This is a genomic window from Shimia sp. R9_1 (assembly GCF_017743775.1).
Classification (GTDB): Bacteria; Pseudomonadota; Alphaproteobacteria; order Rhodobacterales; family Rhodobacteraceae; genus Shimia.
The window spans coordinates 793,543-850,247 of the sequence record NZ_JAGHRN010000001.1 but is presented as its reverse complement, the minus strand read 5'-3'; the positions used below and the strand labels follow the sequence as shown (position 1 = coordinate 850,247).

The following is a 56,705-nucleotide window of genomic DNA, read 5'->3' as shown; positions in this document are numbered from 1 at the left end:
AGGCGCTGTTGCGCGCTTGGATCGCCCGACAACGATGGCCTTTGTGCACCTCGAAGACGGCCATGCCACCTATGATTTTTATGATGAAAATACGGCAGGCAGGATGATCGCATCTGAGGATGTTGCGCCGGTTTCGGACAATGTGCGGGCGCTCTTCTTTGGGGGCATCAGCCTCGCGGTTGAGCCTTGTGCTGATACATATGCAGATGTTTTGGAGCGTGAGGGCCAAAGCCGTGCGGTGATGATTGATCCCAATATCCGCCCGGGGTTCATCCGTGATGAGGCAACCTATCGCGCTCGTTTGGCCAAGATGTTTGCCAAAGCGGATGTGGTTAAAGTCTCTGATGAAGATCTGGCGTGGCTGATGCCAGAGCTTGCCAATATGGATGCGCGCGCCGCGCAGCTTCTGACGCAAGGGCCAGCCTTCGTGATTGTCACTTGTGGCGGCGATGGCGCGCGCGGGTATTTGGCTTCTGGGGAAGTGCTGTCTGTGGCGGCGGAAAAAGCCAACGTGGTGGACACCGTGGGCGCGGGCGACACATTCAACAGCGGTGTACTCGCGAAGCTCTCGGAAATGGGTGTCTTAGGCAAAGACCGGGTGCGGGCAGTCACGGCTGCCGAAGCTCAGGCGGCGATGGCATTCGGCGCTAAAGTCGCGGCCGTGACGGTGGCCCGTGCTGGGGCCAATCCGCCTTGGGCAGAAGAGCTAAGTTAGTGCTCGTCTAGCTTCAGAGCCAACACGCCATGTGGACGGCAAGACCGCAGGAGGCGGCGTTGGTATCTTCTGAGTACACGGCGCGAGATAGAAGGCGTGGTGAGCTCTTGTCTTCCGCGAGGTTGCGCGGCATGAAGCGGTGATGGTTTCAGGAGGCTGGAAATGACACCGCAGGATGTTGAAACGCTCTTTACTCGTGCCGATGGCAGCTATGGTTTTGCTCGCTGGGGACGCCCGATTGCCCCTGTGGTGTTCGGTGTAGAAGACGCAACCCTGCGCACAGTCAAAGGCGCTCTTGAGGCGGTGGCCACGCTGGTTGGCCATCAGATGGCGGAGACGGATCCGGAACTTGGCAGCAACCTGATGATGTTCTTCTTCCGCGAGTGGGAAGAGTTGTTGGCGGTGCCGGATCTGGATCGTCTTATCCCCGATTTGCCAGCTTTGGTTTCGCGTTTGCAGGCGGCAGATGCGACCCAGTACCGTGCATTTCGCTTTGACAACGATGGGGCTATTCAGGCGGCCTTTGTGTTTTTGCGCATGAGCGGCGAGATGGCGAAGCTGCCCGCAGAGGCGCTTGCGCTTGGGGAAGCGGTGCAAACCATCGTGACCTGGGGGCCGGCGGCCTTTGCCGAGACGTCACCGCTGGCGGTCGTGCCAGAGAGCGGAGCCACAGTGCTGCGCCCTGAGGTGGCGGCGGTGATTGCCGCAGCCTATGACCGGATGATGCCGGCCGCAGCCGAAGATCCAAGCCATGCCCTGCGTCTCTTTGCCCGTTTGCGATTGGAATAAACACCGCTTTGTTCCGCTTGCATTGAACACGTCTGCGGCCTACCCATAGGGCAGCCGAATTTGGAGCAAGTTCAATGATCTACACCCTGCCAGTCCGCATCTACTACGAAGACACCGACATGGCGGGGATTGTCTATTATGCCAACTACTTGAAATTCATCGAGCGCGGCCGCAGCGAGTGGGTGCGTGAGATTGGGCTTGATCAAAAAGAGATGAAAGACGAAGGCATCGTCTTTGTCGTGCGCAGGGTCGAGGCGGATTATCTGGGATCTGCTGTTTTGGATGACGAGCTGACCGTTGAGACCGAAGTGCGGAGCGTGACCGGCGTGCGGCTGACGATGGATCAGCGGGTGAAACGGGGCGAAGAGCTTCTGTTTCAGGCTGTGGTGACCGTGGTTTGCATGAATGAGGCAGGGCAACCGGTGCGTTTGCCGGCAAATATTCGCCAAATGATCCATTAGAGCGCGCAAATTTTCGCGATTGATGCCAATTCATTAGATTTCCCAGTGGAAACCCGCTAGGTTTGCTCTCAAACAAGGCTCCAAAAGAGGGCCTCAGAAAAGAGCAGGCAAAATGGAACACGCAGCAGTCGATTTTTCGATGTGGGCGCTTTTCGCGCGCGCAACCCTCACCGTAAAGCTGGTCATGGTGATGCTTATTGTAGCGTCGTTCTGGTCTTGGTCGGTGATCATCCAAAAGCACATCATGTATCGCAAAGCCCGCCGCGAGGCGGCGCGGTTTGATCGTGCGTTCTGGTCAGGCGAGCCGCTGGATCAGCTCTTTGAAGAACTCGGACCTGAGCCAAGTGGGCGGTCTGAGCGCGTGTTTGCCTCAGGCATGGTGGAATGGCAGCGCAGCCACCGGCAGGATGGCGGTTTGATCGCGAATGCCACCAGCCGGATTGATCGGTCGATGGATGTGGCGATTGCCAAGGAAGCTGATGAGCTGCAGCATGGCTTGCCCATCCTTGCCACGGTTGGCTCCACTGCGCCTTTCGTCGGGCTGTTTGGGACGGTCTGGGGCATCATGAACGCCTTTATTGAGATCGCGGCTCAACAGAACACCAATCTCGCTGTGGTGGCACCGGGTATTGCAGAGGCGCTGTTGGCCACGGGGCTTGGTTTGTTGGCGGCGATCCCGGCCGTGATCTTTTACAACAAGCTCAGCGCGGACAGCGATCGGATCGTATCAGGCTATGAAGCCTTTGCTGATGAGTTTGCCACCATCCTCAGCCGCCAGCTGGACGCATAAAAGATGGGCGCGGGTGTGATGAAATCAGGCGGAGGAGGCGGCAAACGCCGCCGCCGCAATCGCCGCAGCAGCCAGCCGATGAGCGAAATCAACGTGACGCCTTTTGTGGATGTCATGTTGGTGTTGCTGATCATCTTTATGGTGGCGGCCCCACTACTGACCGTGGGCGTGCCGGTGGAATTGCCAAAGACAGCAGCCAATCCGCTTCCCGGCGAACAGGAAGAGCCTTTGACCGTGACCATCGACAAGGATCTTGGCATCACCATCATGACCACGCCAGTGGCGGCGGAAGAACTGGTGCCCAAACTTCGGGCGGTTGCTGCTGAACGCAGTTCTGAACGGGTTTATCTGCGCGCAGATGGCGCTATTCCTTACGAGGCTGTGGTGCAGGTGATGGGCGCGCTCAATGCGGGTGGTTTCAGTGATGTCGGCCTTGTGACCGATGTTGGTGGGCCGACGCTCAGCGGCGCGGAGCCTGCAGCGGCCGCTGGTACGGACAACTAGGACGCAGGCGTGCATATCGGCCACTATATCTCCGGCATCGCCCACACCGGTCTGATTGGCTGGGTGTTGTTTGGCGGGGTGCTGAACCCTGATCCACCTCCGATGGAGGTGACGGATGTGTCTGTGATTTCCTCTGCAGAGTTTGACGCTTTGGTGCGCTCTCAGGAGTCACCGGATACGGCGACAGAAGTCGCGTTGCCCACGCCACCTGAAGAGTTGGAGCCGACACCGGAGTTGACATCGCAAGCGGATGACACACCTGAGCAGGTGACGCCGCCTGAGGCGCTGCCCACAGAGCCGGATGTGACTCCTGAGCTGACAGAGGTCACGCCACCAGCGCCAATTGAGCCGGACGATGTTGCGCAAGAGGCGCCTGAGTTGCCGACGCCGGAGAGTGACAGCGCGGTGATCATCCCCGATGCACCTGTCCGTCCGGCCGCCCCGCAGGCAGAACGGGTGGCGCCGGAACCTGTGGCCCCGCCGGAGCCTGAAACAGCCATTGCGGATACATTGCAGGAAGCGACACAGCCGGACGAAAGTGCTGAGGTGCAGGACGAGGTGCAAGAAGAGACAGCGCCAGAAGCCGCCAGCACTGAAATAGCGACGGAACCCAAACAAGAAGAACTCGCCAGCGCAGCGCCAAGCCGATCGTTACGTCCACGTGTGCGCCCAACGGCGCAGCCAACACCAGCGGCCGAAGCTCCGGCAGCTGAGGCAACCGATGACGCCATTGCCGCGGCATTGGCAGAAGCCAGCGCGTCTGAGGCAGCAGAGACCACCGCTGCGCCTTCCGGTCCGCCCTTGAGCCAAGGGGAACGAGATGGTCTGCGAGTTGCCGTGCAGCAATGCTGGGTCGTGGATGTAGGCTCGCGCGCTGCAGATGTGACGGTGGTTGTCGGTCTTTCCTTGGACCGCAACGGCAAAGTGCAGGGCGACATTAAGTTGCTGAGCGCAGAGGGCGGCGATGACGCTGCCACACGCACGGCTTTTCAGGCCGCAAGACGCGCGGTTTTGCGCTGTCAGAAAGACGGATATGACTTGCCAGTGGAAAAATATGACCATTGGCGAGATGTTGAGATTACATTTAACCCAGATAATATGAGGCGCCGATGAGCAGACTTTTTGCCACAGTGATGATCGGGGTGATGGCCCTGACCCCTTGGGCGCATAAGGCGGAAGCCCAAAGCACCCCTCTGCGCATCGAAATCACGGACGGGGTGATCGAGCCTCTGCCTTACGCGGTGCCAGATTTTGTTGCGGAAACGCAAGGCTCCAATCAGGTGTCACGCGATATCAGTCAGGTGATCGCCGCCGATCTGAATGGCACGGGCCTTTTCCGGCAAATCCCAGCCAGCGCGCATATTTCGAGCATCACCAACTTTGACAGTCCGGTGCAATACGCCGACTGGAAAGCCATCAACGCTCAGGCCTTGATCTCCGGGGGCGTCTCTGTGAGCGGCAATCAGCTTGAAGTGCGCTTTCGGGTGTATGATGTGTTTGCGGGGACCGAGCTGGGCAGCGGCCTGCGGTTCAAAGGCACCCTCGATGGTTGGCGGCGCATGGCCCACAAAGTGGCGGATGAAGTCTATGCGCGCATCACCGGTGAAGGCGGGTACTTTGACAGCCGCGTGGTGTTTGTAAGCGAGACAGGCCCCAAGAGTGACCGCAAAAAACGACTGGCGGTGATGGACTATGACGGCGCCAATCTGCAGTTTTTGACCGACAGTCGCGCGATTGTGTTGGCACCGCGGTTCTCTCCGAAAGGAGACCGCGTGCTCTACACGAGCTACGAAACGGGCTTCCCACAAGTGTATGTTCTGGATGTTGGCTCTGTGCAGCGCCGGGTGCTGTCCAATGAGAGCGGCACCATGAGCTTCGCGCCGCGTTTTTCGCCAGATGGCTCAAGTGTTGTTATGTCTGTGACCGAAGGCGGCAACACTGACCTCTACAAAATGAACATCGCAAGCGGGCAGCGCCAGCGTTTGACGTCGACACCGTCGATTGAAACCGCACCGAGTTACAGTCCCGATGGCAGTAAGATTGTGTTTGAGAGCGACCGTTCCGGCACACAGCAGCTCTACATCATGAACGCCAATGGTGGCGAGGCGACGCGCATCAGCTTTGGCAAGGGGCGTTATGGCACACCTGTCTGGAGCCCGCGCGGTGACCTGATTGCGTTCACCAAGCAGAACAAGGGACGTTTCCATATTGGCGTCATGCGCACCGATGGCAGCGAAGAGCGTCTGCTGACGGCTTCTTTCTTGGATGAGGGGCCAACCTGGTCGCCCAATGGGCGTGTGATTATGTTTACACGCGAAACCAAGGGCTCCGGGGGTGTGTCGGCGCTCTATTCGGTGGATGTGTCCGGACGGAACCTGAAACCGGTAAGCGTAACGGGCGGCGGTTCTGATCCAAGCTGGTCGCCACTCCAATAACGCTTGAGCGAGCAAACCACGGCGGCGTTTTCTAAAACGCAGGCTTGTGATACACGAATGGCACAACAGGCAAGAGACGAAAGAACTTTCGGGATAAAAGGCGAGGCGATTTCATGAAAACTTGGACAAAAGCGGCGTTTTTGGTGACCGCGGTGGCGCTTGGCGCTTGTACGGATGCCGATCGGTTTGGCGGCGGATCTGGTGGCTTTGGCGCGGATGGCGCTGGCGGCGTAGCGGGAAGCAGCGCCGACCCAACCTCCATCGCCTATTTCCAGGAAGCTGTCGGAGATCGTGTGCTCTTTGCTGTCGACCAGTCCACGCTAAGTGAGCAGGGGCGTCTGACGGTTCTTTCGCAGGCAAACTGGCTGCTTGAGAACACGGATTATGTGGCAGTTGTAGAAGGCCATGCCGATGAACAGGGCACCCGTGAATACAACCTCGCGCTTGGTGCGCGGCGTGCAAGTGCTGTGAAAGAGCTGCTGGTGTCCCAAGGTGTTGCCTCCAATCGCGTGCGTACTGTGAGCTACGGCAAAGAGCGCCCGATCGAGGTTTGCTCGCAGGAAAGCTGCTACGCGCAGAACCGTCGCGCGGTGACCGTGTTAACGGCAAATGTTTCGGGATAAGTCACGATGCGAGCGCAGGTATTTGCAGGACTAAGCGCACTTGCGCTTGTATTGGCCCCAGTGATGGGCAGCGCGCAGACGCGCGAGGAAACGCTGGCGGATGTGCGCCAACAACTTTCGGTGCTCTACGTCGAAATTCAACAGCTCAAACGAGAGCTTTCGACAACCGGTGCGCCGGGCACTGTAGTGGCGGGGGCCTCTACGTTGGAACGAGTCGATGTGATTGAGCAGCAGCTTCAGGTGCTGACCAACAAAACCGAAGAGCTGCAATATCGCGTAGCGCGCATCGTGGAAGATGGCACCAACCGCATTGGGGATCTGGAGTTTCGCCTCGTGGAGCTTGAAGGTGGAGACCTGAGCCAGCTTGGAGAAACCACCACGCTGGGTGGTGATATCGAGGCTGTGCCCGATGTCACCGAAGGTGAAGATGATGGATCGGGTGACGGTGAGCCGACCGAGCTGGCAGTGGGTGAGGAAACGGATTTCAATCGCGCGATGACTGCTTTGGACAACGCAGAGTATGCGTCTGCGGCAGATCAGTTCGCGTCATTTGTACAGACCTATCCGGGGAGCCCGCTGGAATCTGAAGCGCATTTGCGGCGCGGACAGGCGCTTGAAGGCACAGAAGACAAAACCGGCGCTGCGCGTGCGTTCTTGGAAGCCTATTCAGGTGCGCCTGTGGCGGGGACCGCCCCAGAAGCGCTGTTTCGCCTCGGAAAATCCCTTGGCGCGCTTGGTCAGGTCAACGAGGCCTGTGTGACGCTAAACGAAGTTGGTGTGCGCTTCCCGGGTGGTGTGTTTGTCTCTGAGGCGCAGGCCGAGATGGCCAACCTGCAGTGCCCCTGATCGCGCTAGCTGATGCCTTGTCGAAGGCACTTGATACGGCTTTCGGTCACGACTTCCCCGACAAAATTGGCGTCGCCGTCAGCGGTGGCGGAGACTCCATGGCGCTTCTGGATTTGCTGCGCGCATGGGGCAAAGCAGAAGTTTTTGTCGCGAGCGTCGATCATGGGCTTCGGCCTGAGGCGCGGGATGAAATCGCTTTGGTGGCGCAATACGCGGCGTGCCATGGGCTGCAGCACAGCGTTTTGAACTGGCGATGGGATCAGCAGGGGAATTTGCAGCAAGCGGCCCGAGAGGGGCGACGCACAGCTTTGCGCAGGTGGGCCGAAGAGTGCGGGTTGACCTGCATTGCCTTGGGGCACACTGCCGATGATCAGGCCGAAACATTTCTGATGCGGCTTGCGCGCGGATCGGGCGTGGATGGGCTTTCTGCCATGGTGTTGACACGTCATGACGGAGAATTGACGTGGTTGCGCCCGCTCCTGAACGTGCGCCGTCGGGCACTTCGTGATCATCTGAGGCAGGCGAATGTGCCTTGGGCGGATGATCCCAGCAACGAAGATCCAACGTTTGATCGCGTCAAAGCGCGCCAAATGATGGAGACATTGGAGCCGTTGGGCCTAAGCGTGGAGCGCCTGACCCAAACCGCTGATCATATGAGAGAACAGCGGGCGCTGGCGGCTTGGGCAGCAGAGCGTGCCGCGAAGGATTTGGTTTCACGGGATGCTGGTGACGTTATTTTTGATCACGCTGGGCTATTGGGCCTGCCCGACGCTCTGAAATCTCGATTGCTCGCCGATGCTTTGGGGGCGGTGTCCGGAAATCCCTATCGGCCGCGTTTCAAGACGCTTTCGGGTGTTTGGAACATTGAAGTCCCCAAGCCTTTGCACGGATGTTTGGTGATGCCGAAAGCTGGACGGTTGCGTATCACCCGTGAATGGCAAGCTGTAAAAGGCTTGCGCACCGCGACAGACAGCCTTTGGGACGGACGCTGGCGCTTGACCGCTCTCGAAGAAGGTAATGAGGCTGGCCTTGAAATTGCGGCGCTTGGCGAGGCGGGGCTGGCAGACGTTCCAGATTGGCGCGCCACCGGGCGTCCGCGCCAAAGTCTTCTGTCCTCACCAGCAATCTGGCACGGCTCAAAACTGATCGCGGCCCCCATTGCAGGCCTTTCTAACGGATGGGATGCGCAGGTTTTGGCGCTTTAGTTACAAAATGGCGCGACTTGCGAGTGTGTTTGCCAAATATCGCATTGATAACGAGGCAGCGATCTCTATTTAACTGTATACGCGCCCGTGATAGGGAACGGGCGTACTTAAAGGGAGACTTGCCTTGGGCAATGCGCGAAATGTAGCTTTCTGGGTCGTGCTTTTTCTGCTGATCCTTGCCTTGTTCAATCTGTTCAGCGGTGACAGCAGCACTCTGCAAAGCCGGGAAATCAGCTATTCTGACTTTGTTGCGTCTGTGCAAAGTGACCAGGTGGCCAGCGTGACGCTTGATGGCGAGAGAGTGCGCTATGCCACGAAAGATGGCTCCAACTATGTGGCTGTGATGCCTGCGGATGCCGAAGTCACAGGCCTGCTGATCGAGCAGGGTATTCCGGTGCGCGCTGAAAGTCAGGAAACCTCCGGGTTCCAAGCCTTCCTGATCAGCCTCCTACCTTTCCTGCTTTTGATCGGTGTCTGGGTCTACTTCATGAACCGCATGCAGGGCGGCGGCAAAGGTGGCGCAATGGGCTTTGGCAAATCCAAAGCTAAGATGCTGACTGAAAAGCAGGGCCGCGTGACCTTTGACGATGTGGCCGGCATTGATGAAGCGAAAGAAGAGCTCGAAGAGATCGTTGAGTTCCTGCGCAATCCTCAGAAATTCTCCCGACTTGGCGGCAAAATTCCAAAAGGGGCGCTGCTTGTTGGCCCTCCCGGCACCGGTAAAACACTGCTCGCGCGTGCCATTGCAGGCGAAGCGGGCGTGCCTTTCTTCACCATCTCCGGATCTGACTTCGTTGAGATGTTTGTGGGTGTAGGCGCATCGCGTGTGCGCGACATGTTTGAACAGGCGAAGAAAAACGCGCCTTGTATCGTGTTCATCGACGAGATCGATGCGGTCGGTCGCCATCGTGGCGCGGGCTACGGCGGCGGCAACGACGAGCGTGAACAGACCCTCAACCAGCTGCTTGTTGAAATGGACGGCTTTGAAGCCAATGAAGGCGTGATCATTCTGGCGGCAACCAACCGTCGTGACGTGCTTGATCCTGCGCTTCTGCGTCCGGGCCGCTTTGACCGCAACGTGACCGTGGGCAACCCGGACATCAAAGGCCGTGAGAAAATTCTTGGCGTGCACGCACGTAAGACGCCTCTTGGCCCTGACGTTGATCTGCGCATCATTGCACGCGGTACGCCGGGCTTCTCTGGTGCGGATCTCGCCAACCTCGTCAACGAAGCTGCGCTGATGGCGGCGCGTGTTGGCCGTCGCTTTGTCACCATGGAGGATTTTGAATCCGCCAAAGACAAGGTGATGATGGGCGCGGAGCGCCGCTCTATGGTGCTGACGCAGGACCAGAAAGAGAAAACAGCTTACCATGAAGCCGGCCATGCGCTGGTTGGCCTCAAGCTGCCAGAATGTGATCCGGTCTATAAAGCAACCATCATTCCGCGCGGTGGCGCGCTGGGTATGGTGGTGAGCCTGCCGGAGATGGATCGTCTGAACTGGCACAAGGCTGAATGTGAGCAGAAGCTTGCTATGACCATGGCGGGCAAGGCGGCTGAAATCATCAAATACGGCGAAGACCATGTGTCCAACGGCCCTGCAGGCGACATTCAGCAGGCAAGCCAATTGGCGCGCGCGATGGTCATGCGCTGGGGGATGTCGGAGAAGGTCGGGAACATCGACTATGCCGAAGCGCATGAAGGCTATCAGGGCAACACTGGCGGCTTCTCTGTCTCCGCGCATACAAAAGAGCTGATCGAGGAAGAGGTGAAACGCCTGATCCAGGAAGGCTACGACAAAGCGCACCAGCTGCTCACCGATTTCAACGATGAATGGGAGCGTTTGGCGCAGGGGCTTCTGGAATATGAAACCCTGACCGGTGATGAAATCAAACGCGTGATGGACGGCGAGCCGCCACAATCGGGCGATGATGACAGCAATGACGCAGATGAGGGCAACGCGCCAAGCGTCACCGCGATCCCGAAAACCAAACCGCGCAGCAAACCAAGCGGTGATGGTGGGATGGAGCCGGAGCCGTCGGCCTGATCTGACTTTACTTACAACACAAGACCCCAGAGCGATGAAGCGCTCCGGGGTTATTTGTTTGCGCGCTCTGTTGTCTGCGCAGTTAGGGGCAGGCCATAGAAGAGATGCGTCACCCAAATTGATGTTTGCCATCAAGGCTCGTCGTTTGTTGTGTTGCCTGCCTGTTGTTAGGGTCGCCGGGCAGATACTCAGGAGACGACCCAATGCCCGCGCTCAAACTCACCTCTTTTGAAGCAGAGATCACCTGGTTGGGGCGCGTTGCACCCGCTGGAAAAGATCTGCGTGCGACTGCTGCGGAAACACTTACATTGTCGATTGGTGGCGCGGTCGGTGAGGCACACTCAGGCGTGACGCGGAAATCCTGTGTGCGAGTGAAGGCGCTTTATGAGAAAGGTACAGAGATCGCCAATGTACGCCAATTGTCAGTGCTGTCACACGAAGAGCTGGATCTGATTGCGCAAGAAATGGGGCTGGAGACAGTGGACCCGGCGTGGCTCGGCGCCTCTATCGTGGTCAAAGGCATTCCGGATTTCACCAATGTGCCTCCTAATGCGCGGCTTCAGGGGCCGGATGGCGCGACCATTACGATTGATATGGAGAATCGCCCCTGCGTGTTGCCGGGGCGCGTGATCGAAGGTCACCATCCGGGGCATGGCCCGAAATTCAAGGCGGCGGCTGACGGGCGTCGGGGCGTGACTGCCTGGGTCGAGCGGGAAGGGCATTTTGCGGTGGGCGACAAACTGCGACTGTTCGTGCCTGATCAGCCTGTTTGGGCGCATTTGGACGCCGCGCGGGCGGGTTGAACGCCGCATCGCAGCGCGCGTCGGTCCGTTGAAGCCTATATTGACGTAACGTTTCCTAAAAGAAACCACCGCCACGATCGCCGACGCAACAAGCGCGGGAAATGTCGGAATTGCATCCCTCGGGTGACGTTGTGAGCGCTAGAAGTGGGTCAGAACGTCAACATCCTTGTGACAGGGACCGCCATGAGTTTCAAAACCGACATCGAAATCGCCCGTGAAGCCAACAAGAAACCGATTCAGGAAATCGGTGCAAAGCTGGGCATCAGCTCTGATGACCTGCTGCCATATGGCCACGACAAAGCCAAAGTCAGCCAGGAGTTCATCAACTCCGTCAAAGACAAAGAAGACGGCAAATTGATCCTGGTGACCGCCATCAACCCGACACCTGCGGGCGAAGGCAAAACCACCACTACCGTGGGTCTGGGCGACGGCCTGAACAAGATCGGCAAAAACGCCATGATCTGTATCCGCGAAGCGTCTCTCGGCCCGAACTTCGGCATGAAAGGCGGCGCAGCGGGCGGCGGCATGGCACAGGTTGTGCCAATGGAAGAAATGAACCTGCACTTCACAGGTGACTTCCACGCCATCACCTCTGCACACTCCCTGCTGTCGGCGATGATCGACAACCACATCTACTGGGGCAACGAGTGTGAAATCGACATCCGCCGCGTTGCATGGCGTCGCGTGGTCGACATGAACGACCGCGCTCTGCGTCAGATCACAGCCTCCCTGGGCGGCGTGTCCAACGGCTTCCCACGCGAAACCGGCTTTGACATCACCGTGGCTTCCGAAGTTATGGCGATCCTCTGCCTGGCAAACGATCTGGAAGATCTGGAAAAGCGTCTGGGCGACATCATTGTGGCTTACCGCCGCGACAAGACCCCAGTTTACTGCCGCGACATCAAAGCGGAAGGCGCAATGACCGTCCTGCTGAAAGACGCAATGCAGCCAAACCTCGTGCAGACCCTGGAAAACAACCCGGCGTTTGTACACGGCGGCCCATTCGCCAACATCGCACATGGCTGTAACTCCGTGATCGCAACCAAGACCGCTCTGAAAGTGGCGGACTACGTTGTGACCGAAGCGGGCTTTGGTGCCGACCTTGGTGCTGAGAAGTTCATGAACATCAAGTGCCGCAAAGCTGGCATCGCGCCTTCCGCGGTTGTTCTGGTTGCCACTGTGCGCGCCATGAAGATGAACGGCGGCGTTGCCAAAGCTGATCTGGGTGCGGAAAACGTTGAAGCTGTTCAGAATGGCTGTGCCAACCTTGGCCGTCACATCGAGAACGTGAAGTCCTTCGGCGTGCCGGTTGTTGTGGGCATCAACCACTTTGTGACCGACACCGACGCAGAAGTTCAGGCCGTCAAAGACTACTGTGCAGAGCACGGCGTCGAAGCGGTTCTGTCCCGTCACTGGGAGCTGGGTTCTGAGGGCTCCGCACCGCTGGCAGAGAAAGTGGTGGAAATCGTGGAAGGCGGTTCCGCCAACTTCGCACCGATCTACCCAGATGATATGCCGCTGTTTGAGAAGATCGAAACCATCGCGAAGCGCATCTATCGTGCAGACGAAGTTCTGGCGGACAACAAAATCCGCAACCAGCTGCGCGAGTGGGAAGAAGCGGGTTACGGCAACCTGCCGGTCTGCATGGCGAAAACCCAGTACTCCTTCTCCACCGATCCGTCGCTGCGCGGCGCGCCAACAGGCCACTCCGTGCCTGTGCGTGAGGTGCGTCTGTCTGCCGGTGCTGGCTTCATCGTGGTTGTCTGCGGTGAGATCATGACCATGCCGGGTCTGCCCCGCAAGCCTGCGTCGGAGAGCATCCGTCTGAACGACGAAGGCTTGATCGAAGGCCTGTTCTGATCCGGATTGCGGTTTGGGCATAGGCAGGGTAGGGCATGCGCGACACGTTCTGGAGAACAGCGATGCTTGCCCCTGCCGATTGCCCCGACATGCCAACTTTGCGCGAGCAAATCGATATGCTGGACCGCACATTGGTCCAGCTATTGGCCAAACGGGCGACCTACATCGACCGGGCGGTTGAGATCAAACAGGGGGTCGGTCTGCCGGCCTCCATTCCGGCCCGCATCGAAGATGTGGTGGCCAAAGTCCGCGCCACAGCCGAGGCCGAGGAACTGGATCCAGACCTCATAGAAACCTTGTGGCGTCAATTGATTGATTGGTCGATTGCGCGAGAGGCGCAGACCATAGAATTCGAATAGCGGAGCACGACATGCGCGCAGCAGTGATTGATGGGAAAGAGATTGCAGCGACGCTGCGCTCAGAGGTCAGGGCAGAGGCGCAAACGCTGAGCGAACTGGGGTGGGCCCCACGCTTGGTCTCTATCTGCGTTGGCGATACGGCTGCCGCCGAGATCTACGTCCGCAACCAGCAGAAACAAGCCGAAAGCGCGGGTGTTCAGTTTGAGGCGCGCAGTTATCCGGCTGAAACCTCTTTGGAGCAGCTCATTGGCATCCTGCAGGGTCTCAACCATGATCCACGCGTAAACGGGATCATCATCCAGCGTCCGTTGCCAGAGCACATTCCGGTGAAAGCGCTGCAGAAAACGGTGCATCCACTGAAAGACGTTGAAGGCATGCACCCGGCCTCTATCGGCAACATTGTTTACAACGATCTGGCGCTTGGCCCCTGTACGGCGGTGGCAGCGGTGGAGATCCTAAAAACCCTGCCTTTGCAGATGGAAGGGTTGAACGTCACCGTGATCGGCCACAGCGAGATCGTGGGCAAGCCAATTGCCTTCCTGATGATGGGCCTTGGTGCAACGGTCACCGTATGCCACCACATGACCCGCTCGGTTGCCATGCACAGCCGTGCCGCAGATGCGGTGTTTGTTGCGGTGGGCAAGCCGGGTCTGGTGACCGGCGACATGATCAAGCCGGGCGCTGCGGTGATTGATATCGGCATCAACCGGGTTGAGACGCCAGACGGCCCGCGCACGGTAGGTGATGCAGATTTTGCCAGCTGTTCAGAGGTGGCGGGCTGGATCACACCCGTGCCCGGCGGCGTCGGCCCTGTGACAGTGGCCACACTGATGAAAAACGCCGTGTTGGCGACACGGATGCAAATGGATCATTACCGGGCGTCTTATGCCCGGGCGGATGCGTAAGGGGAGACCAAGATGACTGCGCAAGTGATTGACGGAAAGGCCTTTGCGGCCACTGTGCGCGAGAAAGTGGCGGGCCATGTGGCGCGCCTGAAAGAGGAGCACGGGATCACCCCGGGCCTCGCGGTTGTGCTGGTGGGCGAGGATCCTGCGAGCCAGGTGTACGTGCGCTCCAAGGGCAAGCAGACCGTGGAATCGGGCATGAACAGCTTTGAGCACAAGCTTGACGCAGACACGTCTGAGGCCGATCTGCTGGCGCTGATCGATCAGCTTAACAACGACGAGACCGTACACGGCATTCTGGTGCAGTTGCCGCTGCCTGGTCATCTGAACGAAGATCTGGTGATCAACTCCATCGCGCCGGAAAAAGACGTGGATGGCTTTCACATTTCCAACGTGGGTCTGCTGGGCACTGGTCAGAAATCCATGGTGCCTTGCACACCGCTGGGCTGCCTGATGATGCTGCGTGATCACCACGGCTCGATCTCCGGCATGAATGCTGTGGTGATTGGCCGTTCCAACATCGTTGGCAAGCCAATGGCGCAGCTTTTGCTGGGTGACAGCTGCACCGTGACCATCGCACACAGCCGCACCAAGGATCTGCCCGGTGTGGTCAAACAGGCCGACATCGTTGTTGCCGCGGTGGGCCGCCCGGAAATGGTGCCAGGGGACTGGATCAAAGAAGGCGCAACCGTAATTGATGTGGGCATCAACCGCATCGACGCGCCGGAAAAAGGCGAAGGCAAAACTCGCCTTGTGGGTGACGTGCATTACGAAAGCGCTGCCAAAGTGGCCGGTGCAATCACCCCGGTTCCCGGTGGCGTTGGTCCGATGACCATTGCTTGCCTGCTTGCCAATACCGTGACCGCGTGTTGCCGCGCAAACGGTTTGGAAGAGCCCGAAGGGCTGACAGCGTAAGCCTTTGGCGATACAAGATTTTGAGGCGGTCCTTTGGGCCGCCTTTTCTATTTGGGCAGGATCGGCACCATTGTGCCCGTGAGCAGAGCAATTTGCGTGCGCAGGCCCCTGTCTAAAGCAAACACTTCGGCCTGCACGATCACCAGGCGGCGGCCGGGTTTGACCACCCGACCAATCGCTTCAAGATGGTCTCCCTGCGCTGGAGCCAGCAGGTGAATTTTCATTTCGCTTGTGAGAACCTCTGCCTCTTCAGGCATCATGGAAAGCGCCGCATAGCCCGCTGCGCTATCGCCCAGCCCAAAGGACAGCGCGGCGTGGCCGAAACCATGCTGTTGCGTGCAAGTGGGCAGAATAGGCGCACTGAGCGTCACCGTGCCAGCATCCAGGTTGGTCAGCTTAGCACCCAGAGTTGTCATCATGGCCTGCTTGGCAAAGCTGTGGTGAATTTTCTGCGCGATTGGTTCTGATAGTGGCATTTGTTTTCCTCTCCCACAGGCAGAAGAGGGCAGACAAACCCAAGCGTCAACCTTGTCAGCGGGGCATGGTGACGAGCCGAGGCGTTTGACCTGTGACCACAGCCATCGCCTCTGGCCGCATCAGCTCTGACAGCGCCTTGTTGTCGCTGCGCAAACCTCCGGTATAGGTGCCAAAGGCGGGCAGGATGATGCGGTCGCTGTCAAAGAGAAAGGCAGGACGAGAGATTTTGCGCAGTCGGGTCTGGACCGTGACCTTAGGGTGATAATGCCCTGAAATCTCGCCATTTTGTCCAGTCTGCGCGATATGGCGAAACGTCAAAGGCGGCAAAGGGAGCTCTGACAAATGTGCGCCGCCCAGATCGACGGGGCCGGGATCGTGGTTGCCCTCAATCCACACCCAACGCCGACCAGCCTGCAACCGAGCGATCCAGAGGCGTTCATCCTCTGAAAGCGCACGGGCAGCTTCTACATCGTCAAAACTGTCCCCCAGACACACCACGGTGCTGGCCTCTGTCGCTTCAAGGGCCTCTTCCAAACGCCAAAGGGTGTCTCGCGTTTCATAGGGAGGAATGGCGGGGCCACCGCGCCGTAAAACGCGTTCTGATTTGCCAAGGTGCAGGTCAGAGACCACCAAAAGCCGCTGATCTTCCCACCACAACGCGCCGGATCCCAGCGCGGAAAGCGAGCAGCCTGCAAGTGTGATCGAAACGCCGTTCATGGTACGTTCTTATGGGCTGTAGGTGGTCAGATCAATGGGTATCTCTTTGCTTCTTCGACGCTTTGCACAAGTTCCGTTCAAACGCTGGCGAGGCCACTGTCTTGCATCAACGCTGCGGTTTCTTCTGCGAGCAGGCGCTCTTCGGCGCTGCCACTCTGCACGGGGACTTTGCCCACTTCCAAAAGCAGAGGCGCGGCGAGGGGCGTGACATGCGGTGCGCGCACGTGGTCGATCCGGTCTCCGACTTGGGACAACATCGCCTCGATCCGCGCAAAGTCGACGAGCCCACGCATGGCCTCCATCCGCGTGACCTCCATCAACAAATGATCTGGGTCGTATTTGAGCAGGGTGTCGTAGAGGATGTCTGAACTGAAAGTGGCTTGGCGGCCTGATTTCTTTGCACCCGGTGTGTTGCGTTCGATCAGCCCTGCAATCGTCGCAGAGGCTCTGAACGTGCGCTTCATCAGCGCGTTGCCCGTCAGCCAACCGTCCAACCCATCTCGCAACACATTGAGATCAAAGAGAGGTTTGGGTTCTATCACCTCATCCAGCCCCCAAATCAAAGTGGCATAGTCTGAGGCGACAAACCCCATAGGGGCGAGGTCCAATTCGTCCATCCGTTTGGTGAGCAGCAAACCGAGTGTTTGCTGCGCATTGCGTCCGGCAAACCCGTAAACGCACATGTTCTGCCGCCCGTCCCGCTCAAAGGTTTCGACTAGCAACCGGTCAGGTTCCGGTAGCTGCGAGATTTCCCGTTGGAGCCGTAGCCAGTCGGCGGTGTGGTTTGGCAGGTCAGGCCAATGCGCTTGCTGTAGGTAGCGTAGAGTACGTTGTGAAAGCTGTGTGGATGTCGAGAATTTGGTGCCGGAGAAAACGGCCACGCGCGGCTTGCGCGCGGCATTGCGGGAGACTTGCACTGTCATGTCGCGCAGGCCCTCATAGCGCACGATCTGCCCGCCGATGAGGAATGTGTCTCCTGCGGAAAGCGTCGCGGCAAAAGCTTCCTCAACCTCTCCAAGCTGCTTGCCACCCCGATTGCGTTTCAGTTGCACCTTCAGGGTGTCGCTGTCCTGAATGGTGCCTGCGTTCATACGGATGCGCGCGGCGGCGCGAGGATCGCGCAACTGCCACAGCCCATCTGGGCGTTGTTGCAGTCTTTGCCAACGATCATAAGCCTTTAGCGCATATCCCCCCGTGGCACAGAAATCGAGGCAGGCGTCAAAATCTGCACGGGTCAGGTCTGTGTATGCGCCGACACTGGCGACCTCAGCGAAGAGGGCATCGGCTGCAAACGGGCCAGAGGCCGCCGTGAGCAATATGTGTTGGCACAGCACGTCACGCGGGCCGGGACCGCGGGGATCGCCATCTAAGTCGCCTGCACGGGCTGCTTCCAGCGCATTGACGCATTCCACCACCTCCCAGCGGTTGGCAGGTACCAGCAGTGCCTTAGAAGGCGCGTTGTAGCGGTGGTTTGCGCGCCCGATACGCTGGATCAGGCGTTTGACGTTTTTGGGGGCGCCGACCTGGATCACAAGGTCGACATCGCCCCAGTCGATACCCAGATCCAGACTGCCGGTGCAGACAATCGCGCGCAGGTCGCCGCGCACCATGGCGGCCTCAACCTTCTCCCGCTGCGCGCGGTCGAGGCTGCCATGATGGATGCCGATCGGCAGACCTTCATCATTGGCAAGCCACAGATTATGAAAGAAAATCTCGGCCTGTGCGCGGGTGTTGTGAAAGATCAGCGTGGTCTTATGCGCTTTGACCTGCTCAAGCACCGCGGGGATGGCGTAGGCGGCCCCGCCGCCGGACCAGGGTGGGGCCTCCTCGGTTGTCAGCATGGCGATGTCCGGTGCGGGGCCCGGGTCCGCATAGAGGATGTCGCAAGGATCGGGATTGCGTGCGAGCAGGCGGGCGATTTCTTCGGGGTGGTCGACGGTTGCAGACAGGCCGACGCGACGCAGATCCGGGCAAAGCGATTGCATACGGGAGAGGGCTAGGAAGAGCTGATCGCCGCGTTTGCTCTCTGCAAGTGCATGAATTTCATCAACAACCACGCGCTTTAGCCCCGCAAAAATGCGTGGGGCATCCTCATAAGATGTCAGGAGCGCTAGGCTTTCGGGGGTGGTCAGCAGAATGTGGGGCGGGTCGACCCGCTGGCGTTTCTTCACGGTTTGTGAGGTATCGCCGGTGCGATCCTCAATGCGAATCTTCAGGCCGATTTCCTCGACGGGTGCGCGGAGATTGCGCTTGATGTCGGCAGCTAAGGCCTTGAGAGGAGAGACATAAAGTGTGTGGAGACCCTCGTGATCATTGCGCGCGAGGTCTGCGAGGGTGGGCAGAAAACCGGCGAGGGTCTTGCCGCCACCTGTGGGAGCGATCAGCAGTGTGCAGGGGGCATCAGCGCGCTCCAGCATGGCGCGCTGGTGGGGATGGGGTTGCCAGCCGCGCGCTGCAAACCAATCCTCAAGGGCGGTTGGAAGCGCTTCAGTCAAACAGTTCTACTCCGGCTCGGGGGCGCAAAAGATGTTGTAAAGCAACGAGATAACCTGAGACGTGTTGGAATCTGCCAGACGGTAGAAGATGGTTTTGCCTTCGCGCCGGGTCGCCACCAATCCCTCTTCGCGCAGGCGTGCGAGCATTTGGCTGACAGCCGCTTGGCGCACTTCCAGCAGAGCCTCTAATTCGCCGACCGATTTTTCTCCACCCTCCAGATGACACAGAATCATAAGGCGCCCGGAGTGGGCCAGGGTTTTGAGGTAAGTCGCTGCAGCATCGGCGTTTTTCGCCATTTCGGACTGCGGCGCGGTGGGGTCTTGAAGGGTCACGTCTGTTGGTTCCGGTATGGCAGAAAGCTCGTTGTCCACTTCTCATATAACATGTGTAGCATCCGGTTGCGAGATGGCTCAGGCTTTTGGTGGTGCGCCTCCTTCAAAGCTGTTCCCATTGACATAATCGCAAGGCGGGTCCTGCATCTGGAGGTGTAAGCCCTTGCCATCAAAGGGATTTGCGCGAGCCAGAGCTTCGTCCACGTCAATGCCAAGGCCGGGTGCGGTTGGCGGGGTCACATATCCGCCCTCAACTTTGAGAGTAGATTTGATCAACGCATCGTGGAACGGCGTTTCGATGGTTTCGATCATCAGCAGGTTGGGAATGGAGGCGGCCAGGTGGATATTGGCGGCCCATTCTATCGGTCCCGCATAGAGATGCGGAGCCATTTGGGCATTGTAACACTCTGCAATCGCAGCAACTTTTTTCATTTCCCAGATGCCACCCGCGCGGCCGAGAGCAGGTTGCAGGATCTCGGCCGCGCCGGTGCGCAGGACGGTGGCGAACTCGGATTTGGTGGTCAGGCGTTCACCGGTGGCGACGGGAATGCGGACGTTGCGGGCCACGCGGGTCATGTCTTCGATGTTGTCGGGCGGCGTGGGTTCTTCGAACCAGAGCGGGCTGTAAGGTTCCAGCGCTTGGCCCAGCCGAGTGGCGCCTGCGGTGTTGAATTGACCATGGGTGCCAAAGAGCAAATCCGCTTTGTTTCCAACGGCTTCACGGATCGCTTTGCAAAAGGCCACGGACATGGAGATGTCGCTCATCGCGGGCATGTGGCCGCCGCGCATGGTGTAGGGGCCTGCGGGGTCGAACTTGACGGCGGTGTAGCCTTGATCCACGGCGGCTAGCGCACTTTCAGCGGCCATCGCAGGTGAGGTCCAGAACTCAGAAATCTTATGATTTTCAAGAGGGTAGAGGTATGTGTAGGCGCGCAGACGTTCATTCATCAAACCGCCCAGCAGCGCATAGACAGGGCGGTCGCGGTCTTTGCCGAGGATGTCCCAGCAGGCGATTTCCAGACCGGAAAACGCGCCCATCACCGTCAGGTCGGGGCGCTGGGTGAAGCCTGAGGAATAGGTGCGGCGGAACAATCGTTCAATGTTTTCAGGGCTTTCGCCCAAGAAATAGCGCTCAAACACATCGCGGATGACGTGGGTCATCGCGTCGGGGCCAACGGAGGAGGCATAGCATTCGCCCCAGCCGCTGATGCCGGTGTCTGTGGTGAGCTTCACCAAGATCCAGTAGCGCCCGCCCCATCCGGGGGCTGGGGGGGCGGTGATGATCACGTCCAGATCGGTGAGTTTCATGGCGCAGCTCCTCAATGCAACGGGCAAAATTAACCATAAAATTGCACGTCGGTATCGCGTCTGTATCGCGACGGTGCGAATTTTGGCGAGCAAAAACCTTACCGCACCGTGCGTTGCGTGGATTTACAGCCCTTTGGCGGCGGCGAAAGCCTCCAGTTCCTGCTCGATCTCCTGCACCGCCTCCAGCGTGCTGAAGAAGGAGAGATCCGGGGCATTCACATCATCCATGAAGGCTTCGATTTCCAGATGGATCGGCTGACGGTCGAGATCGCAGGTCAGCTTCCAGCGCCGGGTTTCTTCGACTGCCATTTCTTGCAGATCCTGCTGCACCAACTGCGCCACGCCTTCGGGAAACACGAACCGGGGGTTGTTGGCAAGCTGGATGAGGAAGGGGGTGACTTCCTCGGTGTCAAAATTCATGGAGGTCTGCGAGGAGATCGGTGCTGGCGGTTTGGGCGCCGAAGGTTTGAAAAGATCGGTGACAAATTTCAACACAGGGGGTCTCCTCGCAGTGAGTGGTCAGTCGGCAAACACAATCACATTGCGCTTGGCGCTTCCGGTTTTGGTGTCCGCAATGGCTTCGTTGATCTGATCTAACCTCCAACGGCCAGAGATCAACTCATCAAGTTTCAATCTGCCCTGCTGATAGAGATCGACCATCCATGGAATGTCGCGCTTGATCACCACATCGCCCATCTTGGAACCTTGCATGCCCTGACCGATGGCAGCGAGGATCACCGGCTCATAGCTCGACTTCTCACCGGAATGGGGCATGCCCACCATGATGACTTTGCCACCCGGGGCGAGGTAGCGGGGGGCCTGATCATAGGCGGGGATTGCGCCAACGGTGACGATCACCGCATCTGCGCCGCGGCCCATGGCGCGGATCGCCTGCACAAATGGTTTTTTGTCGGTGGCAAGTACGCCGTCGGTGGCTCCGAACTCCTTGGCGATTTCGAGTTTCTCTTCGCTCATGTCCACGGCGACGATGCGGCGGGCTCCGGCGATGCGCGCGCCCTGAATGGCGTTGAGGCCAACGCCGCCTGCGCCGATCACCACCACATCCTGACCGGCCCGGATCTGAGCCGCATTGACCACAGCACCGACGCCGGTGATCACGCCGCAGGCGATAAGGCTGGCGGCCTCCATGGGGATGTCATCAGAGATTTTCACCACTTGGGACTGATCCACCACCACCTTTTCGGCAAAGGCGCCACAGGCCATGGCCTGATGCAGCGTGCCGCCATCGGCGGTGGTCAGCGGGCCTTTGTCCCCATCATAAGGCGTGCCGCAGATGGTGGGTTTGCCTTCGGCGCAGCTAGGGCAGCTGCCACAGGCGCGGATCAGAGTGACCACCACCGGGTCACCTTCGGCCAGACCCACCACGCCCTCGCCAACAGAGGTCACATGACCCGCCGCTTCGTGGCCGTAGACAGCGGGCAGGCTGCCGCCCCATGCGCCTTCGGCGAAGGAGATGTCGGAATGGCAAACGGCCACAGCTTTGAGGGTGACCTCAATCTCGCCCATTTGCGGTCCGCGCAAAGTGATGTCTTCGACCACTAGGGGCTCGCCAAACGCATGGCAAACGGCGGCTTTGACTGTGCTCATGTGGATCTTTCCTCCTCCGGTCCCTGTCACTCTGGCAGCTTAGAGGTGATCGGTTGGTCAGTTCCAGACAAAGCACGTCGTTTTCAGGTTAAGTTCCTCTACGTGAGTTCATGAAGACACCAAGGGAGAGCACCATGAGCACGGCGGCCAGCAGGAAGGGCGCGCCGGGCAGGTAAAGCGGGGCGTGATCGGCGGAAAAATAGGCAAATGCCTGCGTCATCACCAACGGCGCAAGCACATGCGCCAGTGAGGTCAGGGACGAGGAAATGCCCTGCAGTTCGCCCTGCGCATCATCGGCAACGCGGCGGCTCATGATGCCTTGCAGCGCGGGCAGACCCACAGAAGCGAGCGCGGCGATGGGGATGCCCATCAGGAGCAGCATGCCGGTGGGGACAAAGCCGATGTAGATCAGCGCAAAGACCTCCAGCGCGAGGCCGATGATCACGGCGCGGCGATTGCCGAACCATTTGATGGTTGGGGCAATCAGCGCGGCCTGCACGATGGCGTAACAGAGCCCGTAGGTGGAGAGAGACAGGCCGATCATGCCTTCTTCCCAGGCAAAGCGCTCGGTCACGAAATAGGCCCAGATCGCGGGATAGACGGCGGCTGCCACCTGATAGAGGAAAAACACCACCAGCAGTTTGGTCATCGTCGGCAGATGGTTGAGCGCATAAAGCGCGCCCAGCGGGTTGGCGCGGCGCCATTCAAAGGTGCGGCGGTTGGCGGCGCTGACGGTTTCCTTGAGCACCATGTAGCCGAGGAGGGCGTTGCCGCCCGCAAGCAGGGCGGCGGCCCAGAAGGGGGCGCGGGTGCCGAACTGTCCAAGGATGCCGCCCATGGCGGGGCCAAGCACAAAGCCGATGCCCACACCTGCGCCGACGATGCCAAAGGCGCGGGCCTTGTCCTGCGCGCTTGAGATATCGGCCATATAGGCCATGGCGGTGGCATAGGTGGCGGCGGTGATGCCGGCGACGATGCGGCCGATCACCAGAACCCAGATGTTTTGCGCCAGCGCCATGATCACATAATCGGCGGACATCACGGCGAGCGATATCAGCAGGACCGGGCGGCGGCCAAAGCGATCGGACAGGTTGCCCAGAAGCGGGCCGCAGAGAAACTGCATGAAGGCAAACACCGTGGAGAGCACGCCGCCCCAGATCGCCGCCGCGCCGAGATCGCCTCCGGTGACCTCTCGGATGAGATCAGGCATGACCGGCAGGATCAGCCCGATGCCCATGGCATCAATGATGACGGTGGCGAGGATCACCAAAACGGGGAGCCGGTTTTTCATAGGTCTGCTGTCTGTCCTGCGGATGGCCGGGGCCGGGATTCTGGTGTGAGTACGCAGGGAGCTGGCCTCTGGATGTGCCGCTCTTTGAAGTGCCTCCCCACAGCTCCAAAAGTTGCGGGCAGGCTGGCGCAAGCCTTTGAAGGGTGCAATGTTTCCCTTACGGCACCTTTGGCGCGAGTGGGGTTTTTCTTACTCTTTCGGCCTTGGTGGCAATTTGTGCGCGTCAGGTGTTTGGCGCGGCCATCAAGAGGAGCGACAGGCTGCCCAGAGCGATCTGTGGCAGATGCAAGGTTTCGGACATGGCGGCGTGGGGTTCAACCGCGCTGAGTTGCAGGGTGCCGTTGAGGGTTTGCACCTGTTGCAGCAGGGCCGCTGTGGCGGTGCAGTGGGGCAACTGTGCGGCAGCGGCCTGCGCGGCGGCGGTGAGCCATTGTGAGATGCTGCGCGTGCTCTGCCGGGCATCTCCCGTTGCCCCCAGCGAGAGGGCTTTGGCGATCTCATCGCCGAGCTCGGCATCCTTGGCAAACGCCGCGTGGATGCTCTCTGCGCGCAGTGCGGGCAATTCCGCCAGGGCGGCGGCGGTTTGATTGGTCTCGGGCAGGGCCTTGAGGGCGGTTTCCGCGAGGCCCAACAGTTGGCGCAGGCGCAGCATCAGGGCGGTGTCAGCGATGTCCTGCGGGTCTGCGCTTTGACCAATGAAGCGGCTGTGCTCCGGTGCTTCCATGGCTTTGTCAAAGGCGGCCATCAGCGCAGGCACGTAGGTTTGATCCGTGGCGAGACCGTCAGACAGACCCGCGGGATCCACCTGCACCTCCATCGCGCTGCGGTGGATAAAAAAGCCGCTGTCTTCGGGGATGTCACCACGGGTGGCCTGAACCTTGGCCAAGGTGCCCAGCACCAGCAGGGCGGCGCGCAGCTCGGCGCTGTGGGTGAAAAGACGCCCAGCCTCCCCGACGGGGAAGCGTTTGGTGAACATCGGGCTGTCAAAGACGGAAGCGGTCATCAGGAGGCTTTCAGAATGCGGTCGATCAGCGCGGCGAGTCCGGCTGGGTCGGCGAAGAAGGGGGAGTGGCTTGTGGCCATCTCATAAACCTCTGCGCTTGGCCAGTCCTGCGTCATTGTGACCTGAAATTCCGGCGGGATGGTCTGGTCATCAAGGCAACGGATGTAGCTGCGGGGCAGGGTGCGGTGGCCGTCGCCCAGAGTGATCGGATCGGCCTGCGCGCGGATCGACTGGGGGCAGAGGTGGGCGTTGGCAAAATCCTCGGTGCCAGCGGGGCAGTCGTGATAGAAGGCGGCGCGGGTTTGGGCGGGATCAATGGTGTAGCTGAGGCCGTCCTCGGATTTGACCACGGCCTGCATCAGCGGTTGGCGCGGGGCGGCGCGGCGCATGTCGGCAAGGGAATGGCCATCCCACGGGGTGTAGGCGCAGAGGTAGATCAGGCGTGCGATCTGTTTCGGTGCCATGTCGGCGGCGCGGGTGATCGGGAAACCGCCCCAGCTGTGCCCCAGAACGACGGTGTTGTCGCCAAGCGCATCCACAACAGCTTGCGCGCAGCTTTCCAACGTCACCTCGGCAACGGGTGTTTGATCTTCGCCATGTGATGGCAGATCGATTGCGCGGGGATGGTGGCCAAGCGCTTTGAGCGCGGGGATGAGATCTCGCCAGCACCATGCGCCGTGGCAGGAGCCGTGCACCAGAAGAATGTCAGCGCCAGAGGTGGAGGTGTCAGACATGGCCGGTTTCTTTCATGAAGTCGGTGAGGAGTTGGGCGTATTCGACGGGCTTTTCCACACAGGGCAGATGGCCTGCGCGGCGCAAAAGCTCCATGCGCGCGCCGGGGATCAGCTCGACGGTTTCGCGCACCAGATCGGGGGGCGTGGTTTTGTCCTCCGGCCCCGCAATGCCAAGCGTTGGCAGGCGCAGCCCGGAGGTGGGCGTATAGAAATCTGTGCCTTTTATGGCCGCGCAGCAGCCGATATATCCCTCTGCCGGGGAGGCCGCCAACATCGCTTGCCAATGGGCCATTTCGGGACGTGCCTGAAAATCGCGGCCAAACCAGCGGGTCATGATCTCTGGTGCGATGGCGGGGAGCCCTTTGGTCTGAACCGCCTCGATGCGCTCATCCCACATCTTGGGGGAGCCGATTTTGGCGGCGGTATTGGAGAGCACCATGGCGCGCACCAGATCGAGCCGTTTGACCGCCAAACCCTGCGCAATCATGCCACCAATGGAGAGGCCGACAACCAGCGCGTCTTTGACGTTCAGATGATCGAGCAGCGCCTCGGTGTCTTTGACCAGTTGGCCCATGGCGTAAGGTGCGGGTGGTACGTCGGTCTGCCCATGTCCGCGTATGTCGGCGCGTAGGATGCGCAGGCCGGCAGGCAGATGTTTCAGCACCGGATCCCAGAGCTGCAGCGAGCTGCCCAATGAGTTGATAAACACCACAGGCGCGCCGGTTGGGTCTCCTTCGTCGCGGTAGTGGATTTGAATGCCGTTGAGCGTGGCAAAAGGCATAGCAGTCAGTCCTTCAGGCGCATATGGGCCATGATCTGCCCGTGATCAGACGCGAGCTTGTTGTAGGGCGCTTCGGCGTGGCTGCCATCGGTGAGATGGTCGTTCAGAACGCTGAAGTATTCCATATCGCCCAAGCGCTCGGGGTTGTCCGGGTGGAAATGGCGCGAAAGGTAGATTTGGTCAATGCTTTCATAGACCCCACCAAAGGCTGTTGTGTAGACCATGTCGCGCAGGGATTTGCGGGTGAAAAGCGCCTCGGCTGAGGTGAGGCGCACCGCGCCAACGGCTTCCTGAATGGCGTCGTTTTCGCCGCGCGTGTAGCGGTCGTTGGCGTGTTTGGCGTCATGGCGCAGCATCCAGCTGTAGTTGCGGAAGGGCACCTCGCCGGAGATGATTTCCGAGCTGACCGCATGTTCGCCATCGTTGAAATCCCCGAGCACCATGACAGGGCGGCCAAGGTTCAACTCTTCGACAATGGCGCGGCGTAAAACCCAAGCCTCGGCCATGCGGCGCAGGCTGGCGCGGATCGCCCCCATGGCGCGGCCAAGTGGGTCATAGGTGGTGAGATCAGCCTCAGGCGCGGCACCGGTTTCGGGATCGCGTGGGAACTCCCCCAGCTTGGATTTGAGGTGGCAGTTGAAGACGGTGATGATCTGATCGCCCACCGGAATGCGCGCCTTCAGGATCGGGCGTGAGGTGCGGGTGAGCGTGAAATGGCCAGCCTCGCCACCGCCCAAGGCCGCAAAAGGGATTTTGATCGGTTCGGAAAGTTCCTGAGTGATCTCAGGCGGTTCCGCAAAGCCGAAGCGGGACAGGATTGCGACGCCGGGGCGGCGGTTGCCGGGTTCTCCTGTGTCATTCACGTTGGGGGCCACAAACAGGCCCTCGGTGCCATAAGGCGTGTAGCCCAGTTTGCGGAAGATCGCCTTGCGGTGATAGCGCTTGGAGCGGTCGGGGATGACGGCCTCATTAGAGGTGGCCCCGATGCGGTCGGCCTCTGCCACCACATCGCGCAGCGCGCTTTCCTCAAAGATTTCCTGAAACCCGATGATGTCGGCGTCCATGGAGAAAAGCTGGGAAGCGGTCCAGTCTTCTTTCCAAGCGTATTCCTCTGGGGTGTAGGATTGGAAGGTGTAGTATTCCTGATCCGGGCCGATGAGGTTTTTGACGTTGAAAGAGGCGATGGTGAATTGGGTCATCAAATAGGTCTCTTAAATGACCGAGACGCGTAGCGGCTCGGATCGCGCCCGGCCCCGCCCCCAAGGGCGGGCGCGATTTCGCAACTTCAGCCAAGATAGCGGCGTTTGGGGAGCGGGCAAGTCATGTCATGCTGTGGGCCGCCCTTCGGAGGCGGGCGCGATCCTTGTGTTAGGCGTATTTGGCAAGAGCATCCGCGAACACATCCGCGTCCACATTGCCGCCGGTGCAGACGGCCATAACCGCTTCCCCGTCGATCTGATCGCCATGAAACAGCGCGGCGGCCAAGGCGACGGCGCCTCCCGGTTCCACGATGATTTTCAGACGTTTGAACGCGAGGGCCATGGCGTGCAGGGCTTCGTCTTCGGTGACGACAAGGCCGGGGCCGCAGAGGCGGGACATGATCGGGAAGGTGATCTCGCCCGGGCTTGGCGTGATGATCGCGTCACAAAGCGAGCCGGAGAGGCGGGTGTTGCTTTCAATGTCCCCTGAGGCAAGCGAGCGGGCCACATCGTCAAACTCTTCAGGCTCGGCGGTGCGCACGCGCATCTCAGGCGCTTCGGCCTCAAGCGCCAGCGCGATGCCGGAGGTTAGCCCGCCGCCGCCGCAACAGACTAGAACGTCGCCTGAGGTCACGCCCAGTTCCGCTGCCTGCTCTGCGATCTCAAGCCCGGTGGTGCCCTGACCGGCGATCACCTCTGGCGCGTCATAGGGGCGGATCAGGGTCAGGCCGCGTTCTTGGGCAATGGTGCCGCCGACTTCTTCGCGGTTCTCGCCGCCGGCGCGGTCATAGAACACGACCTCGGCGCCAAGCGCGCGGGTGTTGTCGATTTTGAGCTGCGGCGCGTCTTTGGGCATGACAATCACCGCAGGCGCATCATGGGCTGCTGCCGCCATGGCCACGCCCTGCGCGTGGTTGCCGGAGGAATAGGCGATGATGCCGCGTTTGCGGGTTGCCTCGTCCAAAGCGGAGACCGCCGACCAGCCGCCGCGAAACTTGAACGATCCGGTGTGCTGCAGGCATTCCGGTTTTACCAGAACGCGGCGGCCTGCGATCTCATCCAGAAAGGGGGAGGTCAGCATGGGGGTGCGCCGCGCGTGGCCGTTCAGGCGCTGTTGGGCGGCGCGGATCATGTCGATGTTCATTTGGTTTCACGCTCTTTGAGGTTGGCAATCCATTGGCGCAGCACCGCGAGGCTTTCCGGTTCGTCCAGAAACGGGACATGGGCGCGGTCAGCGACCTCTGCTGAGAGCATGGGCGCGCGGGCCTGCATTTCCTCAACCGTGTCGCGGCTGAGGATGTCGCTGTTTTCGCCGCGCAGCACCGCGAGGGGCAGGCCCGCGAGTTTGTCAAACTGGGGCCACATGTCGCTTGCGGGGGCTTTGGGATCAAACTCCGCCAGCACGGCGTTGCGCAGTTTGGGGTCGTAGTTGATCGCAAGGCCGGTTTCGGTTTCCACAAAGTGGTGTTCGGCTTCTTCCGCCCAACGGCTGGCCGGGACATTGTGGAAGCCCGGCAGGCGCTGGGCGAGGGCTTCTGCGGCCTCCGCGCGGGTTTTCCAGACCGGGTTGCGACCAATGAAAACAAGGATGACCTCAAGCCCCTCGGTTTCGATCACCGGGCCGACGTCATTGAAGCAGACGCCGGTGATGCGATCCGATGCCATTTCTGTCAGCAACAGCGCGATCAGACCGCCACGGGAGGTGCCGAGTATGGCGGTTTTCTCAAGGCCGAGATGGTCAAGCAGCTCGAGCGCGTCCTGGGCTTCGCGCTGCAGGCTGTAGGTGCCGAAATCCTCGGCCCAATCCGACTGACCGCGACCGCGGTAATCCATGCGGATCACGCGGGCATCGGACAGATGTGGTCGCACATAGTCAAAATCGGTGGCGTTGCGGGTGAGGCCGGAGAGGCAGAGCACGGCGGGGCCGTCGCCGCCGGTGTCGTCAAAGTAGATCGACAGGCCATCAGACGTGGTGAAATGGGGCATCAGGCGCTCGCAAGATCGGGGATGGTGGTCAGGTTGGACAGGATGTGGGCCGGTTGCCAGGGCAGGCGGTCCACCGGTTCGCCTGCGCGGTTGACCCAGGCGGTGGTGAAGCCGTAGCCGGTGGCGCAGCCTGCGTCCCATCCATTGGAGGAGACAAAGAGCACCTCGTTTTTGGCGCAGTTAAAGCGTTTGCCGACAAGATCATAGACGGAGGCGGCGGGTTTGAAGATGCCCACGTCTTCGACGCTGAGCACATCATCGAGAAACTCGCCAACTTGCGCCGATTGCACCGCACCGTTGAGCATGTCAGGCGAACCATTGGACAGGATTGCGGTGTTGAAACCGGCGGCCTTCAGTTTGGCCAGCATGGCGGGCACTTCGGGATAGGCCGAAAGCTCCCAATAGAGCGCCAGCAGACGCTCGCGCAGCTCTGCATCGCCTTGCAGGCCTGAGGCCTCCAGCGCCCAGTCCAGACCGTTTTGGGTGACTTCCCAGAAATCGGTGTGGGCATCCGCAACAGCGCGCAGCCATGTGTATTGCAACTGTTTGAGACGCCAGTTGTTTGCCACATCCATCCAATGCGCGGCAAAAGCCTCTCGTCCCGGTTCGCTTGCGGCTTCTCGCGCGGCGGCGGCGACGTCAAAAAGCGTGCCGTAAGCGTCAAAAACACAAGTTGTGATGGCCATGTGATCCTCCCATTTAAGTGCAGACTGGCAGGTTTGGCGCAGGGCGAAAAGGCCTGTTTGCCAATTAACACCAAGGTCTATAGGGTGCGCCTTTAAAGCCGACGCTTTGGTCGGGACATGCTGACAGATGGGACATTTTATGACCGCAGCGAAATCGGGCGACACCGTCCGCATCCACTACACTGGCACCCTGAGCGACGGGTCTGTTTTCGACAGCTCTGAAGGGCGCGACCCGCTGGAGTTCACCCTTGGCTCCGGTCAGGTGATCGCGGGCTTTGACAGTGCCGTGGATGGTATGAGTGTGGGCGACAAGAAAGTCGCTGAGATCCCAGCGGATCAGGCCTATGGCCCGCGTCATGACGAAGCCGTGCAGGATGTGCCACGTGAGCAGATCCCGGCGGAGATCCCGCTGGAAATCGGCCTGCAGCTGCAGATGCAATCCCCGACAGGTCAGGTTGTGCCTGTGACCGTGGTGGAGATCACCGAAGAGATCGTGAAGTTGGATGCCAACCACATGCTGGCGGGCAAAGATCTGACCTTTGCGATCGAGCTGGTCTCGATCAACTGAACCTGTGCTCAGTAGAATTCAGCGAAGAGCCCGCCTTTTATGGCGGGCTTTTTTGTTGCCTTAGCGATGCAGGCAGGCGACGGAGTTGGGCTCTTTCGCGGGGCAACATTGAAAATTGCCTTGCTGCGTCAGCGGCCCGCCTGCCTTGGCCGGGCAGGAAGAGGCCCATTGCAGCTTGGACAAATTGGCATGGGCAATGTTTTCGGAAAACGGCTCCGACTTGCCGGTGGAAGAGGTGAGCAGCGCCCAGAACACGATGCCCAGACTGAGGCCGACAAAAAGCGGCTCAAGCTTTTTCAAACGCGGGGTGTCGCTGAGGATATTCGCGGCCAGAAAGACCATGAATGCCACGCCAGTGATGGCCAATAAGAGTGTGTAAAGCTGCATTTTAAAAACGTCCGGGCAAAGACAAAATGAAGCCCTCTATATTGCGCCCAAAACCGGGGTTCCAAGGGGACGCGTTATGCTGTTTGGGGCGTCCCGTTATGTAAAATTTGAAAGGCTTTACACCTTGTCAAATGAGAGAAGGCACGCGGCATTGTCGGGTGAGCCGTGTCAAAAGATCCGCGCGGTGACGTTTCACGGGTTTTCTTTTGGCTGCGCTGCAGTAGCGTGAGGGCAAGGAGGAGTGCTCATGGATTTGGTCACGCGGTTGGGGCTTAAGTGGCCCCTGTTTCAGGCCCCGATGGCGGGGGTGTCCACGCCGGAAATGGCGGCAGCGGTCAGCAATGCGGGCGGTTTGGGCGCGCTGGGGCTTGGTTCAGCCGGTGTGGAGGTGGCACGGGCGATGCTGCGGCAGGCGCGGGCCCTGACGGAGCGCCCGATCAATGCCAATGTGTTCTGTCATGCGCCCGCTGTGCGCGATGCGGATGTGGAAGCGGCCTGGCTTGATGCGCTTGCGCCGACCTTTGCTGGTTTTGAAGCCAAGCCGCCGGACGCGCTGCATGAAATCTATCAGAGCTTCGCCGTGGATCGGGCCATGTGTGAGATGTTTCTGGAGGAAAAGCCCGGTGTGGTGAGCCTGCACTTCGGTCTGCCGGATGAGGGTTGGATCAAAGAGCTTCAGGCGGCGGGCAATCTGGTTTTTGCCAGCGCAACCAGTGTGGCTGAAGCCTTGGCCTGTCAAGCGGCGGGCGTGGATGCGGTTGTGGCGCAGGGCATAGAAGCGGGCGGGCACCGTGGCGTGTTTGACCCGGATGCAGAGGACGCGGCGCTGCCAACTTTGGCGCTTGTGCGGCTGTTGGCAGAGGCGGTTGATGTTCCGGTCATTGCCGCTGGCGGGCTGATGGATGGCACGGATGTGGCGCGGGCCTTGGCGGCGGGCGCCACTGTGGCGCAGCTTGGCACCGCGTTTCTGGACAGTGCGGAATCCGCGGCGGATGCGGGATACCGTGCAGCGCTTAAGGATGAGGCGCTGCGGCCTCCGGTGCTGACGCCGGTGCTGTCTGGGCGCCCGGCGCGGTGTTTGCAGAACAAATATGTGGCACTGGGGGAGCAGCTTGGCGCGCGCCTGCCGGATTATCCGGTGGCCTATGATGTGGCCAAAGCGCTGAATGCGGCGGCGAAATCGGCGGGCGAAGCGGGCTTTGGTGCGCAATGGGCCGGTGCCGGGGTGGCTCGAGTGCGCCAAGGCGGTGCGGCAGAAATCCTGCAAGCCATTGGCGCGGAGCTGGAGGCGGCCTCGGTCTAGAGGTTTTCCGCCAGCGGCATGCCCAGCACGTGAAAGCCGCCATCCACGCGCAGCACTTCGCCGGTGGTACAGGCCCCCGCGTCGGAGGCCAGATAGACGGCGGTGCCGCCCACGGCATCAAGCGTTGCGTTGGCGCGCAACGGGGCGTTCTGCTCGGCATGTTTGAAGGTGGCGCGTGCGCCACCGATGGCGGCTCCAGCCAGGGTTTTCATCGGCCCCGGCGAGATCGCATTTACGCGAATACCGTCCGGGCCAAGATCATTGGCCAGATAGCGCGTGGCGCTTTCAAGGGCAGCTTTGGCAACGCCCATGACGTTGTAGAATGGGGTCACGCGGTTCGCGCCCTGATAGGTCAGGGTCAGGATGGTGCCGCCGTTTTCTGCCATCATCGGATGGGCGCGGCGGGCAACTTCGATCAGGGAATAGCAGGAAATATCCAGCGAGTTCTTGAAGTTGTCCCGTGTGGTGTCAACGAAGCGCCCGGTCAGCTCATTGCGGTCCGAGTAGGCGATGGCATGCACCACAAAGTCGATGGTGGGCCATGCCTCTGATAGCTGTGCAAAACCCGCATCGAGCGAGGCATCATCGGTCACATCCACGTCGAGCAGCAGATCGCTGCCGACACTTTCGACAAGCGGTTTGACCCGCTTGCCAAAGGCGTTGCCTTGGTAGGTGAAGGCGAGCTCGGCTCCGGCCTCATGCATGGCGCGGGCGATGCCCCATGCAATCGAGCGCTCGTTTGCGACGCCCATAATCAGGCCGCGCTTGCCCGCCAGTACACCTGTCATGGCGTTACCCTTTGTATTTGCTGAGAACCATGGAGCCGTTGGTGCCGCCAAAGCCGAAGCTGTTGGTCATCACGCTATCAAGGCCTGCGTTCTCCACCAAAGAGGTTGCCACTTCGCCCGGCTCGATGCCAGTGGCCAGTGTATCGACGTTGATCGACGGGGCGATGAAATCCTGATCGAGCATCAGAAGGCAGAAGATTGCCTCCAGCGCGCCTGCTGCGCCCTGTGCGTGGCCGGTCATGGATTTGGTGGAGGAGATCGGAGGCACATTGCCTGCGCCAAAGACGCGGCGGGCGGCCTCAACCTCACCCACATCGCCCACAGGTGTGGAGGTGCCGTGCGCGTTGATGTAATCCACTTTGCGCCCCTCAGGCAGGGTGGAGAGCGCCAGACGCATGGCGCGCTCGCCGCCTTCGCCGGATGGGGCTACCATGTCGTGACCATCAGAGGTCGCGGCAAAACCGGTGACTTCGGCGTAGATTTTTGCGCCGCGGGCCAGTGCGTGTTCAAGATCCTCGAGCACCACAATGCCACCACCACCGGAGATCACAAAACCGTCGCGGTCTTCGTCAAAGGCGCGGGAGGCTTTTTCCGGGGTGTCGTTATATTTGCTGCTCATCGCGCCCATGGCGTCAAACAGGCAGGAGAGGGTCCAGTCGAGCTCTTCACCGCCACCGGCAAACATCACGTCCTGCTTGCCCATCATGATCTGCTCTGCGGCGTTGCCGATGCAGTGCAGTGAGGTCGAGCAGGCCGAGGTGATGGAGTAGTTGATGCCTTTGATCTTAAAGGCGGTGGCGAGGTTCGCCGAAATCGTCGAGCTCATGCATTTTGGCACCGCAAAAGGCCCGATGCGCTTGGTCGCGCCGGTTTTCTCCACGGTCTGGTGCGCAACCAGCATGGAAGAGGTCGAAGGGCCGCCGGAGCCTGCCACAAGGCCGGTGCGCTCGTTCACAATCTGATCTTCGGCGAGGCCGGAATCGGCAATCGCCTGTTGCATGGCGATATGGGCATAGGCTGCGCCCGGGCCCATGAAGCGCAGGGTGCGCTTGTCCACATGTTCCTTGGGGTCGATGTCAATATGACCGGCGATCTGGCTGCGGAAGCCGTGCTCACTCATTTCCGGGCTGGCAGAGATGCCAGATTTGCCCGCTTTCAGCGAGGCGGTGACTTCTTCGGCATTGGTGCCGATCGAGGAAACGATACCCAGTCCGGTAACGACGACGCGACGCATATGCGCTCTCCCTTAGTTTGCTGGCGTCTATGTAGGGGATTTGTACAGGCAGGCGCAAGGTGGGTTGGGGCGCGTGCGCAGTCTTGTCAGGGATTGTTGGGCAAATTTGGCCTTGGGGCCGGGATAGGGGCGCGCTGGCTTGGAAGCCGGCGTTGCCTTAGCGTGGCTAAACCAACCCAAAGCGCGTTTTGAAATAGGTTTCGGTGAGGTCGTAGGCTTCGGGCAGATAGTCCAGTGTCAGCAGAGAGTGCTGGCGGCCGGTCACGCCATCGGGGTTGTCATACTCCTTAATCTCGAGGTGCTCGCCAAAGGCTGTTTTTAGGGCGCAGACATGTGCGGGTTTGCTGAGGTCATCAGACTTGTAGCGCATGGCCAAGGCAGGGCCTTTCTCCACCATTTTTTCTTTGGCTGCGTCGATGTCCTCTTGTGACATGTGCAGCGGCGGTGTGCTTTTTATTGGCAGGGCGGGCTGGCTGGCCACGGCGCCCTGAACGGCGTCTTCTGCCATCAGCGGGATCACGAAGCTGCCGGTCAGGCACATGCCGATCACCCCGAGGCGTGCGCCGTCTTCGCGTGCGGAAATTTCAGTGCAAAGGGCGCGCATCCAGGCGGCGATGGGGCTTTGTTTGCCGTTCCAGAAGATCTGAAATTCGCGCCTTACGCAGTACAGTCGTAGGAAATTTGTTGCAGCGGTCAGTTTATTGGCCTTACCGAGGCGGCCGAACAGATGCGGGAGGTAGACGGAGAAACCGGCGGCGATCAGGCGGTCGGCGAGGTCATAGGTTTCCACGCCGATGCCGGGCAGTTCCTGCAAAATCAGAATCGGAGGCCCCTCGCCGCGCCGATAGACGTCGTGGGTGGCGGTATGGCCGTTGTCCAGTCGGTGGCTGAATGTGAAGGCGGGCGGGTCAGTCCAGTTGGGCAAGGGAACACTCCTTTGTCGGGTCGGCAGCCTGTCCGTGTCGGGCGCGCAAGCCTTGCGGGAGTATTGTCTCAATAAGCACTTCAAACAAGCTGGGTCGCCGGGAGGTCTCAAAGCTGCGGGTCGCGCGTGGCTGTATGGCACGACCTGGCGGCGGCGGTCTGGCCAACAAAAAAGGCCCCGCAGGGCCTTTTCCTTTTCCTCACATGTCGCTGACGATCAGCTCTCGCTGAGCGCGACTTTCATGTCTTTCACTTCATAGATCACTTCGCCGTCGGCTTCGACGATGCCATCCGCAACACCCATGGTCAGGCGGCGGGTTTGAACGGCTTTGGTGAAGTCGATCTTATAAGTCAGCATCTTGCGGTCGGGGCGCACCATGCCTTTGAGTTTCACTTCGCCCACACCCAGCGCGTAGCCGCGGCCGGTCCAGCCGCGCCAGCCGAGGTTGAAGCCGGTCAGCTGCCACAGGCCATCCAGACCCAGACAGCCGGGCATGATCGGGTTGTTGGGGAAGTGGCAGTCAAAGAACCAGAGGTCAGGCGTGATGTCGAATTCCGCCAGCACGTGGCCTTTGCCATGGGCGCCGCCGTCACCGGAAATCTCGGTGATGCGGTCCATCATCAGCATGGGCGGGGCAGGGAGCTGTGCGTTGCCGGGACCAAAGAGCTCGCCACGGGCGCATTTCAGCAGATCGTCTTTGTCAAAGCTCGTTGGGTAGTCGGCCATTCTGGGAGTCCCTTGTCCATCTATCTTGATTTGGACCCCTCTAGCACTTGCTCCTATGCTCCTGCAAGGCGGCTCTCGTGCTGCAAAAGAAGCACTTTGGAGGTGCGACATCTGGTGTTGCGACTCATTTTCAATTGAAACTGCCCCTAAGGCTGCGCTAAACATGACGCGCACAAGCAGGATTTGACCCATGAGCACGACAGACGGCACACAGGCACATATCTCCGATGACCCCACCCGCGTGGGGACAAAGTGGCTGGCCTCCGGTGGTCTGCGCCCGACCCGGCAGCGGGTGGCGCTGGCAGCGCTGTTGGTGGGCGATGGCAATGACCGGCATGTGACGGCCGAAAGCCTTTATGCCTCGGTGCAGGATTCCGGAGACCGCGTGTCTCTGGCGACGGTCTACAACACTCTGCGCGCGTTCTGTGATGCGGGGCTGATGCAGGAAATCACCGTGGATGGCGCCAAAAGCTATTTTGACACCAACACCGGCGATCACCCGCATTTCTTCTGGGAAGATGACCGTATTCTGACTGACGCGCCCTCTGAAGAGCTGAAGATCGCGCGCCTGCCGAATGCGCCTGAGGGGGCCGAGATCTCCAAGATCGACGTGGTGATCCGCCTGCGCCGCACCTGAGCGACGACCCAGCCAAGTTCCTTTCTCCTATTGTGACGTGGCGACGCGCGGCGACGCCCTGTGATTGTGCGCGGCTCATGCCTGTGACAGCATGAGTGCGGCTCAGATTGGGGCGGACCACGAAGGAGAGGGCAATGAAGGCAGTGACTTGGCGCAGGTTTGGCGCGGCGCAGGATGTTTTGCAGGTTGAGGATCTGCCCAAGCCGACACCGGCAGAGGGCGAGGTTCTGGTGCGCGTGGCGTTTTCCGGTGCGAATCCCTCGGATGCCAAGGCGCGCAGCGGCACACGTCCGGGTGTGACCAAGCCGCCCTTTGAGGTCATTGTGCCCCACAGCGACGGCTCCGGTGTGATCGAGGCGGTGGGCGCGGGCGTGGACGCGGCCAGTGTGGGAGAACGGGTCTGGATCTGGAATGGCCAGTGGCAACGCCCCTTTGGCACCTGCGCGGAGTATGTCGCCCTGCCAGCGGATCAGGCGGTGGCTTTGCCGGATTGTGTTTCCCTTGAAGTGGGGGCGGTGCTGGGCATTCCCGGGCTGACGGCGGCGCAGACGGTGTTTGGCGACGGGGATGTCACGGGGCAGACGGTGCTGGTGGCTGGCGGCGGTGGCGCTGTGGGCTATCTGGCGGTGCAGCTTGCGGTGTGGGGCGGAGCCACGGTCATTGCCACCTGCGGCGCGCGTGATGTGGACCGGGTCCGGGCCGCAGGGGCTACCCATGTGTTTGACTACGCGAGCCCGACTTTGGCAGAGGATATTCTGGCCGCCAGCGGCGGGGGCGTGGACCGTGCTGTTGAGGTGGAGTTGGGGCCAAACCTGTCGCTGCTTGCCGAGGTCATGAAGCCGCTTGGCACCATTGCGGCTTATGGATCGGCAAAGGACATGACGCCTGAAATGCCCTTTGGCCCCATGCTGTTCAAAGCGCTCAAGCTTGACATCACCCTGATTTATATCCTGCCCAAAGCGGCCCGCGATGCGGCGATTGCCCGCCTGCATGAGGCGCTGGAGGCGGGGGCGCTGACCTTGGAGGCTCCGAACGTCTTTGCGCCGGAAGAGGCGGGTGCGGCGCATGATCTGGTCGAAGCGGGCGGACGCAAGGGCGCGGTTTTGGTGGGATTCTAAAATTCAAAATAGCCACTTGTGAAAGTGACAAACACCCCGCAAGAGGCGCATAGCTGGACTTGCGGGGTAGGGCGCGCTTTCGCCTTTTCGGGCAGGCGATCCCGTCGCGCCGGATGGGCCCCTTAAAACCACTGCCCCGGTTCCATCAGGCCGAGGTCGAGCAGTTGGCGGGAGTGCCATTCAAAGCGCACGGAGTTGTGCCAGCTGAACTGCTGAATGTCGAAAGTTGAGCCGGGGTTGGATTTCAGCGCCTTGGCGGTGCGGAAGGAGCAGACGGCGGCGGTCAGGTTGTTGTGCCAGGGGCAGGCGTAGGTGTTGTATTCCTGATCGTTGAAGGTGAAATCCTCGTTCAGGATCAGGTCCGGCTTGCTGCGGAAGATTGAAATCCGGTCGATTTTACGGCGGTTGGCGGGGATGTGCTCTTCAAAGCGCCAGCGCAGGCCGCCAAAGAAATCAAGTTGCCGCTCTCTGGGGTGATTGTGGTTGTCCGCGTCCAGCCGTGCCAGCGCATAGTAGCCGGAGCGGTCTAGCTGTGCGGTGTCCAGCGCCACGGCGTTTGGCGTCTGATAGAGGTCGGCGGCGTAGAGATCGATCACATAGGTGAGCATCGCGTCGCGGCGTTCCTCGGTGTGAAAGGTCAGCATTTCGCCAATGCCGCGCGTTTCACAGAACGGGAAGAACAGATATTCGGCGTTAAAGCAGTAGTAGATCCAGATGTCCGGCGCGGCCTTGATGATCGCATTGACCGTCTCGCGCATCGGCGGGCCGGAGGGCCTGTCCATGGTCACGCGCTGGCAGCGGTCCACGAGATCCGGTGCCATCTCAAAAGACCCGGGCATGAAGGCGATGACGGCTTTGAAGCCGAGCGACAGATGGTGGCGCAGGGTGCTGTCCACCTCCACGTCATCTTCGGCAAAGATCAGCGCCACCGGTCCCTTGGCGAGATGCTCTTGGCCGGTTTGCAGGAACTGCTCCAGCGAGTCGTATGTCATACGCTGCCCCACATGCGATTTTTGCCCGTTCTTTCATACTCTTGTTTCCGTCAAAATCAGGTAAAAGCCTCCGCATTGCAAGCACCCCTCATTTTGATGTAGGGAAACGCCTTGAAACCGCGAGACGCGACAGGATGTGAGCCATGGCCGAGAACACTGCAGCTGAGAAAAAGAAGCTCTTCATCAAGACCTACGGGTGTCAGATGAATGTTTATGACAGCGAGCGGATGGCCGAAGCCATGGGCGGCGCGGGCTATGAGACCACCGACAGTGCGGATGATGCGGATATGATCCTGCTCAACACCTGTCACATCCGGGAAAAGGCGGCTGAGAAGGTTTATTCCGAGTTGGGCCGCTTCAAGGGGCTGAAGGCGGAAAAGCCCAACCTGAAGATCGGCGTGGCGGGCTGTGTGGCCCAAGCTGAGGGCGAAGAGATCATGCGCCGTCAGCCATTGGTGGATCTGGTTGTGGGGCCGCAGGCCTATCACCGCCTGCCGGAGATGGAGGCCAAAACCCAAGAGGGGGTGAAGGCGCTCGACACTGATTTCCCGGAAGAAGACAAATTCGAAAAGCTCAAAGGTCGCTCCAAAGCCAAGCGCGCGCCCACCGCATTTTTGACCGTGCAGGAAGGCTGTGACAAATTCTGTGCCTTCTGCGTGGTGCCTTACACCCGCGGGGCCGAGGTGAGCCGCCCGGTGGATCGCGTTCTGACCGAGGCGCGTGATCTGGTGGAGCGCGGCGTGCGTGAGATCACTCTCTTGGGGCAGAATGTGAATGCCTATCACGGCGCCTATGGCGGCGGCGACATGACCCTCGCGGGTCTGATCTGGGAGCTCGACAAGATCGACGGGCTGGAGCGCATCCGCTTCACCACTTCCCACCCCAACGACATGATGGATGACCTGATCGAGGCGCATGGCACCTGCGAAAAACTGATGCCTTACCTGCACTTGCCGGTGCAATCAGGCTCCAACAAGATCCTCAAGCGCATGAACCGCAGCCATGACCGTGACAGCTATCTACGGTTGATCGAGCGCATCCGTGCGGCACGGCCCGACCTGCTGTTGTCCGGTGATTTTATCGTGGGCTTCCCGGAAGAGACCGAAGAGGATTTCCAGGACACCATGGATTTGATCAAAGAGGTCAGATACGGGCAGGCCTACAGCTTCAAATACTCCACACGTCCGGGCACCCCGGCGGCGGAACGTCCGCTGGTGGATGAGGCCGAGGCCAATGACCGCTTGCAACGCCTGCAGGCCCTGCTGGGCACCCAGCAGCGTGAAATTCAGGACAGCATGGTGGGGCGCGAAGTGAGCGTGCTTTACGAAAAGCCTGGTCGTCTTGAAGGGCAGATGGTCGGCAAGTCCGATTATCTGCACGCGGTCTATGTGCAGGATCCCAAAGGCCGGGTTGGGGACATCAAGCGTGTAAGAATCGTTGAGAGCAGCGCGAACTCACTTGGTGCGGTGCTGCTGAGCGATTGATCGCGCTCTGGAAACATTTCCATACACTGTAAAATATTGGTCACGGCGTCTCATATCGGGTGGGGCGCCGTCGTCACATTCTGACCATATTTTTGTGATCTGCGCGCGAAAATGCTGCATTTTTTCTTCACTTAGGGGGCTTTTCACGGCATCTTAAGCTAATTGTGAAAGCCTTGATTTAGAACGTGTTTCAACTGAACCGGGGCCTTCGGGGGATATGGAGAGGTAATCGCAGTGGCGAAAAATTCCAAAAATATGGCGCGGGCAATTATGACAAGCGCGGCAGCTGCCTGTCTTGCGCTTATGTCTATTGCTGAACCCGCCGTCGCGCAGAACCAGCGCACCGTCTTGGGGCAGCGCTATGTGCCCACCGTCTGGGTTGATCCGGATGGCTGTGAGCACTGGGTGATGGACGATGGCGTTGAAGGCTACATGACCCCCCACGTGAACCGTCAGGGTATTCCGGTCTGCCGCCGGGGCAATGTCTGTGGTGTGATGAACTCTGACCAGTTCTTTGCCACCGACAAACATTACATCAACGCGGCCAACCGGCAGCGTCTGGCGGAATTCTTCCAGAATGCGACCGCTTCCGCCTTTATCATCACCGGTCACACCGACAGCCGGGCGAGCGATTCCTATAACATGCGCCTGAGCTACAACCGTGCCAATGCGGTGGCAAAAGTGGCCCGTCAGAGCGGTGTGCGCGTTGCGGATGTGCGCGGTTATGGCGAGCGCCAGCCTCGTGCCACCAACAGCACTTCGGCGGGTCAGGCGGAAAACCGTCGCGTCGAAATCATCTGCCTGCGCTAAGGGGAGCGAATATGAAACTGATCAAAGGTGTTCTCCTTCTTGGGCTGGCCGCAAGCGTGTCTGCCTGTGTGGAGCCAAAAATTGACAAGACCGTGGACAATGGCCGCGACTCCGGCCACCTGAGCAACCTTGTTGCCGGTGTCTGGGTGGATCCAAACGGCTGTGACCACTGGATCATTGATGACGGTGTGGAGGGCTATCTGTCCCAGCGTCTTGACCCATATGGTAAGCCGGTCTGCTCCGGTGCCGCCCCTCCCGGCGTGGCAACCGGGCCTTATAAAGAAGGCTCCGGCTTTGGCGATTGGATCTGATCGCAGCAAGCTGACATGATGAAATGGAGCGCCGCCTGCGGATTGCAGGCGGCGTTTTCTTTTGTGCGAGGAGGTTGGCAACGGCGCTGGCAGGTGGCGACACAGCGCGGCCAAGTGGTTGCGTTTGGGATTTCAGCGCCTGTGCTGAAATTTGCCTGCGTCATGGAAAATTCATTGGCCTGCGCTTGCACGTGGCCGCGCAACTTGGCACGATAAAGACAGACCCTTCGCTACAGGAGATGTGATTGCCCACCGGCACCAAGTCCCAACCGCCCGCCGCCACCGCACCCAAGCCAACTTCGGTGGAGTTCCCAGACAACCGTTTGTTGATCGAACTCTGCGGTGAATATGATCGCAATCTCGCAGACATTGAGCAAAAGCTTGGGGTGCAGATCCTGCGCCGGGGCAATCAGCTTGATATTCATGGCGAAGAACCTGCCCAGGCAGAGGCCGTTGAGGTGCTGACCGGGCTCTACACACGTCTTGAGAGCGGAAAATCCGTGGATCCCGGCGATATCGACCGCGAGATTCGCATGGGGCCTTCTGAGGCGGAAACCGGCGCGCGTGATGGCGACCAGCTGGAGATGTTCAAAGGCGGCCCGGTTGAGATCAAGACCCGTAAAAAGCTGATTGAGCCGCGCACAGACGCACAAAAAGCCTATGTGCTGTCGCTGTTTAACAATGAGCTGGCCTTTGGCATTGGCCCGGCGGGCACCGGCAAAACCTATCTCGCCGTGGCTGTGGGCGTGAGCATGTTTATCTCCGGTCAAGTGGACCGGATCATCCTGTCCCGCCCTGCGGTGGAGGCCGGTGAAAAGCTTGGCTATCTGCCCGGTGACATGAAGGACAAGGTCGATCCTTACATGCAGCCGCTTTATGATGCGCTGAATGATTTTCTGCCCGGCAAACAGCTCGCCAAGCTGATTGAGGAAAAGAAGATCGAGATCGCGCCATTGGCGTTTATGCGGGGGCGCACGCTGTCTAACGCTTTTGTGGTGCTTGATGAGGCGCAAAACGCCACCACCATGCAGATGAAGATGTTCCTTACCCGTCTGGGCGAAGGCTCGCGCATGGTGATCACCGGCGACCGCAGCCAGATTGACCTGCCGCGCGGCGTGCCATCTGGCCTGAAAGATGCGGAGCGTCTGCTCAAAGGCATCCAGAACATCAGCTTCAACTATTTCACGGCTGACGACGTGGTGCGCCATCCGCTGGTCGCGGCCATCATCAAAGCCTATGACGCCGATGCGGTGCGCGCTTTGGCGGAAAAAGAAAAGAAAGCATGAGCGTTTCTCATTCTGAAAATATCCACGGGGGTGCGGGGGCAGTCAGCCCCCGTGCGACGCCTGCATGCTGACCGACACGATCCTGGAAGATCCGCGGTGGGAAACACTCGATTTTGAAACCCTTGCCGAAACCGCCGCGCAGGCGACTTTGGCGCATCTTGCACTCAATGCGGAGGATTTTGAGATTGCGGTGCTGGCCTGTGATGATGCGCGCATTGCGGTTTTGAACGCGGATTTTCGCGATAAGGACAAAGCCACCAATGTGCTGAGCTGGCCAAGTGAGGAACGCGGCGCAGAAGATGACGGGGCAGATCCGCTGCCACCCGAACAGAGCCTGCCGGGCATGCCGGAGGAGCTTGGCGATATTGCGATCTCCTATGACACCTGCCTGAAAGAGGCGGATGCGGCGGGCAAACCGCTGGCCGATCATTGCACGCATCTTGTGGTTCATGGCGTGTTACATCTTTTGGGCTATGATCACATTCGTGACAAAGATGCCACTTTGATGGAAGGTCACGAGGTGGCCATACTTGGCAAACTGGGTCTGCCGGACCCATATGACGACACTTAAGGGGCGCAAAGCCTCCAGACACAGACCAGTGACACCGATCATCGGAAAGGACAGATGGGCGACAGTATAGACGGGTCTTCTAACGCAGCGCCCCGCGCGCAGCCGGAAGGCCAGAGAACCGCGTCAAAAGGCTGGCTTGGCCGCCTCTTTGGCTCAAATGACACCGCAGAACCTGGTGCAGAGCGCCCGGTCGCCCCCTTGGCACCTGCTGGGCAGGTGCATGGCATGGTCAACCTGCGCCGCATGCGCGTTGAGGATGTGGCCGTTCCCAAGGCAGATATCATCGCGGTGCCCAACACCATCACCAAGGCCGAGTTGGTGCAGCTGTTTCGCGACAGCGGCCTGACGCGCTTGCCGGTTTATGACAATACGCTGGACACGCCGGTGGGCTTTGTTCACCTGAAAGACTTTGCCTTGCGCCACGGCTTTAACGGCAATGGCGACGGCGATTTTGACGTGACCCGCGTGCTGCGTCCGCTGCTGTTTGTGCCGCCTTCTATGACCATTGGCGTGCTGCTCACCAAGATGCAGACCGAGCGGCGGCATATGGCGCTGGTGATTGATGAATATGGCGGTGTGGATGGTCTGGTGACCATCGAAGACCTGATTGAGCAGGTGATTGGCGATATCGAAGACGAACATGACATCGAGGAGGCGGACCTTTTTGTGGAGGAAAAGCCCGGATGTTATCTGGCGCTTGCCAAAACCCCGCTGGAGGATTTTGAGGCCGCCATTGGCCGCTCGCTGACCCACCACGAAGAGGTGGACCGCGAAGAAATCGACACATTGGGCGGGCTGGTCTTTATGCTGTCTGGCCATGTGCCCGCACGCGGCGAGGTTGTGGAAAGCCCTGACGGTGTGGAGTTTGAGGTGGTGGACGCGGATCCACGCCGGATCAAACGCCTGAGGGTCTTTGTGCCAAGCCCGTCGGTGGTTGTGCAGGATGGCTGACACCAACAGCTCGGAGGGGCGGCGCGTCTGGCGCGCTGTGCCCTTCCGAATTGCCGCGGGCGGCGCCATACTTGGCTCCATGGCCGGGCTGGGCCATCCGCCCTTTGATCTGTGGTGGGCAACCCTTCTGGCCTTCGCGGCGGTCTTTTACCTGCTGCATGAAGTGCAGCGCGGACGGGAGACCGTCTGGCTCGGTCTGGGATTTGGCACCGGCTACTTCGCCATGTCCCTGCATTGGATTGTCGAGCCGTTTTTTGTCGACCCATTGCGCCACGGCTGGATGGCGCCTTTTGCCATTGTCTTTATGGCGGTGGGCCTGAGCCTGTTTTGGAGTGCGGCCTTTTGGCTGGCCAAGCGGTTGCATCCTTCGGGCTGGCCGGTTGTGCTGACACTGACCGGGGCGGAGCTTTTGCGGGCCTATGTGTTGACGGGTTTCCCTTGGGGGATGCCGTCTTATGCGCTGGTGGACCGGCTGGCAGGGCAGGGTGCAGCCTTTGTGGGGCCGCATGGGCTGAACCTCATGTTGTTTGCCGTGAGCATGGCGCTGGGGCTTGCGGCGGTGGCGACGCGCGGGCGTTTGCCATTGGCGGCGCTGGGCGTGAGCGGCGCGGTGGCCTTGGCCTGGCCGATGGCTCCGGCAGAGCCTGTGGCGCCAACGGAGCAGCCTGTTGTGCGTCTTGTGCAGCCCAATGCCCCGCAGCATCAGAAATGGGATCCGGAATACACTGGCCTTTTCTTTGAACGGTTGGTGCGCGCCACGGCAGCGGGCGGGCAGCGCCCTGAACTGATCGTCTGGCCGGAAACAGCGGTGCCGGTTCTCTTGAATTACGCTGAGGAGACGCTGCAGATCATCAGCCGGTCCGCAGCGGGCGTGCCGGTTGTGCTGGGCATCAACCGTTTTGAAGGCACGCGCATCCACAACGCCGCGATCTTGCTGGATAGCATCGGTGAGGTTGCCGCCACCTACGACAAACATCACCTTGTGCCCTTTGGCGAATATATCCCGCTTGGCAATCTGATGGCGCGCATTGGCATTACCGGTTTTGCAAGCCGCAGCGGGGACGGGTTCTCGCCGGGGCCGGGGCCTGCGCTGATGGATCTGGGAACGCTGGGCAAGGCGCTGATGCTGATCTGCTATGAGGCGGTCTTTCCGCAGGATGTATTTAACGCACCGGAGCGCCCCTCATTCATTCTGCATCTGACCAATGATGCGTGGTTTGGCTCTTTCTCCGGCCCGTTTCAGCATCTCGCGCAGGCGCGAATGCGGGCAATTGAAAGCGGCTTGCCGGTGCTGCGCGCTGCCAACACGGGTGTGAGTGCTGCGATTGATGCTCAGGGGCGCGTTTTGCAGGCGCTGGAGCTCAATACCGAGGGGTATCTGGACGTTGCCTTGCCCGCGCCACGCCCACGCACGGTTTATGCGCGCAGCGGGGATTGGCCGATCATTGCAGTGGTGTTCTTGCTGCTATGCGCGACAAGCTTAACCCTGTGGCGTAAAAGCAATTGACCTGACATTTTTGCTCGGGTAGGGCGGAACTCACTTTGTCGTCACAACGGCTTCCTGACGTGGCGATTTATCTTCTATTGGAGCACTTCATGACACGACAGAACTACACGTTTACTTCCGAAAGTGTTTCGGAAGGGCACCCAGACAAGGTCTGTGACCGTATCTCGGACGCCGTACTTGATGCCTTTTTGGCGGAAGAACCGGAGGCCCGGGTGGCCGCAGAGACCTTTGCCACCACCAATCGCGTGGTGATCGGCGGGGAGGTGGGCCTGTCAGATCAGGACAAGCTGCACGACTATATGGGCAAGATCGACGAAATCGCGCGCGCTTGTATCAAAGACATCGGTTATGAGCAGGAGAAATTCCACCACGAGACGGTGGAAATCACCAACCTGCTGCACGAACAATCCGCCCATATCGCGCAGGGTGTGGATGCGGCCGCAGACAAAGACGAAGGCGCGGGCGATCAGGGCATCATGTTTGGTTATGCCACCACGGAAACCGAGGCGCTGATGCCCGCGCCGATCCAGTATTCCCACGCGATCCTGCGCCGTCTGGCGGAAGTGCGGAAGTCTGGTCAGGAGCCAACTTTGGGCCCGGATGCGAAGTCTCAGCTTTCTGTTGTTTATGAAGGCGGCAAGCCAGTGGGCGTGAGCTCCATCGTGCTGTCGACCCAGCATCTGGATGAGAGCATGACCAGCGCGGATGTGCGCGCCGTTGTCGAGCCTTACATTCGCGAAACCCTGCCTGAGGGCTGGATCACGGATGCCACCGCCTGGCACGTGAACCCGACCGGCAAGTTTGTGATCGGTGGTCCGGATGGGGACGCAGGTCTAACAGGTCGTAAGATCATCGTGGACACCTATGGCGGCGCTGCCCCACACGGCGGCGGTGCTTTCTCTGGCAAAGATCCAACCAAGGTGGACCGCTCAGCTGCCTATGCGGCGCGTTATCTGGCGAAAAACGTGGTGGCCGCGGGCATGGCGGAGCGCTGCACCATTCAGCTGTCTTACGCGATTGGTGTGTCTGAGCCGCTGTCTGTTTACGCGGACACGTTTGGCACAGGTGATGTGGCTCCGGCAGAGATCGAAAAAGCGATCCGCAAGGTGATGAGCCTGACCCCGCGCGGCATTCGCGAGAAACTGCAGCTCAACAAGCCGATCTATCAGCGCACCGCCGCCTATGGCCACTTTGGCCGCACACCGGATGCGGACGGCGGCTTCAGCTGGGAGCGCACAGATCTGGTGGACGATCTGAAAAAAGCGATCTGAGCCCCAGTTTGCTCTGACCTGGTTTGATCTGAAATGTGAAAGTCCCGCCGGTGATCTCGGCGGGCTTTTTTGTTGAGCTCAAGGTGAGGCAGGGGCCTGTGCAGCAGCTCTTCTAAGGAGCACATTGGTTTTGCCGCGTTTTTGTGCGAGTTTTGCAAAAAACGAGGGAGGACAAAGGGATGCTGTTGGAAGTGGCACTGCCGCTGGCGCTGGCCATTATCATGTTTTCGCTGGGCTTTGGTCTGACTTTTGCGGATTTTGGCCGGGTCTTCAGCCTGCCGCGCGCGGTTTTGACGGGCATTCTGATGCAGGTGGTGGCCCTGCCGGTGGTGGCTTTTGTGTTGGTCAGCCTCACCAGCCTGCCGCCCGGTCTGGCGCTGGGGGTGATGATCCTGTCGTTCTGCCCCGGGGGCGTGACCTCCAGTATTCTCACCAAGCTCGCGGGAGGGACGGTGGCCCTGTCGATCACGCTCACAGCGGTGGTCAGCTTGCTGTCCGTGCTGACAGTGCCTGCGCTGGTGGGCTGGTCCACCGACTATTTCCTTGGCAGCGCAGCGCCGGAGCTCAATGTCACGGCGATTGGCATGAGCATGTTTGTCATCACGGCGGTGCCGGTGATGATTGGTGTGTTGTTGCGCTTTGTCGCGCCTGCTTTTGCTGACCGTCACGAGGGCAAAGTTTCTTTGGTGGCGCTGGTGCTGTTTGTGATCATGGTGGCGGCGGCGCTGGCGGACAATTGGGCGATGTTTGCTGCCAATCTGGGCACGCTCGCGCCGGTCCTGATCGGGCTGAATGCGGTGTTGTTGCTGCTGGGCGTGGTCGTAGCGCGGGTGGTTGGCCTGTCCGGTGCGGACGGCCTCTGTATCTCGGTGGAGATGGCGGTGCAAAACGCAACACTTGGCATCACCGTGGCGGGCATGGTGGCCGCAGTGGCGGGCATACCGGAATATGCGGTGCCCTCGGCGGTTTACGGCATCACGATGTTTGTGGTGACCATCCCCGGTGTGTTCCTTTTGCGCCTGATCTTCGGCAAAACTTGACCTTTGGCGCGGCTTTGGGCAAAGGCTGCGCGCAAAGATCGAGGATCACGCTGCCATGTCTGACGACACCAAACCCACCAACCATCCCTCAGGCGCGCCCTGGCGCAACTTCTATGGCCGCTTCAAAGGCAAGGGGCTGCGCCCCAGCCAAGAGGCCTATCTGGATGAGGATCTGGCGGCTCTGTCGCCGGGCAAGGTGAGCTGGGAAGAGAACCCGGAGCGCGCGCATATCGACTTGAAGGCGCTGTTTGGCGACAAAGACGTCTGGCTTGAGGTCGGCTTTGGCGGCGGTGAGCACATGGTGCATCAGGCGGTGCAGAACCCCGATGTGGGCATCATCGGCTGTGAGCCTTACATCAACGGTGTGGCGATGCTGCTGGGCAAGATCCGGCAGGCGGGGGCAGACAACATCAAGGTGCATCCCGGTGATGCGCGCGACATGTTTGATGTGCTGCCCGACCAGAGCCTCAGCCGCGCCTTTCTGCTCTATCCTGATCCATGGCCCAAGAAACGCCACCACCGCCGCCGCTTTGTGACACCTGACCATCTGGAGCCGCTGTCGCGCAAGCTCAAGCCCGGTGCGATTTTCCGCGTGGCCACCGACATTGAGGACTACGTGCGTCAGACGCTTGAGCAGGTGCCGCGCCATGGCTTTGAATGGCTGGCGGAAAAGCCCGCAGATTGGCGGGAGCCATGGGAAGATTGGATTTCCACGCGTTATGAGCAGAAGGCGTTTCGCGAAGGCCGCAAGCCGCATTATCTGACTTTCAGAAAGGTGTAAGGGGGCCAGCCCCCTCAGCCTGCGGCTTCACCCCCGGGATATTTTTTGAATGAGAAAGCCCCACGCATTTACGGGGGGGCTTTGTTGCGCTAACAGCTTTGGCAACTGAACAAAGGATGACGCGCATATGTCCGGCCATGGCACCCCGATCCCGATGACTTCTTCCCCCTGCGGCCCGCTTTCTGGTGAGGCGCATGTGCCCGGTGACAAATCCATCAGCCACCGCAGCCTGATCCTTGGCGCGATGGCGGTGGGGGAGACCAAAATCAGCGGTCTGCTGGAAGGCGAAGATGTGCTGGACACCGGCAAAGCCATGCAGGCTTTTGGCGCGGAGGTGATCAACCACGGTGAAGGCAACTGGTCTGTGCATGGGGTGGGTGTTGGCGGTTTTGGCGAGCCGGACACGGTGATTGACTGTGGCAACTCCGGCACCGGCGTGCGCCTGATCATGGGGGCGATGGCCACCAGCGACATTACGGTGACCTTCACCGGTGACGCAAGCCTCAATGGCCGCCCGATGGCGCGAGTGACCGATCCGATTGCGCTGTTTGGGGCCACTTCTGTGGGCCGCTCCGGCGGGCGTCTGCCCATGACCATTGTGGGCGCGCATGATCCGGTGCCGGTGCGCTATGAGGTGCCGATGCCCTCAGCGCAGGTGAAATCTGCGGTGCTTTTGGCGGGGTTGAACGCGCCGGGGCAGACTGTGGTGATCGAGAAAGAAGCCACCCGCGATCACACAGAGCGGATGCTGGCAGGCTTTGGCGCTGAGATCACGGTTAAGGAAACCGATGAAGGCCGCGTGATCACCCTGACCGGTCAGCCGGAGTTGAAGCCGCAGACCATTGTGGTGCCGCGTGATCCAAGCTCGGCGGCCTTTCCTGTCTGTGCGGCGATCATCACGCCCGGCTCTGATGTGCTGGTGCCCAATATTGGTCTGAACCCGACCCGTGCGGGCCTGTTTTATGCGCTGCAATCCATGGGCGCGGATCTGACCTTTGAAAACGAGCGTGAAGAGGGCGGCGAGCCTGTGGCGGACTTGCGTGCGCGCTTCTCGCCTGACCTCAAGGGCGCTGATATTGACCCGCTGCGCGCGGCCAGCATGATTGATGAATATCCGGTGCTGTCTGTTGTCGCGGCCTTTGCCGACGGCGACACGGTTATGAAAGGCGTGAAGGAGCTGCGCGTCAAGGAGAGCGACCGGATTGACGCCATGGCCAAAGGGCTGCGTGCCAATGGCGTTGAGGTGGAAGAAGGCGATGACTGGTGGATTGTCAAAGGGCGTGGCCACGGCAATGTGCCGGGTGGCGCGACCTGTGAGAGCTTTCTGGATCACCGCATTGCCATGAGCTTTATGGTGATGGGCATGGCCACACAGAAGCCAGTGAGCGTGGATGATGGCAGCCCGATTGCCACCTCGTTCCCGATCTTTGAGCCGCTGATGAGTGGGCTGGGTGCCGCAATCACGCGGAGCTGAGGCGCGCGCACTGGCGTTCTACATTCGATAGGACACAAAAGACGGCTCGGGTTTCCTGAGCCGTTTTGCGTTTGGCGTGTCAGCGTGGGGGGCTGAAGGGCGAGCTGCCCCGCGTCAGCTTTCAGGCTCGTTGAGCATATTGTCGATCATGGTGAGATGATCGCTTTTGAGCGGCTTGTTGATATAGCCGCGGACAACCGGGAAAGATTTTGCGCGCTCCATATCGGCCTCAGAAATGGAGGTGGTGAGCATGATCACAGCGGCGCGGGCAAAATCATCGCCGAATTCTTGGCTGGCGGCTTCGAGGAATTCAAAGCCGTTCATGCGGGGCATATTGATGTCGAGCAAAATGGCGTCTGTTGTGATGCCATTTTTGGAGCGCAGGAATTCCAATGCGGATTCTGGTTCATAAAACTGTTCCAGCGAGCCGACGATCTGCGAGCGCTCCACAATTTTCTGATAGATTTTTTGTTCGACTTTGCTGTCGTCGATCATCATCAGATTGTTGATCATCTTAGCTTTCCTTAATGCGCACCCGGAACTGGCTGCCCTCTCCAAATTCAGACGTCACCTCAATTTTGCCGCCATGGTTCATCGCTATGCGTTGACATATCGCAAGGCCAAGTCCAGAGCCAGCATAGTCTTCTTGCGCATTAAGTCGTGTAAAAGGCGTAAAGATCCGTCCCTGAAGCTCACTTCGCATGCCAATACCGTTGTCTGTGACCGCGAAAGCCACCTCGCCGCGCCGGGATCTCTCTGTGGTGACAGAGATTTTTGGGGTCCGGTCGGCGGCACGGAATTTGATCGCATTGCTGATCAGATTTTGCAGAAGTTGCCGCATTTGCGCGGGGTGGGCGTTGATCTTGGGCAGGGATGCGTGTTCGATTTCTGCGCCGCTTGCGATGATGTCGGCTTTGAGGTCATCCAGAACCTCGCTCAGCAGCACATCCATATCCACCTCGGAGCGCTTCATTTCGCTGCCAATCGCGTTGGTGTATTCAAGCACATCGTCGATGAGTTGCGCCATGCGTTGGTTGGTGGCGGTCAGGTCGTCAAACATCTCCGCATCATCTTCCGACATATGCGGCGCGAGGGCCTCACCCAGTTCAGATATGAGCAGCGAGGTGGTGTTGGTGGGCGCCTTCAGATCGTGGGAGGTGGCATAGGCAAAAGCGCGCAGCTCTGCGTTAGCGGCGCTTGCCAGGCTCACCTGCTGAAGCAGTTTGGCATTGAGATTGCGGATTTCGGTCAGTTGGCGGCGGTCCTCTGAGACATCCGCGTAAGTGAGCAATGTACCGTCAGCGCCAAGAGGCAGTGTTGTGCGCACATAGGTTTTCCCGTCGGAGAATTTGAACTCATTGGTGCTGTTCAGTTGCAGGCCGTCGTTGGATAGATGCCCCAGAAATTCCGTTTTTGTCCTGCCTTTCAGCGGTACGGTTCCGTTATCAATCAACGTTTCAACAACTTTCTGGAAGTTGTTGCCACGCTTAAGCAGGGCATGTCCGTTTGGCGCGCGGTCTTTGGCAAATTGATTGGCAAATTCGATCGCACCCTGTGGGGATACCAAAACGATGCCGAGCTGTATTTGATCCACCAGCGTTGAGGCGAATTTGCGGCGGGCCTGCGTGGTGCGTTTTTGGCGCCAGCGCGCCCAGGCAATAAAGAGCACCAGAATTGAGGCGGCACCAATGAGCAGCGCGTTTCGGACAAATGTGATGCGGCTGTCTGTCCAGAACACAGGCGTGCCGAAATATTCTTCGCGGATTTGAGTGTCCATGGAGGAGGCGAGATAGCCGGGAATAACCGCGTTAAGGCGTTCCCGGGTTTGTCCCAGACCAAAACGCAGGGCAATAGCGCGGTCGACGCTGTGGATCGGGGTTTCGATTTCGCGGATCTGATCCTGAACGCCGAGACCGGCTGCGGCCACGGTGATGGCGTGCCTTGGGTACAGGATTGCATCGACCTGTCCAACCAGAAGGCCATTTAGCAAAGCGTCCGGTCCGTCAAAGATGCGCAGTTCCAGCCCTTCATGATTTTCCGCCAGTTGCCGGGCAACGCCAACGGCTTCGACGCCAAGCCGCGAGCCAACCAGGGAATAGAGGTCGGAAATTTGGCGACCTTCGCCAACGCGCGTGAAAACCGCAAAGGAGGCCCGATCAATCGGCGCGGTGAAGTCCATACGCAGGCGGGCTTCTTCGTTGATCGCTACTTGAGGCAGAAGGTCATAGCGATCCGGCGCTGGACCAAGGGCGAGGCTCTCCTCGTCAATTTCAACAAACTCGATGGCGATCCCGGCGGATTTTGTAAGGTGGCGGATGGTGTCGACGGAAAACCCGGAAAAGGTGCCATCCGGATTGATCATGGAGTAGGGTGGGGCGTGAAACACACCCACTTTCAGCACGTCAGGCTCTAGAGGCGCAACAGAGACCCGGTTTATGTTGCGCAGCTCCTCAAGGGTGCCATCCGCCTCCAATTCGGCGATTGCCTGGTTGATGGCGGGCATGAGGTCTGAGAACTCGCGGCGCAGGGTGATGACACGGTCAAAATTCCGCAGCGGCGGGCCAACCGCAAGGATGCGGTGATCAAGACGGAGCGCATGGGCGTCTGCGAGCGTGACGTTGTCACTGGCAATCAACGCATCGACCGTACCGCGTAGCAGTTCCATGATGGAATTGGTCGAGACCGGAATTTCTACGGGGATGTTGCGCGCAATAAAGGAGGTGCCTTCGGTGCCAACCGAGACACCAGGAACAGCGATCTTAGCATCAGACATCGTGGCCGGGTTGAGGGTTTCCACGTCTTCGGTGCGGATAAATATCCGCATATGGGTTTGGGCTATTGGGTCTGAAAAGATGTTGTTCTCAGCCAGCACCGGCAGCGCGGCAATGGCCGGCATCAAGTCGATATCGCCCAGAACTTGCGCCCGGATGAGATCTTCTGCGCGGGAGAATTTTCGAAACGCGATCTTGAAGCCGGCACGTGCCGCCACCTCTCGGATGACTTCGGCGCCGAAGCCGCCTGCGCTGCCATCCGGCTCAACGCGAAAGAGGGGGGCAATTTCAGTCCAGCCCACAACCAAAGACGCTTCAGAATGCTGAGCTTTCGTACGTTCTGCCATGCCAAACATCACCGGCAGCGCGAATACAAGGATCGCAAAGTATCTAGTCATAGTCGCTCTCGTAGTGCGCGAGTGTTCTTGGGAGGTTTAGTCTTTCGGCCGTTTCGCGATTTATTTGGGTAGATGATGTACGATACATGCATCTATCGCGACGATCTACCTTTGGGGGAGGTGTATACAACTTTCGGATAGTGTTGAATATGTCACATTTTTGAATGGAGGCGCCAAGATTGAGGTTGGCTGCCCTATAGGCATTGATGAAAGGGTCATTGAAAATGGGGCTTATGTTCCGAGCAGTGCATTGAGCGTGGCAAGCACAAGCGGTTTGTCCTCTTGCCAGTCCGCATCGGGGCAGTGTTGCAGGGTCTGCAGCGTGTCCCACATGTCGGTTTGTCCCAACACAGCAGCAGAACCGGAAAGCTTATGCGCGGCGTCGCGGTCCGCTTCGGTCAGGTGCGTCTTGTGCTCAAGGGTTGCGATGAGTTGCGAAAGGTCTGCGTTCATTTCCGCAAGCGCCTTGGCAAAGCGTTCGGGGCCAAAGCGGGCGAGATATTCGTTTTCCGGCTCAGCAGGCGCGTCGGCGGGCTGATCGGTCAGCCGCATGTCAAAGACGCCTGCGAGGCATTGATGCACCGAGGCGCGGGAGACGGGTTTGACCAGAACGTTGTGAAAACCGGCGGCGAGGATCTTTTTGTGATCAGCCGGTGCGGCATGCGCGGTCACGGCGATTGCCGGGAGCGGCAGGCCGTCCTCTGAATTTTCGCGAATTCTGCGCAGGGTCTCGATGCCGTCGATTTCCGGCATGCTGATGTCGAGCATCAGAACGTCAAAGTCCTGCGCCTCAACCTCGGCGATGGCGTCAAACCCGTTGGAGACAGAGGTGACGCTGGCCCCAAGCTCTTCAAGGATTGCGGACAGGATGTTGCGGTTGATCTGGTTGTCGTCACAGACCAGAGCGTGAATGGCGCGCGGTAGGCTTGTAAGCTTAGACGGGGCGGAGGCGCTTTGCGGTGCGGTTTGCGCATCGGCGACGGGGAGCGGCAGGCGCAGGACAAAGAGGCTGCCTTCGCCCAAAAGACTGTCTGCGTCGATTTCCCCGCCCATCTGGTTGATCAGGCGTTTTGTGATCGCCAATCCCAGACCCGTGCCGGAGTTGGTGCGGGCAAAAGCGGTGTCGATGGTGACAAACTCTTCGAATATCCGTTCGAGGTTTTCAGGGGCGATGCCCACGCCGGTGTCGGCAACACGGATTTCGACGTCGCCGCCTGAGAGCCGTTCGACCTCAACGTTGACGACGCCATTTTGGGTGAACTTATTGGCATTGCCGATCAGATTGACCAGACAGCGTTGAAGTGAGCGTGGAGCGCCGCGCACATAGCCAAGGTCCTCGGACTGGAACGAGACCGAAAGCCTGTTGTTCTGCGCTTTTGCGCCCGGTTGAAGGCTGTCCGTGACTTCGGTGATCAGGGCGCTCAGATCAAAGGTGGCGATTTCGTCGAAATCCGCGTCTGAGGTCAGCTTGGAGAAGTCAAGCACGTCGTTGACATGTGACAGCAGCAGATCGCCGGAGACGGCGATGGCGTTGAGATGCTGTTTCTGGCGGTCGTTGAGCGACGTCTGATCAATCAGGTCAAGCGAGCCGAGAATGCCATTGAGCGGGGTGCGCATCTCGTGGCTCATCACGGTGAGCAGGTTTGATTTGGCCTTCTCGCCAAGTTGGGCCTTCTCCAGCGCATCCTTGAGCGCTTCTTCGGCTTCAAGCTCCGCCGTGATGTCGCGCAGGTAGGAGACAAACACAGTTTCCCCCGCCGCCTGTGACAAGGAAATGGAGAGCTCGACCGGAAAGACCTCGCCGGATTTGCGCAGGCCCTGCAGGCGAACGCGGCCCGCATCGATGACTTTGCGGCCTCCTGTGCGCAGGAAACGGGCCATGCCTTCGCGGTGGGCATCCCGCAGGTGTTGCGGCACGATCAGGTCGACCATGTCCTGCCCAAGAACCTCTTCGCGTTGATAGCCAAAGACCGACTGTGCAGCGCCATTAAATTCGATGATGTGACCCTTGGCATCCACAACCAAGACGGCATCAAGGGAAGAGGAAATGGCCGCCTCAAAGCGGGCGCGGGCGATGTCGCTGATCAGGGAAATGGATTTGCCCTGCCGATGCAATCCGATCAGCGTGGCAAGTGCGCCAAACAGCACGGTGATCAGGACAACGATGCCAATGGCGAGGCTGCGCAGGGTGTCAGAAAAGGTTTCGCGACGGGCGGTTTCTTGCGCCGTGAAGCTAGCGATGCCGGAGTGCGCCAGGCTACGCACCGCCGGGGCCAAGGCGGTGATGTCCTGATAGATGCCATCAAGTGCTGCGCGTAAGGCCGCATTGCCCGCGTCGATGGCGGGGGTGGTCTTCTCAAGAAAGTCGGTGGCCATCTTCAACTGGCCGACAATTTCGGGCTCATCCTTGAAGGACTGATACAGCGCGCTTTGCCGCAGGGTGGTGATGCGGCTGTAGAAGATGTCATAGCGTTTGCGCAGGACATTCAGCTCCGCCTGTGGGTCGTTCAATGCGTCCAGCGTGACATTCTGCAATCGCAAGAGTTCGACCTCCAACTGCGACATACGCCAGCTGACGTCATCGTGCTGCGCGGTGGACAGCACGCGCAGGTCGGTGGTCACAGAGCGGCCAAGCAAGCCGATGATAATCAGACTTGCGATCAAAAGCGCGCCAAGCGCTATGAGTGGCCACCGCCCCAGCATCAAAGAGTGTCGATCGCGTATCGTGCCTACCCCAGATGGTTAATTGGCAACCACTTCAATCTGACTGAGCTGCCATATGCTGCGAGAATAATATTCTTCAGACTTATACGCGGCGTTGCCTGCGAATGGGTAAACGATCCAAAGTGGCCCTTTGTCGCGCAGGGACATTTCTTCACCGTTGCGCAGATAGGCCACGATTGGGCCGTTGGGCACCGCGTCACTTGTCGGGATCGATACAGCATAGTCATTGGCAGCAATGGCAATCAATTTGCCGTTGCTTGCGCCGACATGTTCCAGAAGGCTGTGAAGGGGGACGCCCACAAAGGTTTGTTCGCCTTCGGTCCAGATGGTTTCGGTCTGAAAGCTTTCACTGGGCAGGGTGCGTAGATCTTCAGCGCTGAAGCTCCAGGCACCGCCATCGGAAGAGGTGGCAACATCGCCGTAAACCGCAAGGATGGTTTCGCTGGCCGCCGAAGTGGCAAGGCAGGCTGCAGCGGCGGCAGAGAACAAAACGGATTTCAACATATTCATGGGGCCGACTCCTGTGGATTTCTTACATCGCAGAAGTGTTGTGCCACGGCTTGATTTTGGGCGGGGACGCGCATTGGGTTACGCGACTAACCTTTCGTATAGTCGCCCATACCTTTCGCCGCGCGGGCGCACCGGAAGTGTGCCTCGCCATGGCGCAATCTATGCGGGTTTACTCAAACCTATCGAATTTGCGTTGTTTTTGACCTTGGGTCATTAGGGGAAAGGTAAGATTACTATGCCATTTGAATTCTATAAGGATAAGGGAG

The 56,705-nt window shown here is 59.6% G+C and carries 56 protein-coding genes and 1 riboswitch (1 of these 57 running past the window's edge); of the genes, 31 read left to right on the top strand and 25 right to left on the bottom strand.

Annotation, left to right across the window (positions count from 1 at the left end; genetic code table 11):
* The 16 genes from J7399_RS04070 to folD form a co-directional block, all read left to right on the top strand.
* Positions 1-715 carry the 3' portion of a carbohydrate kinase gene (locus tag J7399_RS04070; protein WP_209084257.1) on the top strand. 215 nt of this gene lie to the left of the window's left edge, so only the last 715 of its 930 coding nucleotides appear in the window; its start codon lies beyond the left edge, outside the window; it ends in the stop codon at positions 713-715.
* 162 nt (positions 716-877) lie between these two features.
* Complete coding sequence (locus J7399_RS04065) at positions 878-1,504, top strand: hypothetical protein (protein WP_209084255.1); 627 nt, start codon at positions 878-880, stop codon at positions 1,502-1,504.
* Between the two features lie 74 nt (positions 1,505-1,578).
* Positions 1,579-1,965, top strand: coding sequence for a tol-pal system-associated acyl-CoA thioesterase (gene ybgC / locus J7399_RS04060; protein ID WP_209061946.1), 387 nt, complete (start codon positions 1,579-1,581; stop codon positions 1,963-1,965).
* A gap of 112 nt (positions 1,966-2,077) precedes the next feature.
* The gene (gene tolQ / locus J7399_RS04055) at positions 2,078-2,755 is read left to right on the top strand and encodes a protein TolQ (RefSeq protein WP_209061944.1); all 678 of its coding nucleotides are present in this window, start codon (positions 2,078-2,080) and stop codon (positions 2,753-2,755) included.
* Between the two features lie 3 nt (positions 2,756-2,758).
* Entirely contained in the window at positions 2,759-3,259 is a 501-nt protein-coding gene (gene tolR / locus J7399_RS04050) for a protein TolR (RefSeq protein WP_209084253.1), read from the top strand.
* Positions 3,260-3,268: 9 nt separating this feature from the next.
* On the top strand, positions 3,269-4,372 hold the full coding sequence (locus J7399_RS04045; RefSeq protein ID WP_209084251.1) for an energy transducer TonB: 1,104 nt from the start codon (positions 3,269-3,271) through the stop codon (positions 4,370-4,372).
* Entirely contained in the window at positions 4,369-5,694 is a 1,326-nt protein-coding gene (gene tolB / locus J7399_RS04040; RefSeq protein ID WP_209084249.1) for a Tol-Pal system beta propeller repeat protein TolB, read from the top strand. Before J7399_RS04045 ends, tolB begins: the two co-directional genes overlap by 4 nt.
* 113 nt (positions 5,695-5,807) lie before the next feature.
* Positions 5,808-6,317 (top strand): peptidoglycan-associated lipoprotein Pal, encoded by a 510-nt coding sequence (gene pal, locus J7399_RS04035; RefSeq protein WP_209084248.1) that lies wholly within the window; start codon positions 5,808-5,810, stop codon positions 6,315-6,317.
* A 6-nt stretch (positions 6,318-6,323) separates the two neighbouring features.
* Positions 6,324-7,163, top strand: a complete 840-nt coding sequence (locus tag J7399_RS04030) for a tetratricopeptide repeat protein (protein ID WP_209084246.1) — start codon at positions 6,324-6,326, stop codon at positions 7,161-7,163.
* A gap of 17 nt (positions 7,164-7,180) precedes the next feature.
* Complete coding sequence (gene tilS / locus J7399_RS04025) at positions 7,181-8,368, top strand: tRNA lysidine(34) synthetase TilS (RefSeq protein ID WP_247742713.1); 1,188 nt, start codon at positions 7,181-7,183, stop codon at positions 8,366-8,368.
* Between the two features lie 124 nt (positions 8,369-8,492).
* The gene (gene ftsH / locus J7399_RS04020; RefSeq protein WP_209084245.1) at positions 8,493-10,412 is read left to right on the top strand and encodes an ATP-dependent zinc metalloprotease FtsH; all 1,920 of its coding nucleotides are present in this window, start codon (positions 8,493-8,495) and stop codon (positions 10,410-10,412) included.
* Between the two features lie 203 nt (positions 10,413-10,615).
* Positions 10,616-11,215, top strand: coding sequence for an MOSC domain-containing protein (locus J7399_RS04015; RefSeq protein ID WP_209084244.1), 600 nt, complete (start codon positions 10,616-10,618; stop codon positions 11,213-11,215).
* Between the two features lie 183 nt (positions 11,216-11,398).
* A complete protein-coding gene (locus J7399_RS04010) occupies positions 11,399-13,075 on the top strand; it encodes a formate--tetrahydrofolate ligase (protein ID WP_209077602.1) in 1,677 nt (558 codons plus the stop codon).
* Between the two features lie 62 nt (positions 13,076-13,137).
* Positions 13,138-13,434 carry a chorismate mutase gene (locus tag J7399_RS04005; protein ID WP_209061926.1) on the top strand — a complete coding sequence of 99 codons (297 nt, stop codon included), beginning with the start codon at positions 13,138-13,140 and terminating at the stop codon, positions 13,432-13,434.
* 11 nt (positions 13,435-13,445) lie between these two features.
* Entirely contained in the window at positions 13,446-14,339 is an 894-nt protein-coding gene (locus J7399_RS04000) for a bifunctional 5,10-methylenetetrahydrofolate dehydrogenase/5,10-methenyltetrahydrofolate cyclohydrolase (protein WP_209061923.1), read from the top strand.
* A 12-nt stretch (positions 14,340-14,351) separates the two neighbouring features.
* Positions 14,352-15,254, top strand: coding sequence for a bifunctional methylenetetrahydrofolate dehydrogenase/methenyltetrahydrofolate cyclohydrolase FolD (folD, locus tag J7399_RS03995; protein ID WP_209077606.1), 903 nt, complete (start codon positions 14,352-14,354; stop codon positions 15,252-15,254).
* A 47-nt stretch (positions 15,255-15,301) separates the two neighbouring features.
* Here the strand turns inward: folD and J7399_RS03990 are convergent, their stop codons facing one another.
* The 15 genes from J7399_RS03990 to J7399_RS03920 all read right to left on the bottom strand — a co-directional run bounded on the left by J7399_RS03990 (position 15,302) and on the right by J7399_RS03920 (position 29,872).
* Entirely contained in the window at positions 15,302-15,730 is a 429-nt protein-coding gene (locus tag J7399_RS03990; RefSeq protein ID WP_209084243.1) for a PaaI family thioesterase, read from the bottom strand.
* Positions 15,731-15,785: 55 nt separating this feature from the next.
* Positions 15,786-16,448, bottom strand: coding sequence for a ligase-associated DNA damage response endonuclease PdeM (pdeM, locus tag J7399_RS03985; protein ID WP_209084242.1), 663 nt, complete (start codon positions 16,446-16,448; stop codon positions 15,786-15,788).
* Between the two features lie 77 nt (positions 16,449-16,525).
* Positions 16,526-18,943 (bottom strand): ligase-associated DNA damage response DEXH box helicase, encoded by a 2,418-nt coding sequence (locus tag J7399_RS03980; protein WP_209084241.1) that lies wholly within the window; start codon positions 18,941-18,943, stop codon positions 16,526-16,528.
* Between the two features lie 6 nt (positions 18,944-18,949).
* Positions 18,950-19,240, bottom strand: a complete 291-nt coding sequence (locus J7399_RS03975; RefSeq protein ID WP_209084782.1) for a metalloregulator ArsR/SmtB family transcription factor — start codon at positions 19,238-19,240, stop codon at positions 18,950-18,952.
* A 114-nt stretch (positions 19,241-19,354) separates the two neighbouring features.
* Positions 19,355-20,584 (bottom strand): mandelate racemase/muconate lactonizing enzyme family protein, encoded by a 1,230-nt coding sequence (locus tag J7399_RS03970; protein ID WP_209084240.1) that lies wholly within the window; start codon positions 20,582-20,584, stop codon positions 19,355-19,357.
* Between the two features lie 123 nt (positions 20,585-20,707).
* Positions 20,708-21,079: a hypothetical protein gene (locus J7399_RS03965; RefSeq protein ID WP_209061913.1), complete on the bottom strand. Its 372-nt coding sequence runs from the start codon at positions 21,077-21,079 to the stop codon at positions 20,708-20,710.
* Positions 21,080-21,103: 24 nt separating this feature from the next.
* A complete protein-coding gene (locus tag J7399_RS03960) occupies positions 21,104-22,192 on the bottom strand; it encodes a Zn-dependent alcohol dehydrogenase (protein WP_209084239.1) in 1,089 nt (362 codons plus the stop codon).
* Positions 22,193-22,280: 88 nt separating this feature from the next.
* On the bottom strand, positions 22,281-23,483 hold the full coding sequence (locus J7399_RS03955) for a TCR/Tet family MFS transporter (protein ID WP_209077618.1): 1,203 nt from the start codon (positions 23,481-23,483) through the stop codon (positions 22,281-22,283).
* A gap of 223 nt (positions 23,484-23,706) precedes the next feature.
* On the bottom strand, positions 23,707-24,486 hold the full coding sequence (locus J7399_RS03950) for a hypothetical protein (RefSeq protein ID WP_209084238.1): 780 nt from the start codon (positions 24,484-24,486) through the stop codon (positions 23,707-23,709).
* Complete coding sequence (locus J7399_RS03945; protein WP_209084237.1) at positions 24,486-25,220, bottom strand: alpha/beta fold hydrolase; 735 nt, start codon at positions 25,218-25,220, stop codon at positions 24,486-24,488. Before J7399_RS03945 ends, J7399_RS03950 begins: the two co-directional genes overlap by 1 nt.
* Entirely contained in the window at positions 25,213-26,001 is a 789-nt protein-coding gene (gene pcaD, locus J7399_RS03940; protein ID WP_209084236.1) for a 3-oxoadipate enol-lactonase, read from the bottom strand. Before pcaD ends, J7399_RS03945 begins: the two co-directional genes overlap by 8 nt.
* A 5-nt stretch (positions 26,002-26,006) precedes the next feature.
* The gene (locus J7399_RS03935; RefSeq protein WP_209084235.1) at positions 26,007-27,200 is read right to left on the bottom strand and encodes an endonuclease/exonuclease/phosphatase family protein; all 1,194 of its coding nucleotides are present in this window, start codon (positions 27,198-27,200) and stop codon (positions 26,007-26,009) included.
* A gap of 169 nt (positions 27,201-27,369) precedes the next feature.
* Positions 27,370-28,344, bottom strand: a complete 975-nt coding sequence (locus tag J7399_RS03930) for a threonine/serine dehydratase (RefSeq protein ID WP_209084234.1) — start codon at positions 28,342-28,344, stop codon at positions 27,370-27,372.
* Complete coding sequence (locus tag J7399_RS03925; protein ID WP_209084233.1) at positions 28,341-29,186, bottom strand: alpha/beta hydrolase; 846 nt, start codon at positions 29,184-29,186, stop codon at positions 28,341-28,343. Before J7399_RS03925 ends, J7399_RS03930 begins: the two co-directional genes overlap by 4 nt.
* A complete protein-coding gene (locus tag J7399_RS03920) occupies positions 29,186-29,872 on the bottom strand; it encodes a haloacid dehalogenase type II (protein WP_209084232.1) in 687 nt (228 codons plus the stop codon). The genes J7399_RS03925 and J7399_RS03920 overlap by 1 nt, the downstream gene beginning before the upstream one ends.
* Positions 29,873-30,011: 139 nt before the next feature.
* Between J7399_RS03920 and J7399_RS03915 the strand changes: the two genes are divergently transcribed.
* The gene (locus J7399_RS03915; RefSeq protein WP_209061878.1) at positions 30,012-30,440 is read left to right on the top strand and encodes a peptidylprolyl isomerase; all 429 of its coding nucleotides are present in this window, start codon (positions 30,012-30,014) and stop codon (positions 30,438-30,440) included.
* A 60-nt stretch (positions 30,441-30,500) separates the two neighbouring features.
* On the opposite strand, the gene J7399_RS03910 is transcribed toward J7399_RS03915, so the two are convergent.
* On the bottom strand, positions 30,501-30,827 hold the full coding sequence (locus J7399_RS03910) for a hypothetical protein (protein WP_209084231.1): 327 nt from the start codon (positions 30,825-30,827) through the stop codon (positions 30,501-30,503).
* A gap of 247 nt (positions 30,828-31,074) precedes the next feature.
* On the opposite strand from J7399_RS03910, the gene J7399_RS03905 reads away from it, so the two are divergent.
* Positions 31,075-32,130, top strand: coding sequence for a nitronate monooxygenase (locus tag J7399_RS03905; RefSeq protein WP_209084230.1), 1,056 nt, complete (start codon positions 31,075-31,077; stop codon positions 32,128-32,130).
* Here the strand turns inward: J7399_RS03905 and J7399_RS03900 are convergent.
* The 4 genes from J7399_RS03900 to fabA all read right to left on the bottom strand — a co-directional run bounded on the left by J7399_RS03900 (position 32,127) and on the right by fabA (position 35,803).
* Complete coding sequence (locus J7399_RS03900; protein WP_209084229.1) at positions 32,127-32,918, bottom strand: enoyl-ACP reductase; 792 nt, start codon at positions 32,916-32,918, stop codon at positions 32,127-32,129. The two genes, J7399_RS03905 and J7399_RS03900, sit on opposite strands and share 4 nt — an antisense overlap.
* 4 nt (positions 32,919-32,922) lie before the next feature.
* Positions 32,923-34,152 carry a beta-ketoacyl-ACP synthase I gene (fabB, locus tag J7399_RS03895; RefSeq protein ID WP_209084228.1) on the bottom strand — a complete coding sequence of 410 codons (1,230 nt, stop codon included), beginning with the start codon at positions 34,150-34,152 and terminating at the stop codon, positions 32,923-32,925.
* A gap of 166 nt (positions 34,153-34,318) precedes the next feature.
* On the bottom strand, positions 34,319-35,077 hold the full coding sequence (locus tag J7399_RS03890) for a dienelactone hydrolase family protein (protein WP_209084227.1): 759 nt from the start codon (positions 35,075-35,077) through the stop codon (positions 34,319-34,321).
* Between the two features lie 216 nt (positions 35,078-35,293).
* Positions 35,294-35,803: a bifunctional 3-hydroxydecanoyl-ACP dehydratase/trans-2-decenoyl-ACP isomerase gene (gene fabA / locus J7399_RS03885; protein WP_209077646.1), complete on the bottom strand. Its 510-nt coding sequence runs from the start codon at positions 35,801-35,803 to the stop codon at positions 35,294-35,296.
* A gap of 190 nt (positions 35,804-35,993) precedes the next feature.
* Here fabA and irrA point away from each other — a divergent pair, with 190 nt between their 5' ends.
* Positions 35,994-36,440 (top strand): iron response transcriptional regulator IrrA, encoded by a 447-nt coding sequence (irrA, locus tag J7399_RS03880; protein WP_247742712.1) that lies wholly within the window; start codon positions 35,994-35,996, stop codon positions 36,438-36,440.
* A 134-nt stretch (positions 36,441-36,574) separates the two neighbouring features.
* Positions 36,575-37,558: an NADPH:quinone reductase gene (locus J7399_RS03875; RefSeq protein WP_209084225.1), complete on the top strand. Its 984-nt coding sequence runs from the start codon at positions 36,575-36,577 to the stop codon at positions 37,556-37,558.
* 122 nt (positions 37,559-37,680) lie between these two features.
* On the opposite strand, the gene J7399_RS03870 is transcribed toward J7399_RS03875, so the two are convergent.
* Entirely contained in the window at positions 37,681-38,550 is an 870-nt protein-coding gene (locus J7399_RS03870; protein ID WP_209084223.1) for a hypothetical protein, read from the bottom strand.
* Between the two features lie 143 nt (positions 38,551-38,693).
* On the opposite strand from J7399_RS03870, the gene miaB reads away from it, so the two are divergent.
* The 11 genes from miaB (at position 38,694) to aroA (ending at position 50,036) form a co-directional block, all read left to right on the top strand.
* The gene (gene miaB, locus J7399_RS03865; RefSeq protein ID WP_209084221.1) at positions 38,694-40,034 is read left to right on the top strand and encodes a tRNA (N6-isopentenyl adenosine(37)-C2)-methylthiotransferase MiaB; all 1,341 of its coding nucleotides are present in this window, start codon (positions 38,694-38,696) and stop codon (positions 40,032-40,034) included.
* A gap of 270 nt (positions 40,035-40,304) precedes the next feature.
* Complete coding sequence (locus tag J7399_RS03860) at positions 40,305-40,844, top strand: OmpA family protein (RefSeq protein ID WP_247742711.1); 540 nt, start codon at positions 40,305-40,307, stop codon at positions 40,842-40,844.
* A gap of 11 nt (positions 40,845-40,855) precedes the next feature.
* Complete coding sequence (locus J7399_RS03855) at positions 40,856-41,155, top strand: hypothetical protein (RefSeq protein WP_209061849.1); 300 nt, start codon at positions 40,856-40,858, stop codon at positions 41,153-41,155.
* A 245-nt stretch (positions 41,156-41,400) separates the two neighbouring features.
* On the top strand, positions 41,401-42,441 hold the full coding sequence (locus J7399_RS03850; RefSeq protein WP_209084219.1) for a PhoH family protein: 1,041 nt from the start codon (positions 41,401-41,403) through the stop codon (positions 42,439-42,441).
* A 64-nt stretch (positions 42,442-42,505) separates the two neighbouring features.
* Entirely contained in the window at positions 42,506-43,012 is a 507-nt protein-coding gene (ybeY, locus tag J7399_RS03845; RefSeq protein ID WP_209084218.1) for an rRNA maturation RNase YbeY, read from the top strand.
* 54 nt (positions 43,013-43,066) lie between these two features.
* Positions 43,067-43,963, top strand: coding sequence for a hemolysin family protein (locus tag J7399_RS03840; RefSeq protein ID WP_209061837.1), 897 nt, complete (start codon positions 43,067-43,069; stop codon positions 43,961-43,963).
* Complete coding sequence (gene lnt, locus J7399_RS03835; RefSeq protein ID WP_209084217.1) at positions 43,956-45,470, top strand: apolipoprotein N-acyltransferase; 1,515 nt, start codon at positions 43,956-43,958, stop codon at positions 45,468-45,470. The genes J7399_RS03840 and lnt overlap by 8 nt, the downstream gene beginning before the upstream one ends.
* Before the next feature lie 35 nt (positions 45,471-45,505).
* A riboswitch (SAM-SAH riboswitch) is annotated at positions 45,506-45,555 on the top strand.
* A 4-nt stretch (positions 45,556-45,559) separates the two neighbouring features.
* The gene (gene metK / locus J7399_RS03830; RefSeq protein WP_209084216.1) at positions 45,560-46,741 is read left to right on the top strand and encodes a methionine adenosyltransferase; all 1,182 of its coding nucleotides are present in this window, start codon (positions 45,560-45,562) and stop codon (positions 46,739-46,741) included.
* 143 nt (positions 46,742-46,884) lie between these two features.
* Positions 46,885-47,781, top strand: a complete 897-nt coding sequence (locus J7399_RS03825; protein ID WP_348539428.1) for a bile acid:sodium symporter — start codon at positions 46,885-46,887, stop codon at positions 47,779-47,781.
* Between the two features lie 55 nt (positions 47,782-47,836).
* Positions 47,837-48,562 (top strand): tRNA (guanosine(46)-N7)-methyltransferase TrmB, encoded by a 726-nt coding sequence (gene trmB, locus J7399_RS03820; RefSeq protein ID WP_209077669.1) that lies wholly within the window; start codon positions 47,837-47,839, stop codon positions 48,560-48,562.
* 127 nt (positions 48,563-48,689) lie between these two features.
* Entirely contained in the window at positions 48,690-50,036 is a 1,347-nt protein-coding gene (aroA, locus tag J7399_RS03815) for a 3-phosphoshikimate 1-carboxyvinyltransferase (protein ID WP_209084214.1), read from the top strand.
* A 114-nt stretch (positions 50,037-50,150) separates the two neighbouring features.
* On the opposite strand, the gene J7399_RS03810 is transcribed toward aroA, so the two are convergent.
* From J7399_RS03810 to J7399_RS03795, 4 genes are all read right to left on the bottom strand, one after another.
* Positions 50,151-50,549 carry a response regulator gene (locus tag J7399_RS03810; RefSeq protein WP_209077673.1) on the bottom strand — a complete coding sequence of 133 codons (399 nt, stop codon included), beginning with the start codon at positions 50,547-50,549 and terminating at the stop codon, positions 50,151-50,153.
* Position 50,550: 1 nt separating this feature from the next.
* A complete protein-coding gene (locus J7399_RS03805; protein ID WP_209084212.1) occupies positions 50,551-53,205 on the bottom strand; it encodes a transporter substrate-binding domain-containing protein in 2,655 nt (884 codons plus the stop codon).
* 231 nt (positions 53,206-53,436) lie between these two features.
* A complete protein-coding gene (locus J7399_RS03800; RefSeq protein ID WP_247742710.1) occupies positions 53,437-55,869 on the bottom strand; it encodes a PAS domain-containing hybrid sensor histidine kinase/response regulator in 2,433 nt (810 codons plus the stop codon).
* Positions 55,870-55,947: 78 nt separating this feature from the next.
* Positions 55,948-56,439 carry a molybdopterin-dependent oxidoreductase gene (locus J7399_RS03795; RefSeq protein ID WP_348539427.1) on the bottom strand — a complete coding sequence of 164 codons (492 nt, stop codon included), beginning with the start codon at positions 56,437-56,439 and terminating at the stop codon, positions 55,948-55,950.
* Positions 56,440-56,705: the final 266 nt, after the last annotated feature.

What these genes read in the sequence shown, in the direction of transcription:
- J7399_RS04065 (WP_209084255.1), top strand. Translation starts at nt 878, where the DNA reads ATGACACCGCAGGATGTTGAAACGCTCTTTACTCGTGCCGATGGCAGC.
- ybgC (WP_209061946.1), top strand. Translation starts at nt 1,579, where the DNA reads ATGATCTACACCCTGCCAGTCCGCATCTACTACGAAGACACCGACATG.
- tolQ (WP_209061944.1), top strand. Translation starts at nt 2,078, where the DNA reads ATGGAACACGCAGCAGTCGATTTTTCGATGTGGGCGCTTTTCGCGCGC.
- tolR (WP_209084253.1), top strand. Translation starts at nt 2,759, where the DNA reads ATGGGCGCGGGTGTGATGAAATCAGGCGGAGGAGGCGGCAAACGCCGC.
- tolB (WP_209084249.1), top strand. Translation starts at nt 4,369, where the DNA reads ATGAGCAGACTTTTTGCCACAGTGATGATCGGGGTGATGGCCCTGACC.
- pal (WP_209084248.1), top strand. Translation starts at nt 5,808, where the DNA reads ATGAAAACTTGGACAAAAGCGGCGTTTTTGGTGACCGCGGTGGCGCTT.
- J7399_RS04030 (WP_209084246.1), top strand. Translation starts at nt 6,324, where the DNA reads ATGCGAGCGCAGGTATTTGCAGGACTAAGCGCACTTGCGCTTGTATTG.
- J7399_RS04015 (WP_209084244.1), top strand. Translation starts at nt 10,616, where the DNA reads ATGCCCGCGCTCAAACTCACCTCTTTTGAAGCAGAGATCACCTGGTTG.
- J7399_RS04010 (WP_209077602.1), top strand. Translation starts at nt 11,399, where the DNA reads ATGAGTTTCAAAACCGACATCGAAATCGCCCGTGAAGCCAACAAGAAA.
- J7399_RS04005 (WP_209061926.1), top strand. Translation starts at nt 13,138, where the DNA reads ATGCTTGCCCCTGCCGATTGCCCCGACATGCCAACTTTGCGCGAGCAA.
- J7399_RS04000 (WP_209061923.1), top strand. Translation starts at nt 13,446, where the DNA reads ATGCGCGCAGCAGTGATTGATGGGAAAGAGATTGCAGCGACGCTGCGC.
- folD (WP_209077606.1), top strand. Translation starts at nt 14,352, where the DNA reads ATGACTGCGCAAGTGATTGACGGAAAGGCCTTTGCGGCCACTGTGCGC.
- J7399_RS03990 (WP_209084243.1), bottom strand. Translation starts at nt 15,730, where the DNA reads ATGCCACTATCAGAACCAATCGCGCAGAAAATTCACCACAGCTTTGCC.
- pdeM (WP_209084242.1), bottom strand. Translation starts at nt 16,448, where the DNA reads ATGAACGGCGTTTCGATCACACTTGCAGGCTGCTCGCTTTCCGCGCTG.
- J7399_RS03975 (WP_209084782.1), bottom strand. Translation starts at nt 19,240, where the DNA reads ATGGCGAAAAACGCCGATGCTGCAGCGACTTACCTCAAAACCCTGGCC.
- J7399_RS03970 (WP_209084240.1), bottom strand. Translation starts at nt 20,584, where the DNA reads ATGAAACTCACCGATCTGGACGTGATCATCACCGCCCCCCCAGCCCCC.
- J7399_RS03960 (WP_209084239.1), bottom strand. Translation starts at nt 22,192, where the DNA reads ATGAGCACAGTCAAAGCCGCCGTTTGCCATGCGTTTGGCGAGCCCCTA.
- J7399_RS03955 (WP_209077618.1), bottom strand. Translation starts at nt 23,483, where the DNA reads ATGAAAAACCGGCTCCCCGTTTTGGTGATCCTCGCCACCGTCATCATT.
- J7399_RS03950 (WP_209084238.1), bottom strand. Translation starts at nt 24,486, where the DNA reads ATGACCGCTTCCGTCTTTGACAGCCCGATGTTCACCAAACGCTTCCCC.
- J7399_RS03945 (WP_209084237.1), bottom strand. Translation starts at nt 25,220, where the DNA reads ATGTCTGACACCTCCACCTCTGGCGCTGACATTCTTCTGGTGCACGGC.
- pcaD (WP_209084236.1), bottom strand. Translation starts at nt 26,001, where the DNA reads ATGCCTTTTGCCACGCTCAACGGCATTCAAATCCACTACCGCGACGAA.
- J7399_RS03935 (WP_209084235.1), bottom strand. Translation starts at nt 27,200, where the DNA reads ATGACCCAATTCACCATCGCCTCTTTCAACGTCAAAAACCTCATCGGC.
- J7399_RS03930 (WP_209084234.1), bottom strand. Translation starts at nt 28,344, where the DNA reads ATGAACATCGACATGATCCGCGCCGCCCAACAGCGCCTGAACGGCCAC.
- J7399_RS03925 (WP_209084233.1), bottom strand. Translation starts at nt 29,186, where the DNA reads ATGCCCCATTTCACCACGTCTGATGGCCTGTCGATCTACTTTGACGAC.
- J7399_RS03920 (WP_209084232.1), bottom strand. Translation starts at nt 29,872, where the DNA reads ATGGCCATCACAACTTGTGTTTTTGACGCTTACGGCACGCTTTTTGAC.
- J7399_RS03915 (WP_209061878.1), top strand. Translation starts at nt 30,012, where the DNA reads ATGACCGCAGCGAAATCGGGCGACACCGTCCGCATCCACTACACTGGC.
- J7399_RS03910 (WP_209084231.1), bottom strand. Translation starts at nt 30,827, where the DNA reads ATGCAGCTTTACACACTCTTATTGGCCATCACTGGCGTGGCATTCATG.
- J7399_RS03905 (WP_209084230.1), top strand. Translation starts at nt 31,075, where the DNA reads ATGGATTTGGTCACGCGGTTGGGGCTTAAGTGGCCCCTGTTTCAGGCC.
- J7399_RS03900 (WP_209084229.1), bottom strand. Translation starts at nt 32,918, where the DNA reads ATGACAGGTGTACTGGCGGGCAAGCGCGGCCTGATTATGGGCGTCGCA.
- fabB (WP_209084228.1), bottom strand. Translation starts at nt 34,152, where the DNA reads ATGCGTCGCGTCGTCGTTACCGGACTGGGTATCGTTTCCTCGATCGGC.
- fabA (WP_209077646.1), bottom strand. Translation starts at nt 35,803, where the DNA reads ATGGCCGACTACCCAACGAGCTTTGACAAAGACGATCTGCTGAAATGC.
- irrA (WP_247742712.1), top strand. Translation starts at nt 35,994, where the DNA reads ATGAGCACGACAGACGGCACACAGGCACATATCTCCGATGACCCCACC.
- J7399_RS03875 (WP_209084225.1), top strand. Translation starts at nt 36,575, where the DNA reads ATGAAGGCAGTGACTTGGCGCAGGTTTGGCGCGGCGCAGGATGTTTTG.
- J7399_RS03870 (WP_209084223.1), bottom strand. Translation starts at nt 38,550, where the DNA reads ATGACATACGACTCGCTGGAGCAGTTCCTGCAAACCGGCCAAGAGCAT.
- miaB (WP_209084221.1), top strand. Translation starts at nt 38,694, where the DNA reads ATGGCCGAGAACACTGCAGCTGAGAAAAAGAAGCTCTTCATCAAGACC.
- J7399_RS03860 (WP_247742711.1), top strand. Translation starts at nt 40,305, where the DNA reads ATGACAAGCGCGGCAGCTGCCTGTCTTGCGCTTATGTCTATTGCTGAA.
- J7399_RS03855 (WP_209061849.1), top strand. Translation starts at nt 40,856, where the DNA reads ATGAAACTGATCAAAGGTGTTCTCCTTCTTGGGCTGGCCGCAAGCGTG.
- ybeY (WP_209084218.1), top strand. Translation starts at nt 42,506, where the DNA reads ATGCTGACCGACACGATCCTGGAAGATCCGCGGTGGGAAACACTCGAT.
- J7399_RS03840 (WP_209061837.1), top strand. Translation starts at nt 43,067, where the DNA reads ATGGGCGACAGTATAGACGGGTCTTCTAACGCAGCGCCCCGCGCGCAG.
- lnt (WP_209084217.1), top strand. Translation starts at nt 43,956, where the DNA reads ATGGCTGACACCAACAGCTCGGAGGGGCGGCGCGTCTGGCGCGCTGTG.
- metK (WP_209084216.1), top strand. Translation starts at nt 45,560, where the DNA reads ATGACACGACAGAACTACACGTTTACTTCCGAAAGTGTTTCGGAAGGG.
- trmB (WP_209077669.1), top strand. Translation starts at nt 47,837, where the DNA reads ATGTCTGACGACACCAAACCCACCAACCATCCCTCAGGCGCGCCCTGG.
- aroA (WP_209084214.1), top strand. Translation starts at nt 48,690, where the DNA reads ATGTCCGGCCATGGCACCCCGATCCCGATGACTTCTTCCCCCTGCGGC.
- J7399_RS03810 (WP_209077673.1), bottom strand. Translation starts at nt 50,549, where the DNA reads ATGATCAACAATCTGATGATGATCGACGACAGCAAAGTCGAACAAAAA.
- J7399_RS03805 (WP_209084212.1), bottom strand. Translation starts at nt 53,205, where the DNA reads ATGACTAGATACTTTGCGATCCTTGTATTCGCGCTGCCGGTGATGTTT.
- J7399_RS03795 (WP_348539427.1), bottom strand. Translation starts at nt 56,439, where the DNA reads ATGAATATGTTGAAATCCGTTTTGTTCTCTGCCGCCGCTGCAGCCTGC.